The sequence below is a fragment of the Kineothrix sp. MSJ-39 genome, from assembly GCF_018917935.1.
Classification (GTDB): domain Bacteria; phylum Bacillota; class Clostridia; order Lachnospirales; family Lachnospiraceae; genus CAG-194.
In genome coordinates this window covers 1-57,671 of the sequence record NZ_JAHLPN010000016.1, presented here as the reverse complement: position 1 = coordinate 57,671, position 57,671 = coordinate 1, and the positions used below count along the sequence as shown (strand labels likewise).

Genomic DNA, 57,671 nt, shown 5'->3' with positions numbered 1-57,671 from the left:
AGTATAACAGATCCGCGAAGATGGCTATTTTAAATGATGTCGGTCAGAAATGGGTCTTAGACGGTATGGAAGAAACCCCCGAAGAAATGATAGATTATATGATGAAAATCCTGCGATCATTCTGACCGCAGGATTTTCTTTCCTATGAAACAATATTATTTTTCTTTACGGAACAGGGAAGTCAATTTTTCCCAGAAACTCTTATTCTGTGTCTGCTCTACTGCTGCTTCTTCCGTATCCTGTTTTTCCACACCTGTCATTTTAATAACGAACTGTACGGATTTTACCTCTTTATTTTTGGTAGAGGCGAAGGAAACCGGCTCTGTTTCATGGCCTGAGATAGAAGCGATCATTTCATCAATGCTGTCATCTACCTGTGTGTCCATATCAGAAGTTTCATCTTTGAATTCGTTTGCTTTGTCGGAAAGCCCTGCGGAACCTTCACATAACTGTGTCACACCATCGTAAAGCTCTGCTGTGCCATCCTTTAAAGCACCGCTTCCCTGCAGAAGCTCCTTACTGCCTGCTGCCAGGTCGGAAACGCCTTCCACCAGTTTCTTGTAATTTGTTACGATCATCTGGACGCCACCTGTATAATCCTGGATTCCTTTGTCCAGCTTCTTGTAATTTATAACCAGATCATCAACACCGGATTTGAGAGAGCCCATATCCATTACCATACCGGAAAGTGTTGTGGCAAGCTCTGAAATAGCTGTATCAAAAGCTGTATATTGGGTATTTAAACTGTCAAGTCCCTGCGATAGCTGCTGCATACCGGCTGAAACGGTTGTCAGGTAAGTATTGACCCCGCCAAGTGCTGCATTGTTTCCGTTTAACAGTGTGACAACCTGTGTCAGGGAAGAAATCTGTGCTTCCATCTGCGCTACCTGCGCTGCATAAGTCGGATCTGCATCATAGCCCGGAATGCTCTTGATCTGTTCTACGGACTGCTGCATCTGCTGGATCTGCTCTGTCAGAGTCGCTGCTGCTGACGTGTTACCTGCTGTCAACTGGTCAAGATCCAGTCCGTTTGCTTTCATCGCTGCCTGATAGGAGCTGTAAGACACAGCCTGCTCAAGCTGACCTGCAGCACTTGAAAGATCAGAAATACCGGATTTAACCGCCGCAGAGGAGTCTGTCAGCTTTTTGATATCCTCTGTGGAAACAGATACATCCTGTAAAGATTTCTGCAGCTTCTGAAGTGCTTTCAGCATCTGGGCGGAGCCGCTTGTCAGTGTACCGCTCTGCTTATTTAAGGTATTCAGCCCTTCCTGCATGGCAGTAACACCCTGGCTGAATGTGCTGATACCCTGATCCAGACTGGAGACGCCGCTGTATAAATCTTCTGTACCGTCTTTGATCTTTTTCTGGTTCTCTTGCACTTCCTTGGTACCGTCGGACAACTCTGTAGCACCATCGGAAAGTTTTGCTGTGGCATCCATGATCTGCTCTACCTTATCTGTCAGTTCGCTTTCATCGATATCCACATCCAGATTCAGCTTGATACCATTGATCGCCGGTGCATCCATCTCGAAATCCGTTACATCCGCTTCGATCGTTGCATCGAGCCCCTTGCCCGGCAGTACAGTATAACTGATCTGTTTATCCACGCCGACATTTGCAAGTGTAGCACCCTCTGCCGTAATATTGCTGCAATGTTCCGTATCTAATAAGAAGGTTGCCTGCAGCGCATATTCTTCATAATAATTATGCTTACATGCTTTATTTTCACTGATCACAAAATGCATGCTGAGTTTTCCGCTCTGTCCGGCAAGTTCCTCTGCACTAACTTCTTTGCCGTCCAGCTCATAGGTCAGTGCAATATGCCACGGGATCTGGGTATCTTCCATGGTTCCCTGATAATATACCTGTTCCTTGTCAGTTTCAAAGGTCACTTTATCGCCATCCAGCTTGATCGGATCTGTGGAAGTCAGCATCTTAACGCTGCTGTAATCACCGTAATCCGTTATCTTACCGCTTCCGCAGATATTGACTACATTAACAGAGTCTACAGATCCCTGCGCATCTGTGATGATATACACAACTTCTTCCTTCTGCGCCTCCGTTCCCGCTGCCAGGGCAGCCTGCCCCAGCACGGTTCCGGTCAGAAGCGTAACAGTCATAGCACCTGCCATACAGCGCATGATCTGCTTTTTTCCATATATATGATTTCTTTTTTTGTTTACTTCTCTATTACTATGTTGCATGATGATTTCTCCTTTCTTTATATCTTCTGTTTTTTCTTTTTGATAAAAACACCGTCAAACAGATACAAAAGTCCCGGCAGAACAAATAATACGATCACTAAGGAGCACAGCGTTCCTTTTCCAAGGAAATAGCCAAGCTGGGACAATAGCCCGTGTGTGGAGATCTTTCCAAGCAGGAAGCCGACTACCGTCAGGGCACTTCCGGATGTCAGAATAGAAACCGTAACTGCCTGCACCGTCTGTACAATGGCATCCTTCTTTCCATATGTTTCCCGGAATTCCTTATACCGTTCCGTAAACAGGATCGCGTAATCCACAGTCGCGCCGAGCTGTACCGAGCTGATGATCAGATACGCAATATAGAAGATCGTCTGATCGGTAAAATACGGGACTGATAAGTTGATCCAGATCGCCGCTTCAATACTCAGTACAAGGATCACAGGAAGTGTGATCGACTTCAGTGTCAGGATCAGTACGATCAATACTGCTCCGATCGCGATCAAATTGACCTTTGTCATATCCGCTGTGATCGTATCCATCAGGTCATAGGTGGAAACGCCCTGTCCTGCCAGATACCACTCTCCCGAATAATACTTCTCTGCGATTGATCTGATATTTTTAACAAGGTGGAAGGTTTCCTGCCCTTCATATGGCGCATCTATGGAAAGAACCAGTCTTGTATAATGATCGGAACAGAGTTTTTCATAGGTTGCCTGATCCAGATAACTTTCCGGAATTTCCATACCGACTGTATCTACATAAGAAATAATGCTGCTGATCTCAGGCAGCTTGTGCAGTTCATCGGAAAGTGTTTTCTGTAATGCCTTATCTTCCTTTGGTACAAGCAGCACATAAGTATCCTGTTTTCCAAATATCTCCTCGATTGCTTCCGTATCCGCACCAAGCTGTGTACTTGGTCCAAAGATCTTTGATGCCCCGTAGTAGAAGCTGTTGGAATTAGATGCCAGATACGCCGGTACGATCAAGATCACAAAACAGATCACACAGGGAAGCATCAGCTTCTGTACAGCCTTTCCAAACTTGTGGAAAGATGGCATAAACTCTTTATGTTTCAGTTTATCCTCCAGCTTGTAAGTCAGAAGGATCAATGCCGGCATAAATGCAAATACAACGATCAGGCTGATCGCAATTCCTTTTGCCAGTGCCCTTCCCAGATCCGGTCCGATCCGAAACTGCATCATACACAATGCCAGAAATCCGATCACAGTTGTCAGACCGCTGGATAATATAGAAGAAACAGACATGCTAAGTGCCTCTACCATTGCAGTTTTGGCATCCGGCTGACTTTGTCTGCATTCTGTAAAACGATGCAGCAAAAATACGGAATAATCAAGAGATACCGCAAGCTGCAGGATATTGCCCGCTGCATTTGTGACAAAGGAGATCTCCCCGAAGATCAGGTTTGTTCCCGCATTGATCAGTATGGCAACACCAAGTCCCGCCATGACCAGAAATGCATCCAGCCAGGAGGTTGTTGTCAGGATCAGGATAAAGATCACAAACAGAACCGCGATCACCGCGATCTTGGAAATCTCCGATACGGTGCTCTGTGTTGCAACTACAGTGGAAACGGCACTTCCTTCCATCGCATTATCATCGCCGATTACTTCTCTGATCTCATTGACCGCTGCGATCTGTTTCTCTTCCTCTATCGTAACGGAAAATAATGCATTACCATCTTTATAATAGGTTTCAACCGTATCGGTATCCTGCATGGCAAGTGGTTCCTCAATGGAAACCGCATCATCCAGCCAGGTCACATCTGTCACACCGCCCACCTGCTCGATCTCCTGTTTCATTGCCAATGCTTCCGGGATCGTTACATCCCGTATCATCACCCTTGCATTTGGAATACCACCGTCAAATTCCTCCTCCATCAGATCCAGCGCTGTTGTACTCGGACTGTTTTTCGGCAGATAATCATTCATATCATAATCTACCCTGATCATCTGCTGGCAAAGAGCACAGATGATAGCCGCAAGTACAAAAACGATCACGATCTGTTTGGGATGATCTACGATCTGTTTGAAAAATTTCTTCACTTCGTTCACCCTTTCTTTTTGTTCCTTGTTTCATTCGTCTTTTCACTTAACGATTATAAAAATCCTGCGCCTTCTTTCCATGGGCAAACAGTACCCAGTTGTGTAATTTTGGACAGTTGTCCTATATTTGATGGTCAAATGTGGCATAATTGTGGTTTTCTTTTCCGGCAGGTTCGTTATAATATGGAAGAAGAAATGTAAGGAGGTATGCAGATATGACTCATGAAGAAACTTCCATGCGCACAAAAAAGGCCCTGTGCCAGTCCCTGAAGGAACTGATGAAGCACAAGCCCTTTTCTAAAATTACGGTCAGCGAACTCATTCGTAACTGCAATGTAAATCGCAAAACTTTTTATTATCACTTTGAAGATATCTATGATCTGCTCAAGTGGATGCTCGAACAGGAAGCCGTTGAAGTGATCAAGCAATTTGACCTGCTCAATGACTATCAGGATGCTTTCTTATTTGTGATCGATTATGTGGAGCAAAACTCCTTTTTCCTGAACTGCATTTATGATTCTGTAGGCCGTGATGAACTGAAGCGGTTTTTCTATCACGATTTTATCGGTATCGTGGATACGATCATCCGCAATACGGAACAAAAGCTCTCTCTTGTGATCGATAATGATTTCCGTCACTTTTTATGCAACTTCTATACAGAAGGCATTGTTGGAATCACCATTGATCTGTTCCAGCATCCGGATCTGTATGATAAGGAAAAGCTGATTTCTTATTATTCCGTTATCATCGGTTCATCGATCCCTGCCGTTCTTTCGGCAAAGGGAACATCTGTCTCACAGATCTGATCTCTTAAACCGCAGCAGAAGTGCGGAATGTGTGATAACAAGGACTGAACCCGCATTATGTACGAGTGCACCTACGACCGGGTTTAAAATGCCGGTAATAGCAAGGATGATCGCCACAAAGTTCAGTGTCATGGAAAAAGTCAGATTGATCCTGATCGTGCGCATCATTCTGCCTGCAAGTGCAAACAGATGTGGAAGCTGTTCTACTTTATCATCCACAAGGGCGATATCTGCCGCATCTACGGCAATATCACTTCCGATCCCGCCCATGGCAATGCCGACATCCGCCATTTTCAAGGCAGGTGCATCATTGATGCCATCTCCGATCATGCAGACTTTTTCTCCCTGTTTCTGCAGGGTATCGATATAGCTTAGTTTATCCTCCGGCAGACAGGAAGAACGCACCTGATCGATCTCCAGTCTGTCAGCGATCGCACGCGCTACATTTTCCGTATCTCCTGTCAGAAGCACCGGCGTCACAGAAAGTGTCTTAAGTTTCTGTATCATGGAAACGCTTTCACTGCGCAGCGTATCTGCCAAAGCAAAGAAACCGGCCTGTTTTCCATCTACCGCAATATAAATGATCGTAGCTCCCTGTTTCTGCTCCTGTTCAGCCATACTGTAAACAGCTTCTGTCAATATCACGCCATGTCCGGTCATCAGTGCAGGGTTACCTGCAAGCACTTCTCTGCCATCCACACCTGCCACGATTCCTTTTCCCGGAAGCATTTGGAAACTGTCAGCCACAGGCTTTTCACCGTATTTTTTCTGATAACAGCCAACGATTGCTTTTCCCAGCGGATGCTCAGAATTTCCTTCCGCTGCTGCCACCAGTCTGTATAAAACATCTTCTGTCAGAGCCGGATCCGTCACAACAACTTTCGTTACCTCTGGCTTTCCATATGTCAATGTTCCTGTTTTATCAAACGTGATCTTCTTAACACCGGCAAGTCTTTCCAGCGCATCTCCTTCCCGCACAAGGAAACCATGCTTTGTCGCATTCCCGATCGCAGCCACAACGGCTGTCGGCGTTGCCAGTACAAGCGCACAAGGGCAAAATACAACCAGTATCGTTACCGCACGGATGATCTGTCCCGTGATCAGCCATGTGAGTGCTGCGGCTGTCAGAGCTGTCACAACGATCCATGTTGCCCACCGGTCTGCCAGTCCTACGATCTTTGCTTTTCCCGCATCCGCAGACTGTACCAGACGGATCATCCGCTGGATGGAGCTGTCTTCTCCGACCTTCGTTGCCGTCATTTCAAAAGCACCGAACTGATTTACCGTTCCGGAAAATACTTCGTCCCCTTCCTGCTTATCTACCGGCAGAGATTCTCCGGTCATAACAGCCTGATTCACCGATGTCTGTCCGCTGACGATCACTCCGTCCACAGGGATCGTTTCACCCGGCAGGACACGGATCCGGTCTGCCACTCTGACCTGCTCTGCCGGAATGATCTGTTCTCCGTTTTCTCCCAGCACCCTTGCTGTCTGTGGGGACAGATGTACCAGTTTTTCAATCCCTGCACGCGCCTTTGCGACTGTCAGATCCTCCAGAAGTGCTCCGAGCTGCATGATAAATGCCACTTCACCGGCGGCAAAATCTTCCCCGATACAGACGGATGCGATCAGTGCCATGGAAACAAGCACATCCGCCTTGATGTCAAATCTCGTGACAAGACCGATCACCGCCTCTAAAATAATGGGAACGCCGCACAAGATAATGGCAACCCATGCAATATCAAACGGAAGGGAAAACACATGAAAGATACTGCACAACAGTGCAAGTCCCGCGATCACAAGCAGAATGATATCTTTTCTGGTTCCGCCGATCTCCAGCCACTCCTCCAGCTTATAACATAACTTTTTCATAACAAACCCTCTTTCTTTTTTCTGATTCGGCTTTATTATACCTATAGGGGTATAGGTTTGTCAACCGATAAAAAAAGAGCGCCTTACCCCATATTGGCAAAGCGCTCTACTGCTTTTGTAAAATCTTCGATCGTCTTATCCGCATCTCCATGCTCTATGCCATCTCTGACACAATGCTTGATGTGCCCTTCCAAAACGATCTGTCCACACTTGTGGATCGCTGATTTCGCCGCATTCATCTGTGACAGGATATCTTCACACGGGACATCCTCATCCACCATCCGGTCGATTGCCTGAAGCTGACCGATAATCTTCTTCATCCTTCTGTGCAGATTATCTGTATCCATACATTGTCTCATGAACTGTCTTCCTCTCCAACAGGCTCTTTCTGCCCTGCTTTTCCGTTTTGATACCCTTGGGGGTACATGTATATGGTAAAAGAAGGCTTTTTCTTTGTCAAGACAGTTTCTGCTCACACATCTGTAAAAAATAAGCATGCACGCGGTTGTCCTCTGTTACCTCGGGATGAAAGGACATCCCAAGCTGGTTTTCATATCTGACTGCTACGATATTACCGTCTACACGGGTCAGTACCTTTACCGCATCCTCTGCCTTTTCGATATATGGCGCGCGGATAAAGGTAAGCGGAAGCTGCTTACCAATCTCTTCCACATCTGCGGTGCACTGAAAGCTGCCAAGCTGTCTGCCATAAGCGTTCCGCTTTACAGTGACCGGAAGCGTGCCAAAGTGTACGGTAGGATCATCCGCAATATGCTCTGCTAAAAGGATCAGACCGGCACAGGTTGCCATCACGGGAAGTCCTGCTCTGATCTTATCCCGCAAAGCTTCAAACAGTCCAAGCTCCCGCAAAAGCTTTCCCTGTACCGTGCTCTCTCCGCCGGGCAGCACCAGACCGTCAAAATGCCGTTCCAGGTCCTTTGCCTGTCTGATCTCAAATACGTCTGCGCCGAGTGCCTGCAGCTTTTTTTCATGTTCTATGAAGGCACCCTGCACTGCCAAAACTGCAATCGTCATTCTTTCACCGCCTTTTTATTTTCCGCGTTCTGCCATCAGCAGCTCGATTTCCTGCTCATTGATACCGACCATCGCTTCTCCGAGATCCTCGGAAAGCTCTGCCAGCATCTTGGCATCGTTAAAATTCGTCACTGCTTTGACGATCGCTGCTGCTCTCTTTTTCGGATCACCGGATTTGAAAATACCGGAACCGACAAAGACACCTTCTGCACCAAGCTGCATCATCAGTGCTGCATCTGCAGGTGTTGCCACGCCGCCTGCTGCAAAATTAACAACAGGTAACTTTCCGTTTTCATGTACATAAGCAACCAGCTCATACGGAACCTGCAGCTCTTTTGCTGCCTGGAACAGTTCATCCTCCCGCATGGAAGTCAGTCTTGCGATCTCCTGGTTCATTTTACGCATATGGCGGACTGCCTGTACCACATCACCTGTACCCGGTTCGCCTTTTGTACGGATCATGGAAGCTCCCTCGTTGATTCTGCGGAGTGCTTCTCCCAGATCCTTTGCACCGCATACAAACGGTACTTTGAACTTTGTCTTGTCAATATGGTACACATCATCTGCCGGTGAAAGCACTTCACTTTCATCGATATAATCGATCTCGATCGCCTCTAAGATCTGTGCCTCCGCAAAGTGTCCGATCCTGCATTTTGCCATGACCGGAATGGAAACTGCTTCCTGGATTCCCTTGATCATCTTCGGATCACTCATACGGGAAACACCGCCTGCTGCACGGATATCTGCCGGAATCCGCTCCAGTGCCATGACTGCACAGGCACCTGCTTCTTCCGCAATCCTTGCCTGCTCCGGTGTCGTTACGTCCATAATGACACCACCCTTTAACATCTGTGCAAGTTCTTTATTTAACGCATATCTGTCCTGACTCATATTCTGTTCTCCTTTTCGTTTATCGACAAGGCAGCATGCTCCTGCCATGTCTGCTTTTTGTCCGTTTTCAATGTAAGATGCCAGCTAACGATCTCTTGTGACAAATCATATAGAAAAAGTGGTATGGTTAAAAGTGCCAATTTACACTTTTTATACCATACCACATTTATGTGCTATTCTTTATTTGACTTTCAAATAAACCGACATATCCCACGTTATGCTTACCCAGTCTCTGATACCCTGTCTTTTTTGCGGTTCAGTAAAAACATGATGATCGATGCCCCGATAATGATCACATAGCCGATCACACTGAGCACCGTCGGCATCTCATGCAGGATGAAAATACCAAGGAGCGAAGAAAAGACGATCTGCATATAGTCAAAGACAGATATTTCCTTTGCAGGCGCATGTGTATACGCCGCCGTAATGGAAAACTGTCCGCCCGCTGCTGCCAGTCCTGCCAGCATCAGACACAGAAACTGCTGCATGCTCATCGGTGTATAGGCAAAGAGCAGATACGGTACTGCCACCAGTACGGAAAACAGAGAAAAGGCAAACACAATGATCGGCCCTTTTACGCCATGTCCGCCCAGGATTCTTACCATTGTGTAGGCAATCCCTGCTCCAAGACCGCCCAGCAGACCGATCAATGCAGGGATCGTTACCATGGAATCAAAGCCCGGCCGCAGAATGAACAAAGCCCCTGTAAACGCCAGTAGAACGCAGGCTGCCTGATACGGTGCCACCTTCTCTTTCAGCAGAAAATAAGAGGCAATGATCGCAAAAAACGGCGACATCTTATTCAGCATGTTAGCATCCGCTATATGCAGATGGTCGATCGCATAAAAGTTACAGATCACCCCCGCCGTTCCGCAGAAAACACGCAAAAACAAATAAATCCAGTCCTCGCGCGGTACCTTCAAAGAAATATGTTTTTTCCATAAAATACCGCCCGCAAACAAAAGCGCGACAAAGTTTCTAAAGAATGCCTTCTGCATAGGCGGCAGATCACCGGACAGCCTGACAAACAGACTCATCAGTGCAAAGCAAAATGCTGCCAGCGTAATATAAAATATACCTTTGTTTCTTTCCTTCATTAACAATCCAGTCCTTTATAACTTGTCTGGTATCCATGATTTTCTTCCGGGCGCAGATCATTTGGATACATCGTATCAGCATAGATATCGGTATGCTCACATAACAGTTACACATCGCCAACGCCCAGCATCTGATCAAAGATGCCTCTATGAATATTAATATGCGACAGGTCTGTAAAAGGTTTCATTTCATAAGTAAAAGTAAAACACCGAACAAATAAATCCATGCTTGTGTATTTATTACGGTTTCTTTCGATTTGCGATCTGTCTTATCCCTACATACTTTTTTCATTTTCAGTTCCATGCAGGATCTGATCTCTCTTGCTGCCAAGCAGCTTTGTAAAGCAGCCTAAAATATATCCCACCAGAACGGCTGCGATCACTGTTCCAATGCCGACACTGCCCAGTCCGTGGATCAGTAACAGACAGGTAACTGCCGAAATGGTTACCATAGAGCAATCAAAAGCGATCTTTACCTTTGAAAATGCAATACCCGTCACCTGTGCTACCGCCTGCATCGCTCCCTCTCCCGCAAGTGGAATGAGGTCTGCCGGCAGATATAAAAAGATGCCAAATGCAATGAGTGCTGCACTTAACAGCATCATAAGCAGCCTGACTATCATAAGATGCGGCGTTGGCAGAAATGTCATCAGATAATTACAAAAGGTTGTAAAATAGCCAAAGATCACGCCCACCAGCACCTGTAATAACTGGATCGGCCGGAATCGCTTCCTTAGCAGCAGGATCTGTAATACCACCAGTCCCGCATGAAACAGGATCGTTGCTTTTCCCATTTCGATCCCCCATACACAGGTCATGGTATACGGAATGGAGCTGACCGGTGAAACACCCAGATTCGACTTCACCGATACGGCAATCCCTACCGTCATAATAAATAACCCGACCAGATACATGGGCACTCTGACTTTTAAATTTTTCATTTCCCTAAACCTTCTTTTCTATCTGTATTTTCCGTCTCCCGCGTCCTCTATCCCGCGTTTTCTACATCCTGCTACGCAGTTCCCAAAAGGCAACTGCGCTCGCCGCAGCTACATTTAAGGAATCCACGCCATGCTGCATGGGGATCCGCACAGTATAATCGCACGCTGCGATCGTCCCGTCCAGCAGTCCTTCACCCTCTGTCCCAAGCACAACCGCCAGCTTTTCTTCTCTGCGCAGTGCTTCCTCTTCTATACTGACCGAATCGTCTGAAAGAGCAAGTGCTGCTGTCCGGAATCCGAGTGTATGTAGCTTTTCTACACCGGTGCTTTCCCAGTCTGCATCCGCAAATGTCCATGGAACCTGAAATACCGTTCCCATACTGACACGGATCGCCCGCCGGTACAAAGGATTAGAACATGCCCTTGTCAAAAGCACCGCGTCCATGCCAAGTGCCGCTGCTGACCGGAAGATCGCACCTACATTGGTCGGATTCACGACATTTTCCAAAACAGCGATCCGCTTTGCTCCCCTGCAGACCTCTTCCATGGATGGAAGCGGCTTTCTGTACATCGCACAGAGCATTCCTCTGGTTAACATAAATCCTGTCAGTTGTGTTAATACTTCAAACTCGGCTGTATAGACTGGAATGTCCGCACAGCATTCCAGAAGCTCTCTTGTTTCCCGGTTTGTCTGTGCTAATTTTTTCTCTACCAGAAAGCTGATGGGCTGATAGCCTGCCTGAAGTGCCCGCTGTATCACTTTCGGGCTTTCTGCAATGAACATTCCCTTTTCAGGCTCTGCCCTGTTTAAAAGCTGCCCTTCCGATATTCTGGCATATACATCAAGTGCCGGATCCTGAAAATCCGTTATATCAATCAGTTGCATTTTTTCCTCGCTGCGCAATGTTTTTGTGTAACAGGAACGAAGTTTCCTATTACATAAAAATAATCCCTGACATAGTCAAGGATTATTCTAACAGCTTTTACACAAAAATGCAAAACAGGACTTATTGGTTCATTGCTTTCTACTGCAAAATGCCACGGATCCGATCCAGTGCCTCCTGCAAAACAGCTCTCGGGCATGCCACATTGATCCGCTCAAAGCCTTCTCCTGTTTTCCCGAAGATCTTGCCGCTGTCCAGCCAGAGCTTGGCTTCATAAATGATCTTATGATCCAGTTCTTCTACGGTAAGACCCGTCTGTCTGAAATCAAGCCAGATCAGATAAGTTCCCTGTGTGTCTATCATGCGGACGCCCGGCAGATTTTCTTCTACATATGCCTTGGCAAACGCAATATTATCTCTGACATAGTTTTTCATGGCAGTATACCATTCATCTCCGTGTGCATAAGCCGCCTCTGTCGCCACCAGTCCCAGCACGCTGAGCTGGCTGATCCCTGCCCGGTCCATTTCCTTGCGGAATTTCCGGCGAAGTGTCTGATTCGGAATAAAGATATTGGAGATCAGCATACTTGCCAGATTAAAGGTTTTGCTTGGTGAGGTGCAGGTAACGGAAATATCCGCAAATTCCTTTTTGATACCTGCAAATACGGTATGTGTTCCTTCCCAGACAAAGTCATTGTGGATCTCATCACTGACAACCGTTACCCCATGCTTCACACAGATATCACCGATTTTCTCCAGTTCTTCTCTTGTCCAGACTCTGCCGACCGGATTGTGCGGACTGCATAACAGAAACAGTTTAATTCCGTTTGCAATGATCTTCTGCTCAAAATCTGTGAAATCTATCTTGTAGGTTCCATCCTCCGTCAGGACAAGATCATTACTGACCACCTCTCTGCCATTGTCAGTGATCACTTCGGAAAACGGATAATATACAGGCTGCTGCAGGAGCACCTTATCTCCCGGATCGGTATATGCTTTTACAGCCATGGCAAGTGCAAATACAACGCCCGGTGTTTTGATGAGCCACTTCTCCTGCGGTTCCCAGTCATGATGTCTTACCATCCAGTCTCTGACGATCTCAAAATAAGGCGTCTGCACATCACTGTATCCGAAAATACCCTCTTGCACGCGTTCTGTCAATGCATCTTCTATGTAAGAGGATGTCTCGAAATCCATATCCGCCACCCAGAGCGGCAATACATCTTCCGGCATACCACGCTTTACGGCAAAATCATATTTCAAACATCTAGTATTTTTTCTGTCAATGATCCGGTCAAAATCCAAATTTCTCTCTGCCATGTTTTTGTCTCCTGTTTGCTTTTCTCGGGTCTTTCTTTTCCTGTGCCAGCTCTATGATCAGCTAAGCTCCGCAAACACCTGCGTCAGCTCTACGATCAGATCCTGGGCATCTTCGATGCCGACGGAAAGCCGCAGCGTACAATCTGTAATGCCGTTCTTCTCTCTGATCTCCTGCGGGACATCTGCATGTGTCTGTGTTGTCGGATAAGTCAGGAGCGTTTCCACGCCGCCCAGACTTTCGGCAAATTTGATCATACGCACTTTTTCAAGAATTTCAAATGCATGCTCTTTGCTGTCTACATAAAATGTCAGCATAGAACCAAAGCCTCTTGCCTGTTTTTTCATGATCTCATATCCCGGATGCTCCGGAAGTCCCGGATAGATGACCTTTGTCACAGCAGGCTGTGTTTTCAACCAGTTTGCGATCTCAAGTGCATTTTTCTGTGCCCGCTCCATACGGATTCCGAGTGTTTTAATACCACGCAGGATCAGCCAGCTGTCAAATGGTGCCAGACCGGCTCCTGTTGTCTTGATCAGGAAACGAAGCCGTTCACTGATCTCTTCTCTGTTCGTCACAAGGAAGCCTGCCAGTGTATCATTGTGTCCGCCTAAAAACTTTGTTCCGCTGTGTACCACAATATCTGCTCCCAGCGTCAACGGATTCTGGAAATACGGCGACAAAAATGTGTTGTCTACAATTAACAAAAGATTGTGTCTTTTTGCAATTTCGGAAAGCTTTCCGATATCTGCCACATTCATCATCGGATTGGTCGGGGTCTCAATATAGATTGCCTTTGTTTCTTCCTTTACAAAGCTTTCAATATCATCCTGATAACTGTCCACTGCAGAAAATGTGATGCCGTTTTTCTGGGATACATTGCGGAACAGTCTGATGCTTCCGCCGTACAGATCACTATCCACGATCAGATGATCGCCCGGCTTGAAAAGCTCCATCAAAAGAGTGATTGCTGCCATTCCGGTAGAAAGTGCAAATGCATCGCTGCCATGTTCCAAAGAAGCCACGATCTTTTCGAGATGCTCTTTGGTCGGGTTCTGCAGTCTGCTATAGTCAAAGCCTGTGCTCTGCCCTACACCCGGATGTGCATAGGTTGCTGTCTGGTAGATCGGATAACTGATCGCACCATAGTTTTCTGTCTTTCCTTCTGTCTCCTCCAGATGGAGACATCGTGTATTGATTCCTCTTTCCATGTCGTCTCTCCTGCCTTTTCGTATCTGTTCTGCTATCGAATGATTCCTATCTTCTATGAGATCATGATTATGAAGTGCTTTACCAAAATCATGGCTCCCTAGGTTTTTCTCTTTGTATTTTCTCTTCGTGTTTTTTATATTTTTCTTTTTGTTTTACATTTTATCTTATTTTCACACTATAACATACTGTCTTGATAGGAATTATATATTTTATAAGATATAACCAGTTTATCATACTAATCCGTTATTGCATAATGCAGGAAGATTATAATCTGCTATAGCCTTTATCTATAGCCACGATCTATAGGACATAATCTATAAGACATAATAAAACACCGGAATGACATCTACACGCAATCACGCTTGACTCCCTTGCGATTTGTTTGAAACACATTTTGCACGAGCTCCGGCCACCAAAAAGCATGGTGGTCTCTCCGCTCGGCAAGTGTTTCACAAATCTCAGTCGTCTACGCTATCGATTGCTTTGTAGATATCATTCCGGCGTTTATCTATATGCTACCTATCTTATATATTTCCAGCAGTTCACTATCAGTCTTAGTCTACCGGCTTACTTTCATCTGCCTCATAGTCAAAGAAATCAAAATCTGCATAATGGCTGTGCTTCATGCGGTCTGCGCAGGTCAGCCCGACAAAAGCACCTGTGAATTCACCGTATTTGCAGTACTCATCAGAATACTTTGTGGTATCGAATACTTTACCGATCTTCTCAAAGTGTTCTCCGTCATAGCCCCACTCAAACCAGGACTGGCGGCCTCTGATGCAGAGTCTTAAGTAAACCTCTCTGTCATCAACAGGAATTCTGGTATTTAAAAATTCTTCCTTCTCCCCGTTGTCAAGCTGGATAATGGAAAGTGCACTCTGTCCGAGCGTTTCACTGTAATACTTTCTGAGGTTTACATAATTCATATTGTCATAGTACAGGATCAAACCTGCGCTGTGCTGATGGATCTCCGGTTTGAAATCCATTTTGGTTGTGATCGTAGCATAAACGCTTGTCAGTTTTCTAGCAAGGATGCTGACTTTATTTAAAGAAGTTCTGGCTTCCTGTCCACGGATACGCACATAGCCCGGACGTGCTTTTACATCTGCAAAGCTCTGTGGCATGATCCTTGGTGCATAATACCAGTTACCCAGCTCTTCCCCGTCAAAATCATCAAAGGATGGAACCTGTGGCAGTTTTACTTCCGGCAGATTGGCTTCTTCGACTTCCATCTTTGCAAAATTGCTGCCGTCTGCCATACGCAGCCAGCCATCTTCTGTCCACATCATTTTCTGGATCGCAGTTTCTCTGCCGAGTGTACAACGAAGCTCCGGTACAAACGGTCTTGCACATAAATGCATCAGATATACTTCTCCGTTCTGTGTTTCCACATAGCTGCCATGTCCTGATTTCTGCAGAATGGAATCCGGATTAAAGTATTTTGGTTTCAAGTGATCCGGGTCGTGACGTTCATTGGATTCATTTGGAGAGGATGTCACAATTGGGTTCTTTGGATCTCTTTCATAAGGTCCCCAGACATTTTTGGAACGTCCCATCGTCACACAATGATTATATCCGGTTCCACCTTCTGCACACATAATATAGTAATAGCCACCGCGTTTGGTCAGATGAGGGGCTTCAATACAGCCTCTGTCTGTACCACCGCGCCACATTGGCCGAGGGTAACCAACGATCTCCTTTTTCACAGGATCATATTCTACAATACTGATAAAGCCTGGTTTTTCATAGCCAGCACGTGTTTCCCATTCCAGTGACACAACATATTTCTTTCCGTCATCATCATGGAACATGGAAGCGTCAAAGCCTGAAGAATGCAGATATACAGGCTTACTCCACGGTCCTTTGATGTCCTTTGCCGTGATCACAAAGTTGTCTACATCAAAGTATCTGGCATTCATGGAATTCATAACACCGTATACTACATAAAATAAATCTTCTTCCTTGCAATAGGTCAGGCAAGGTGCCCAGATTCCCTTTGCGGAAGGGAGTTTTTTCAGATCTACCTCTGTATCGTCTGTCAGTACATGTGTATATAATTCCCAGTTTTTCAGATCCTTGGAATGGTAGACCGGAATGCCCGGAAACCACTCAAAAGAAGAAACTGCTGCATAATAATCATCCCCTTTTCTGCATACGCAGGGATCAGGATTAAACCCTTTAAAAATTGGATTCTGAATCATATTTTTCTCTCCGTTTCTCATGTATACTCATCTGTCAATTTATCTGTTACAGCTTTCTATCTATTTGTCGGAAACCAGCCAAAATCAACACATCTGCCAAGATCCCAACTGTCCCAGCCGATCCAGCCCGGCTCATTGACGGTATCTACTAAAAGCTTGTAGCTCCAGTAGAAGTAACCGCTTCCCTTTTTCCATGCATCAAGTTGTGCATTGGCAACTGCCTGATAGATTTCTTTTTTCTGCTCCGGTGAAAAGCTTTCCTGTGCAGTGCCTTCCATACCGTTTAATACGGACTGTCCGCCCTTTGTATCACAGCCGCAGGCAAGGGAGTTAAATAAACACCATTCGCCGCAGACAACCGGGAAATACTGCTCCATTTCTTCGATCATCTTTGCATATTTTGTCTGTACATATTCTACATAGCCTTCCACAGTCTGCGGACAGCCATCCATTTCTGCCATCATGAGGTACTGGTGGGTATCCAGCACAACATTCTGATATTCGTCCTCCTGCATGAAATCTTTCCATGCCATCAGGTCAAAGCCATCGTGGATCACAACATATTTTTCCGGTGCAAGATGCGCTCTCATGCGTGCATATGCTTTTTTATAAAACTCTCTTAAAAATGCCATGCTGATCGGGGCTGTGCCCTTTGCCATTTCCGGATCTACAGCCGGGTAACGTTTTGTGATATCAAAGGACTCCCATGCTGCTTCTGTCAGCGGCTCGTTGATCACTTCAATGCCCCAGAGTCCTTTTCGATCGCCATATCTTTCAGAAAGACGCTCTAAAACAGTCAGTGTAAATTCCACTTCGTCCGGACACTGTGCCCATCTGCAGACACCGCAGATACCGCCATTGTCAAATCCGTTCTGCCCCATCGGAGCCGTATGCAGATCGATCAGGATCTGAAGGCCGTATTTTTCTGCCCAGGCAAATGCTTTGTCAAGCTCTTTGATACAACCGATAAACGGTTCTCTGTCTCCGAATATGAAATATGGTACAGGGATACGGATCACTTCCATTCCCATGCTTTTGATCGTTACAAAATCACGTTCTGAGATATATTCTGCACGATGCATCTGGATTCTTGCTTCATATACTTCTTTGGAAAGCTGGCGCGGCAGATAGTATTCGTCTTCTGCTGTTGTACCTGCAAATAAAGCAGGGCTCATCCATTTTTCAAGTACCAGCCAGTTTCCTAAATTCACACCTTTGATATACATACGATTCTTCCTTTCTGTCTTTCTTTATGGATCTTTTCTATATTGCCCCGGTCAGCTTGCTGCTGCCGGGGCATTTTCTGTTCTGCTTTTATATTCTTACTTTGCTGCTCTTTCTTTCAGATCTGCAATGATCTGGTCGAATTCTTTGTCAAGCTGCCAGAACTTCATAATGATCAGACCGATCACATATACTGCGATTGGGATCCATACGAAGCTGATACGGATAGAAGCCAGTGCGGAAGCTGTCTGTGATGCTGCATCTCCCACATAACCACCGATCTCAAGGATCAGACCAAGGAGTGCGGAGCCCAGTCCGTTACCGATCTTATAACCGAAGCTGCAGGCACTGTTTACAAGACCTTCTGTACGATAGCCAGTTTTCCATTCGCCGTAATCGATCGTGTCAGATACCATTGCCCACATAGTTGCACCGCCGCAGGCATTACCAATACCTCTTACGATACTGGATGCTACGATCATTGGCATTGCACCGCCGGAGAAGTTCAGCATCAGCATACCGATGATGTCAAGTACCAGTCCAAGGGAGAATACGTTTCTCTTACCGAATTTCTTAACAAGCATTGCAATAAAGAACATGGCAAGGATCTGTACCACATTGAAGATACCGTTGATCGTGCTGACTAAGTTTCTGTCTCCTAAAATGTCTTTTGCATAATAAACAGTAGAACCACCGTTTACGGAATACATTAAGAAGAAAAGTGCAAGCATGCATGTCATCATGATCCAGTATTTATTTTTGAATAAAGCCTTCAGACCTTCCTTGAAAGGAACATCAACAGCCTCACCGTTTTCATCGTGTGCTGCTGCTTTTACACGTTCCTTTGTACCAAAGAAAGTGAACAGGAATGCGATCACTGCTAACAGGCCAAGGACACAGAATGCTTTTGTCCATGCTGATACGTTGTCACCGAAGAACTCTACCAGAGGAAGGGTTACTGTGTTGATGATCAGTGTTCCGGCAGTTGCCAGCAGGTTACGGAAAATGCTCAGTACGGATCTTTCATATGGATCCTGTGTCATCAGGGCATTTAAAGATGAATAAGGTACGTTGATCGCTGTATATACAACTGTTGATGTCAGGTTGTATGTTACGAAGATGTAAACCAGCTTTGCTGTCTGTCCCCAGGATGCAGGAACGGAAAACAGAAGCACGCCGCATACGGCAAACGGAATACACATACGCAGGATCCAAGGTCTTGCTTTACCGAATTTGGATTTTGTTCTGTCTACGATAACACCCATGATAATATCACTGATACCGTCAAAGATTCTTGATACCATCATGATCGTACCAACTGCCAGTGCACTTACCCCTGCATAATCCGTGTAGTAGAATAATAAGAATGCGGACATTGCTGTGTAAATGATGTTACAGCCGAAATCGCCGCAGCCATAAGAAAATCGTTCTAAAATCTGCTTAAAGGTCAATTTACTCTTTCCCATTTTGTAGCTCTCCTCTTTCTTCCTAAGTCTTTTCTTTGCAAAAATCTCTCTCTTTTGCCATTATCGCTTATTAAATAGTTGTTTGCGCTCACATCTATCTTTGTTTGTAAGGTTATTTTACAATAGACTTTCTGATATGTTTAGTATCTATACTCACTGAAAAATAGGTCGATATTCTCTTTTTCATTGTATCTTATCCTATCGCATGTTATGATCTGGATAACACATAAATTGCAAGTCACATAACAGGACTTCATCACAATACGCAAAGGTGGTTGACATAATATGAGCACAACACATGAGATCGTCCTGACTCCGGTCACGACCAAAGTACGTTTTTATACTTCTGTCGATAACGGCAGTTATATTCCCTCCCACTGGCACAGAGCGATCGAGATCATTTATCTGCAGACCGGCGCGCTGACCGTTACTGTGGAATCCCATACGCAGGAACTGACTGCCGGGCAGTGTATCCTGATCAATTCCAATGTCGTACACGCTACCCAGTGTACCATTCCCAATACGGCGGTCGTATTCCAGATCCCTCTGGACTTTATTGAAACCTATATCCCGCAGGTGCGCTCTCTTCTGTTCCATCTGCCGGAAGGCTCCGCCGATCCAAAGGAACGTACCAAGCTGGATATTTTCAAAAATACATTGGAAAAGATGCAGATCGCCAATGATATGCAGCCGGACGGTTTTTTACTGCGTTTTAACAGTCTGCTGTTTGAAGTGCTGTTCCAGCTTTATCATAATTTCAGCACAAAAGTCATGCATTCCGATTTCAGTAAAAAGAAAAAAGAACTGGATCGTTTAAATCCAGTTCTCCAATATACAACCGAACATTATAATGAACCGATCTCCATTCAGGAGATTGCAGATGTTGCCTGCCTGCAACCGGGCTACTTCTGTCGTTTTTTCAAAAACAACATGGGCACCACCTTTCTGGAATATCAGAACGAGCTTCGTCTGTCCCACATTTATCAGGATCTGATCACCAGCAAAGATCCTGTCAATGTTATCTTGGACAGACACGGTTTTTCCAATTATAAGCTGTTCCGCCGCGTTTTCCGGGAACACTTTGGCGATACACCGTTGAAAATACGTCAGATGCATGCGCAGTCGTAAGCATTTCAGGCTGTTTCCAGTATATCAAACTGACTGTTGTAAAGCTCTGCATAAAAGCCATTCTGTGCCAGCAGTGATTGATGGGTTCCGCTTTCAATGATATCGCCGTCCTTCATGACAAGGATCAGATCCGCATCCTTGATCGTGGAAAGACGATGGGCAATGACAAAGGAAGTTCTGTTTTCCATAAGCAGATCCATTGCCCTCTGGATCTGCTGCTCTGTTCTCGTATCCACAGAAGAGGTTGCTTCATCCAGAATAAGCATCGGCTTATCGGCGATCATGGCACGTGCAATGGTCAGCTGCTGCTTCTGTCCCTGTGACAGATTGACCTGATCATTCAAAACAGTATCATAGCCCTTTGGAAGTGTGCGGATGAAATGATCGAGTCCTACTGCGCTGCATGCCTTTTTCATTTTTTCTTCGGATACACCTTCATTGCAATAGATCAGATTTTCCCGCACCGTTCCTTCAAAAAGCCACGTATCCTGTAATACCATACAAAACTGCTCATGCACGGTTTCTCTTGTCAGCTCACTGGTCGGGATTCCGTCGATCAGTATCCGTCCGCCCTGGATCTCATGGAAACGCATCAGCAGATTGACCATTGTCGTCTTACCTGCACCTGTCGGTCCCACGATCGCCACCTTCTGTCCCGGCTTTGCGACTGCGGAAAAATCATGGATGATCGTCTTATCAGAGTCCTCATAGCCGAATTTTACATGGTCAAATACCACTTCGCCCTTACAATTCGGAAGTGCTTTCCGCTTTCCGCTTTCATCTTCCATCTCTTTTGCTTCCAAGAACTCAAAAACACGTTCTCCCGCTGCTCCTGCGGACTGCAGGGACTGCAGTGCCTGTGCGATCTGGGAAAGCGGCTGTGTAAAGTACCGCACATACATCATAAATGCCACGATCACACCAAAACTGATGCTGTCATGCAGTGCCAGTGCACCACCTACCACACAGACTGCCACATAACCCAGATTGCCGATAAAACTCATAATAGGCATCATCATACCTGACATACACTGTGCCTTAAAACCGCTCTCACAGAGCTTTTCATTCATTTCGTCAAACTTAGCCTGTGCCTCATCTTCTCCGTTATATGCCTTCACGACCGTATGACCTGCATAGATTTCTTCAATATGGCCGTTGATTGCTCCCAAATGTCTTTGCTGGCGGATAAAGAATTTCTGGCTCTTTCCCATGATCGTAAACATGATCACAAATCCGAGTAAACTCGCCACAACTGCTGTCAGTGTCATCCGTACATCTGTGATCAGCATCATAAACAGGCTGCCCACCAGAAGAATGACCGCTGTGATCATTGTTCCGATACTCTGGTTCAGGGATTGTGCGATCGTATCCACATCATTTGTAACACGTGACAGAACATCTCCTGTCGTTGTGGTATTATAATACCACATAGGTAATCTGTTGATCTTATCAGAGATAGCCGAGCGCATCTTCCGGGAAACCTTTTGGGTCATGGTTGCCATCAGGAAACCCTGCAATGATGATAACACATAACTGATCACGTAAAGTACAACAAGAAACAGACCAATATGCAGGATCTTATCCATATCCATCTGCGTGCCCGGCATAATGCCCGCCGTGATCGTATCCGTCATATCCGAAAGCTTATCCGGGCCGATCAGCGTACAGACCGTACCAACTATGGCGCATAGGATCGCTATGATAAATATTATTTGATACTCTTTGCAATACAGGAGCAGTTTTTTCCATGTTCCGGTCAGATCCTTTGCCTTCTCTCCTGTCATATTTCTTCCACGCCCCATTGGGCCTCTGGCTCTTGGCTGTTTCATCTGACCTACTTCATATTCGTTCTTTTCCATTATGCCAGTTCCTCCTTTGAAAGCTGTGAAAGTGCGATCTGCTGATATACCTCGCAGCTTTGCATCAGTTCTTCGTGCTTGCCCATACCCGCGGTCCTGCCATCTTCCAGTACAATAATCTTATCTGCATCACGGATCGTTCCGATTCTCTGCGCTACAATAATACGCGTCGTATCCTTACACGTCTGATCCAGTGCTTTTCGCAGGATCCGGTCTGTTTTATAATCAAGTGCTGAGAAAGAATCATCAAAAATAAGTATTTCCGGTTTACGGGCGATCGCACGTGCAATAGACAGTCTCTGCTTCTGTCCGCCGGACAGATTACTGCCGCCCTGTGCCACATAGCCATCATACGTATCCTTCATTCCAGCCACAAATTCTTCTGCCTGTGCAGTCTCTACCGCAGCTTTTACATCTGCATCAGTTGCCCGCTGCTTCCCATTGTCTCCGTATGCCACATTGGAGCGGATCGTTCCGGAAAAGAGCGTTGCTTTCTGCGAAATGTAACCGATCTTGTCACGGAGTTTTTTCTGTTTATAGTCTCTGACATCTACGCCGTCCACAAGTACCTGTCCATCTTCCACATCGTAAAAACGCGGAATCAGATTGATCACGGTACTTTTGCCGCAGCCTGTTGCACCGATCAGTGCAACCGTTTCTCCCTGCTTTGCCGTAAAGGAAATATCATTCAGGACACAGGCATCCGCATCCGGGTAACGGAAGGAAACATGGTCAAATACCACTTCTCCCTTTACACCGGCTTTTCCGTTTTCTTCCCTGCCATCGATAATGGAAGGCTCTGTTTCCAGCACCTCTAAAATACGATGCGCAGAAACTGACGCCCTTGGCAGGATCATATAGATCATGACAAGGAGCATGAATGCCATAACAACCTGGATCGCATACTGTGAAAATACCATCATATCGGAAAACAGGCTGATCTTATCCATAAGCTGCGCTTCATGGATCAGAACCGCACCAATCCAGTAGATAGCCAGAGAAAGACCGCTCATAACAAGCTGGATACTCGGCATCAAAAAAGACATGGCACGATGTGCAAACAGGTTATTTGACATCAGCGCCTCATTTGCTTTCTCAAATTTTTCTTCCTGATAACCTTCCGCATTATACGCCCGCACCACGCGGAGTCCGGTCAGATTTTCTCTTGTCACACGGTTCAGATCATCTGTAAGTGTCTGTACTCTCTTGAATTTCGGGATAACCAGTACCAGACAGACAGCTACGACAATCAGTAATACCGCTACCGCAACACCGGTTGTCAATGTCCACTGCCATCTCTTGTCTGCGATCTTGCAGATTGCCCATACTGCCATGATCGGTGCTTTTACAAGCATCTGCAGCCCAAGCACGATCAGCATCTGGATCTGCGTCACATCGTTTGTGGATCGTGTGATCAGGCTGGCTGTGGAAAATCTGCCAATCTCTTCCATAGAAAAAGACTGCACTTTTTCAAATAACAGACCGCGCAGCGTTTTGGAAAATCCTGTGGCGATCTTTGCAGCGCAGATTGCTGTGATGACCGCCGCTGCCAAACTGCCCAGCGCACAAAGCAGCATCTTACCGCCTGCTGCCAGGATATCTCCCATCTCACTGCCCGGTGTCTGCACCAGTCTGGTAATGTCCGCCATATATTCCGGCATTGTCAGATCCAGCCACACCTGCAGCACAATAAAAATAAGAGAAACAGCGATCAGGCACCATTCCTCTTTTTTCAGGTTTCTAAATAATTTTAACATCTCAAGGCGCCTCCATTAAATCTCATACATCGGTCAATGTCTCTGATTATAGGGCAGGTGCCATGACAGGTCAATTAAATATATATAAACAAATTATGAAACATTTTCTCATGTTTAAATTTTACGTTGCATACTCTCTTCCACATATACCTGATTTCTGCCACTGTTTTTGGCAATATACAATGCCTGATCAGCTTTCTGGACTGCATGATTGTAATCGCCGCCTTCATAAATTGTGACGCCGATGGAAACCGTAACAGGACATACACTTCTTGCCTGCGTCTCAATTATCCTGCGGATCTTTTCTGCGCGGTTTACCGCCATGGCAGGCGATTCCTGCGTGATCAGCAAAAACTCTTCTCCGCCCCAGCGGATCATGTAATTTGGTACATCCGTCGTCTGTGAAACAGCCAGTTTGACAATTTCCTTCAGCACGACATCTCCACCCTCATGACCATAAGTGTCGTTCACATGCTTAAACAGATCGATATCCATCAGCTGCACACATAAATTTTTGCCACCAAAGCACCTGAAACATTTCTTCTCATCAATAATGGAGTCCATGATATTGCGGTTGTAAATTCCTGTAAGCTGGTCATGATATGCATTTTCTTCCAGCTGCTGCTTTGCCTCGTACTGGGAAAGATACGTCCGTTCTATTGCCCAGTCGATCATACAGATCCCCACATAAAACGGGATTCCCAGGATCAGCATCATGGCAAATTCCGGATAATGCAGAAATGTGTTGGCGATCGCAATATCCACAAAAATAAGGCCTGTCAGCACAATGCCCCACTTGCATGGTGCGGCAAATCCCAGCAAAATAAAGATTGCCATGATAATGATAAAACCGTCACTTGCAAATGTCAGATCCGGCAGATACACACAGGCGCCGATCGTACACCACATGACACTGTGCCCCACCAGATAGGAAAGCGGTACAATGATCCTGTAATCATTGACCTTTGCATTGACGATCATAAATATGGCAAATGGGATCAGTATGGCTGTTCTTGCCGGAACCGTCACCAGATTGATCCGCCCAAACAGATACCAGTCTGAAACGGTATAAGATAAAGAAGAGAGACTGATCACGATAACCAGCCACATATTGATGCTTCTGTAATATTCAAACTTTGCCTGATAAAAAGTACTGTCTTTTTTCATTTTCTATCCCCTGGATACCCGCCGCTAACGCAGACTGCGCAAGTATTCCTTCTGTTCTTTTGTGATGCGGTAACTTTCGATCGCTTTCTGGATCGTTTTTCTGTGTACCCATTCCGGCAGACGATGCTCCTCTAAATAGGGGATTGTCTCCTCCCACTGCTTTGCCAGTGCTGTCGCCAGATACCATGCGATCATCATGTTTACATAATATTTCTCTGACCGCACCGCTGTGACAAGCTCCAGATACACAGGATCAAAATCCCCATCCAGATAAAGACGCATCAGCAGCCCGATCCCGTAACGTACTATATATGTTTTTTCGGATGAAATCCACTTTCTGATAACCGTTATAAGCTCTTTTTTGTGCTTTTCAAAGCATTTAGGCACTGGAAGATCACAGGTCGCCCAATTATCTACATAAGGCAGAAAGCGTTCTACCTCTGCCAGACAGCTCTCATATTCTTTGATCTGCGTGATCAGCATCATATGCAGATTATTTTCTTCATAATATTGATGCGGCAGCTGGCGCAGAAACTGCTCTGCTTCCTCTGTTTGTGCCAGCTGCTTTGCAAATTTCCGAAGCTGCGGTGTCCGTATCCCGATGATCGTATTCTTATCAATACCCGGCATCAGATTGCTGTGAAAATCCCTATATGCCAGATCCTGCATGGAAAATAACTGCTTTTGTAGTGAAGTCATGGAGTGTACCTGTTCCTTTGTTTATTCCATAAAATACTGGCATTCTTCATAATAGCTTTTCATTTCCTTCTCCATTAACTGTACCAGCTTGTCTACTTTTTTACTTTCCCGGTATTCTTTCAGTCCTTCTATATAAGCATTTCTATCGTCATCCAGTATAATAAACGGAGAAAGCGTTTCATTTTTCAGACTTTCTCTGAACAGAAGAAGCCTTCCTGTCCTGCCATTTCCGTCCTGAAAAGGATGAATTGCCTCATACCTGGCATGAAATTCAGCAAGTGTTTTGATATCTTTTTCCTGTTCATGGTACCAATTAAGCAGTTTTTCCATTTCCACCCCGACATCTTTAGGCAGAACTGTCTTATACATGCCCACCATATTCGGACGGGTCTTATACGCACCGATCGCATATCCGTTTGCTCTATCTTCAAATACCCCCGACTTTAATTCATAATGAAATCTCTTGATCAATTCTTCTGATAACTCTTCCTGCAATGTATCCAGCATATAGTTAAACATCAAAAAATGACCATTTGTTTCTTCTACGTCTTTTGCCCTGTAATAATCATTATTTTGCGGAAGTGTCCCTTCATCAAATAAAGAGGCTGTCTGCTCCGGTGTCAGTGTACTTCCCTCTATCTTATTGGAATTATACGCCATTGTCCGTTGTGTATATGCATATACCCCTGACCGGTCAAAACGCTTTCTCTCGATCATGAACCGCTCGATCAACCATTTTTTATACTGAACCATGTTTGCTCCTTCTCATAGATTCTATTTAGTCATAGCCACTTTACCTAAAGATACCTTTTCAAATCGTTGTTGTTCTGTTGTGACATTTTTCTTATCTATTATTTTCTGTGTATGGTTAAATATGACAATATTATTTGTTTCATCTATCTCACATGGAGACACGATATAAATATCTGCATTTTCATAAATTACTGCCTCTGTGTTGTTAATGATTTTATAATTTTTTTTACTGTTAGCACTACTTCTCCCCCACCCATAGATAATGGAAATTTCTAGCGATATACCAATTAACAATATTGCTAACACCTTAATATTAAAATATTTATGTACATATGATTTATGATTAGATTCCTGTTGATCAGCATGAAAAGAATGAACACAAAGTATTCCTGGAACAATCATAAAAAGGACAACTATAAAAAGAACAATACCATTTCCTATTGTGAAGAAGTCTCGAATACCTTTTTCTCCTTCTCTATACTGAATAACCAGAAATACAATAAACATAGTGAATATATAAGTTCCAATAAACTCAATAATATTCTTAAGTCCCCTTATTCTTATCCATTTATACATTTGATTACATATTACTAAATATAATACAAAAAATGCCATATACAAAAATACAACGTACACTTTTCCTTCATTCGATATACTAATATATCCATGTATAATCCCATAATGATCCAATGTTCCACAATCATAAGCAACGATAAATGTTTTAAAAATAAAAGTAACGATTGCAGTGATTACAGTTATAAAAACAGTCAATGATCCACTATGTTCCATTAAATATTTTACATTATTTTTGAACTTTTTTTCATTTATTTCATTAATCAGACGCCGTTCTTCCTGCTCTTTTTTATCCATCTGTTACCCCCATCCTCCCCATTAGTATATTATAAATTTCTGTTTGTATATTCTCACCCAAACATATATTACCTTTAGTGTCATGTATTTTTAATATTATACCATAAATTATTTCCCCCATAAACATTTACAAACAAAAATAAGCGTGTTACCATCTTTATAAAATAGTTGGGAGGTACCATATGGCAGAGATAAAATGGAAAGACAGAAAACGTATCATTTTCGGTCTTCCTTGGACATTTACAAAATACAGTTTAACGGAGGACAGACTTTTCATCAGCACAGGCTTACTCAGCACAAAAGAAGATGAAGTCCGTCTGTACAGGATCATGGATCTGTCTCTGGAGCGTAAGCTCTGGCAGCGATTATTCGGTCTTGGCACGATCAAATGCTGTTCCGCCGATAAAACAATGGGCGATTTTGAAATCAAAAATATTAAGGATTCCAAAAATGTCAAGGAAATGATTTCCGAACTGGTGGAAGAAGAACGTACCAGAAAAAGAGTCAGCAGTCGTGAATACATCAGTCATGATATGGATGATGACGACGATGACGAAAATACACATTAATTTCATAGGTTACTTATCGTACAGAGACGAGATACGCTCTGCGAATCTCGCTCTGATTAGCGATCGTCAAATGCACTGCATAAATGCATGCATTTTCCTCGTCGCCATAACATAAAACAGGCTGTCCGATTACGGAAGCCTGTTTTTTATTGCCCAATCCATGCTTTTCTGCATATGATAATAGCAAAACAATGATGTGGTATTTCTATGATGAATTGTCCAAATAATAAATGCAGAAATTGCTGCGGTGGCTATGATTCCTGCGGCACTTATGTAACGATTCAGGGTCCTCCCGGTCCTATGGGGCCGGAAGGGCCTCGTGGTGAACAAGGTCCGCGCGGTGAGCAGGGTCCTATGGGGCCACGCGGTGTAAAAGGAGAAACCGGATGTACCGGTCCTGTCGGCCCACGAGGTGCTGCAGGACCTATGGGGCCGAGAGGTCCACAAGGTGTCCGTGGAGATATTGGTCCGAAAGGAGATACCGGAGATATTGGTCCTCAGGGTATTCAGGGGAATCCGGGGCCGATCGGGCCCAAAGGGGATAAAGGGCCGATTGGGCCACAGGGTGATCCCGGTCCTATGGGACCTCCCGGTCCGAAAGGAGAACGTGGTGAAAAGGGCGAACGCGGTCCGATCGGCGAACAAGGACCTGTAGGTATGCAGGGTCCACAGGGTGAACTTGGCCCGCAGGGAATTCAGGGCGATAAAGGCTGCCCCGGGCCTCAAGGCGAGCAGGGCATTCCCGGTCCAGAGGGCCCTGCAGGTCCACAGGGTGAGCCAGGTATCCAGGGACCGAAAGGTGACACCGGCGAAACCGGTCCCAAAGGTGACAAGGGTGATACCGGCGAAAAAGGCGAACCAGGTATCCAAGGACCGAAAGGCGACACCGGCGAGACTGGTCCCAAAGGTGACAAGGGTGATACCGGTGAAAAGGGGGAGCAGGGTATCCAGGGACCAAAAGGCGACACCGGCGAGACTCCTGTCATCACGGTTGTAGAGGATACACCGCTCACTTATAAGTTGAACTTTAAAACACCTGCAGAAGATATCACAACGCCTAACCTGTTTAAACCACTTGAGGAATATCATGTAAATCTTTCTGCTTCCGGCAGTACTCTGAATATTCCATTAAGAAATCTGATTCTGACTTATCAGAATACTTCCACTACTTCTGTCCGGATCAGCGTCGCTGCCAAAGATACGACTGTTCCCGTTCTCACTGATATACGTAGAATTGCTATTTATAATGGAAGCTCCGTTGAATCACAGACCTTTAATAATGCAACCATCTCGACCCGGACCGTCATTGACGATCTGATGTATACACAATCGCAGGAATCTCACAGCATCAAGATCCGCCAACAAGATCCCGAAACAAAACTCTGGTCCTTATGCGAGATCCGCTCCTTTATCTCCAATGGTGCTGCCCGCACCTCCGTCTGGGTACAATGGAGTGAAGTTGACGTCAGCTATGAGCCACCTACCGTGTAAATGATTAAAATAAAACAGGACTTCCCGGATCGGAAAGTCCTGTTTTCTATTTCCGTACAGAATATATCAGTAGCTGAATAGCCTGATCCGACGAAGGTTTCCCGTCAAAATCCGCATAACTACTATGTATCTGCATCCCCAAAGGCTCTGTCATTGCTGCGATCTCATCCAGTGTATACAGTCTGATCGAATTTCCTTCCTCAAGCTCCGGCTTTGTGAGCGGCTTATCGTAAGCATAGTCTACCTGACCATAAAGCAGTGTTCTGGTAGCTTTATCCCATTCAAATGCGGATAGTGTCAGACCACTTTCTCCCGCATCCCACAGTTTACAGGGGAAATGTGTATCCGCATAGCTTCCATTCATAATATCCATAAAGTGTTTTCCGCCCTTTTTCAGTGCATCTGCGACCACATGAAATATCTTTTTGTTTTCCTCATCATTTTCCAGATAACCGATCGCACCGTCTGCCATATTGAGCACTACGTCAAAACTTTGAGTGAATTTTACCTCTCTGATGTCTGCACAGATAAATACAGCCTGCAATTTTTCTTTCTTTGCCTGTTCATTTGCATATGCCACATATTCCGGTGTTATGTCAACTCCTGTCACATCATATCCGCGCCTTGCAAATTCCAGTGCATGGCGTCCAAACCCACAGGCAAGATCCAGAACTTTTTCGCTTCCTTTCAGCTCCAATGTTTTGATGATAAAATCTACTTGTCTTTTTGTGTCCTCTACCCATGACATATTTTGGATGTCCAGTGTCCATATCTTCTTATACCAGTCTTTTTCCATTGCCTTCATGGTTACCTGCACCTCACTTTCTGCCTGTCAAAACAGTTGTCCCGGTAATTTTTTCTTTTCCTTGTAGTAAAATGTTTTATCAAATGCCTCTGCTTCCTGCTCATCCACATAATAGCCCTGTGGCGGCGCATATTCGCCTGTAATGCCATCGAGATATCCCGGAATAAGCTCCCTACACAAGAAAAAGGAAGCATCATCATCTTCCGTAAGTCCGTGATAACGGATTCCAAACTCACTTGCCTGTCTGTAGCCGCTTTTTCCGTAAAAATCAATATTTCCTTCCATACAGATGGCTCCACAGCCCAGTTCTTTTGCCTTTTCCAGTGAATAATCGAGCAGAATCTTCCCATAGCCTTTTCGCTTTAAGTCCGGTGCAATACAGATTGGTCCCATTGTCATGATCGGTATCTTTCTGCCGTCATCTGCCTGTATCTCTGCCTTCATAAACATATTCTGTCCTATGATCTGTCCGCCCATTTCCATCACAAAATCAAGCTCCGGTACAAAGGCCGCATCCTTTCTGAGCTGATGCAGCACATAATGCTCCAGACAGCCCGGACGATACACATTCCAAAAGCTCTCTCTTACGAGATTTTCTACTTCTCTGTATTCCTTTTCTTTTTCCGTCCGAATGATTATTGAATCTTTCATTTTCCAATCCTTTCATTTCCGTATAATTCTTCCGCAATTTTTCTAAGCGATGTCTCAAATTCCAGCTTTACCTGTTCTTTGTCCTCTGCCCCGTCATACATACTGTAAAAGAAAAACATCGTTGCATAAAACTGCACTGCCCTCTCGAAGGCTCTGTCAACCTTCATGCTTTCAAACAGGTCCTTTACATATGCCACAGGTCCGCTCACCAGATACTGCTGATACAGCCCCTGCATCTCCGCATTTCTGAACTGCTCCAAGGTAAGCATCTTACGAAAAGAGGATGCAAAATCATCCTCTGTCCAGTATGCAAACATAGACAGGCTGTATGCCATAAAATCTGCAAATGAAAGCTCCTGATAGCTCTCCGGCGCATTTTCTTTCCGTTCCTGCGGCATATCGTGACTTTCAGCCTGCTCCCCATCCCCCTGCTCCATACGTGCAAGAATATGGTCAAAAATATCCCGTTTGCTCTGATAATGCCGATACAGAGCCCCTTTAGTAATACCAAGCTCGCCGGCGATCTGACTGACGGATACTGCTTCATAACCATCCTGCGCAAACAGATGCAGCGAAACAAGTAAAATTTCTTCTTTTGTATTTCCCATACTATTTCCTCCCCAATTAAATAAACGACCGTTTACTTTAATATAGTAAACGGTCGTTTATTTGTCAAGCACTATTACATTTTTCTACCGCAGCCATTACAATAGGTATCTTTCACGGATATCCTGCTTGCACAGTCCGGGCACTTCACATAAATCGCTGCTCCGCAAAAAGCACAGTTATTGGCTTTTCTTGGCTGCAATTTTCCACACTTCGGACATATATGATGCAGTTTTATATAGAGCCATAAGCATGCCACACCAAACAGATTGGTTATCAGCGTAAGTACACCAAATATCCACGCATTTGCGCCCACTTCCCATGATTTTGAAACAACATATGCGGTTGTATATAACCAGTAAATACCAAGAATGATCCAGAACACGGCTATCAGACATCCTATAAATACATAATCACTGGTCTGCAGTGTAACTATGTTTTCCCAATCAATTTCATGGTCTTTCTGATGCTCTTTGTTCTCTCCGTCTTTTTCCCGCACCAGATTCTGTCCCTGTTCCTCACTGGTATTCTCCACCGTCTGTATCTGCTGCCTTATTTCCGATATCCGGCTTCCAAACTTTGCTATCGTTCCCACTCCTGCAATGATACAGAAAATAACAGCACAGAGGATCAGATTGCAGAATCCCTTTCGTGGATTCATTTTTGTCAGTTTTCCTTTTATTTGATCCATTTTCTACTACCTCCTTCCGTCTTCTGCCTTTATGATACAAAATGCAGTTAAACATCAAGAGGATAGTTTCTAAATGCTTTCTAAATTATTTTCTCTCCATTATGCCTCCATGTATCAAAAACCTCATCACTTTTTAACAAGCAGCGCGATGCTTTCACAATGTGTCGATAGGGTAATTGAGATGCACTTTCTTATATCCCTGTATAGAAAAAGATTGCATTGTATTTTAGATGTAAGCTAAATCAGCTTACGACTGACTCTGTTCTTTCTCTATGATTCACTACTCATCCCGTGATAATAACTTCCAAGATATTGTACCATAGATTATTTGTTGCGGAAATTACTTTAAAAATGGGCAGAAGAAAACCTCCAAATCTATTATAGACTTGGAGGCCTGATTCTAACCATTTTATTCACAGAAAACTGTTTTCCTGCTACTATAAAATAACTATGCCAGTGCAGATTCCTTCCCTGCAATAATCGCTTTCACTTCTTCTACGTTTTTATCTGTAGCCATAGCAATCTGCTCTGCAGTAAAACCATTGTTATGCATATTAAGAATAATTTTTTCTTCTTTTCTTGCTTCTCCAATCGCAATACCATCTTCTTTTATTCCCTGACTCAAGTTACACATAACGCTCACATCCTTCCTGAAGTTCTCCTCAATAGGAATATCGTATTCATTTCCAATTATGTTTAATTTTTCATCTATTGTAAGTTCTTTGGATAATAATGCTCCCAGTAGACGGTGCAGTTCATATGTTTCATCATGTTCCGGCAAATTCTTTGCCAGTCCAATCATTATGATATTCAGCAGATCAAGATTTCCCTTCCATTCATATGAACCGATCAAATCTTCCTTTGTGAGATGCACATGGCTCATGCTGCTCTCGTTCATGTTCATACATACCCAAATCGAATATACGCGCTTAATATCATCGTAGCTGGAGTTTTCAAAATCACGTTCTTTTTGTGATGAGATCAGTCTGCTTACATAAAAGACTGCCCGATTTAAGATTTCATATCCAGTTGGCTCGTCTTTCTGTGCTTCCACATTTATGATAATCTGTGACAATCCGTCTTTCATACGCACATAAAAGACGATATCAAATCTTACCAGCCCTTCATTGATATCTTCATTTTCTGTGTTAAAACCAACCAGTCTATCACCATTTTTTTCATGTGCTGCATTTGTAAGTCCGGGCTCTACAGGTATAGTACTGATATGTGGGGTTCCTTCAATACAATTGACAACATCCTTGGGATTCATGCCCTTAAACTCATCAACTGCCTTTACCAATATATGTGCCAGTATACTTTTCTGTCCTAACAGGCGCTTTGCGCTCGTATCATACTGCGCATCCTTATCAGTTGCTTTCACTACATTTTTCAATTCGGTGTTCACTGGTCTTCCTCCTCTATAGTATAACTTACCCATTTCTTTTATACAATCAATTTTTACGCTTGAAATAAATTGTAATAGTGTCTACATATTCTCCAAACGCTCTATCTTCTTTAAAGCCTCCATATAGGCTATCAGTCGCTTTTTTTGTTCTTCCTTAAGGCTATGATAATCTTCCACTAATCGAATATCATAAGGTGTAAAATGATTCACCGGGTTTGTGACAGCAATCTCTTCTTCCTCTTCAATTCCTTTTCCGGTAAGAAGCTGCTCCGGTGTAATCTGTAATACACTACAGATATCCATAATTTTATCGGCACTGGGATTCATCTTTCTCTTTTTCCATTCGCAAATGGTGCTGGGAGCAATTCCTACCTGCTTGGCAAACTCCGCTTGTGTCATTTTCCTCTCTTTCAAAACTTTTAAGATTCGTTCACTGATTGTCATTTTTATTCCTCACTCAATATTCACATTATTGAACTTTCACCATTTATCATATTGAATATATTATCATACAATGACCAGAAAATACAACATCAAATTTACTCCTACAAAACAGAAACGAGATTCGCTCTGCGAATCTCATCTCTGTTTTGCAATATCCTTATCACATTACCTATATTCATTTATAAATCCGATTTCCTCTTCTTCTGAAGCAGCGCGATGCTTTCACAATGCACGGTCCCGGGGAACATATCAACCGCCACAGCCTTCTCCATCTTATAGCCGCTTGCCTCAAATACAGCAAGATCTCTTGCCAGACTTGTTGGCTTGCAGGAAATATAGACGATGCGGTCTACACCGTAATCGATGATCTTTGTCAGTGCCTTCGGATGAATGCCATCACGCGGCGGATCTAAAATGATGAGATCCGGCTTTTCTTCAATCTTGTCTAAGACCTTCAAGACATCACCGGCAATGAATTCACAGTTATGTAAACCATTCAATTCTGCATTCTTCTTTGCAGCTTCCACCGCTTCTTCAACAATCTCCACACCGATCACCTTTTTGGCAACAGGCGCCATCAACTGTGCGATCGTTCCGGTGCCGGAGTAAAGGTCAAATACGATCTTATCCTTTTCTCCGTTTTCGTTCAGAGATCCGATATAGGAACGCGCTGTTTCATACAGAACCTCTGCGCCCAGCGAGTTTGTCTGGAAGAAAGAAAACTCTGTGATCTTAAAACGCAGTCCCAGTAATTCCTCGTAAAAGTAATCCTGTCCGTACAAGATCTCTGTCTTATCATTCTTGACTACATCTGCAACACTGTCATTATACGTGTGCAGAACGCCTACCAGTTTTCCGGTCAGATCAAGTTTACATAATTCATCCACAAGTGGCTGCAGATCATATGTGCCCAGTGTTGTTGTGACAAGTGCCACCATCAGCTCTCCTGTTTTCACAGCACGTCTGACAAGCAAATGGCGCAGATAGCCGCTTTGTTTCATACGATGATAAAACGAAATGTCGTTCTCCTGCCCCCAGGTAAGGACTGCGGAAAGCACTTTCCTGAAATCGGGATCTACGATCTGGCACTGGTCTACTGTTACAATATCGTAAAAACTGCCACGCTTATGCATACCAAGGCTGAGCGGACCATCCTTATAAGCATCTCCAAAGGAAAACTCCATTTTATTCCGATAACCATACTGGATCGGGCTTGGCTTAATGCCTTCAAATACATAAGCCGGCTCCTGATTTTGACTTATGTAAACCTCATCAAGAATCTGCTTCACCTGATTTTCTTTGATGGAAAGCTGTGCTTCATATGGCAGGTTCTGATAATTACAGCCACCACAAGCTCCAAAATGCGGGCATGGAGAAGCGATCTCATCTGGTGCTTTTTCCAGAATTTCCAGCACATTTGCTTCTGCTCTGCCCTTTTTCTTTTTGGTGATGCGGCAGCTTACCTTCTGCCCCGGTATTGTATTTTTGACAATAACCTTGGTATCCTCTACGGTCATGATACCTTTATTCGGAAATTGAATGCGCTCGATCACGCCTTCTACGATCTCACCCTTTTTCATAGTACTCCTTTTTGCTGTCGCTTGATTTTGTTGCCTCACTACAAAACGGGATTCCATCGGAATGGAATCCCGTTCAATGTTTTCTGTTTTGTTTTCGATTTATTCTTCTGTTTCGTCTGCCTTCTCATCTACTTTTTCAGCATCTTCTTCATCGAAAAAGTCATCATCAAAGTCATCATCGAAATCATCTTCAAAGTCTTCCAGATAATCCGGTGTAAAATACAGATATACTGCATATGCAATACCTGCTACTGCTGCAACAGCTCCGATGATTGCAAGAACCCAGAGGATTGCTCTTGGGAATTTCTTTTCCTCTTCTTCCTTCTTCAGGAAGTCATTTGCTTTGATCATTGCTGCAATGTCTTCTACCTTTAATTTGTTCATATTGATTCCGCCTTTCTTATATTATATTTCCTTTATTTTCATCCCAGTTAAGTATAGATAGTATACCACATTTTCTGCGTCATTACTACCAGTATTTTCTGTATGGTCCGGTAAAAATATTCTGTCATCAGATCTTCTGCAGCTTTGCGAAAGTTGCATACATGACCTTCTGCCCATACTCATTGAAATTGACGGTAACCTTGGTATCCTTCGGTCCAGGCTCCATCTTCAGCACAACGCCCTCTCCGAATTTCATATGACGCACCTTATCCCCGACCGTATACTGTACAGAAGCATACGCAGGCTTTGCCGGCGTCTGCGCAATAAACGGCTTGACCTTTTCCGGTGTTACCGCAGGCTTACGAAGGCTTGCGGATCTTGCGATTGTCTGACTGCCCGGTGTCACGTAGACCGGCTTCACAGTTGCTTTCGGCTTACTACTGAACGGCTTTCCGAATTCCTGCCGTCCCTGCCCAAAGGAAAGCGATCCTGTGCTGTACGGTTTCTGTTTAAACAGGCTCTTCTCATAGGAATCGTCCTCATAATCACTGAAACTCCTCTTATAAACAGGCAGCTTATTGTCTAAAAGTTCTTCCGGGATTTCCTTGATGAAACGGCTGATTGGATTATACTGCGTCTCGCCGCGCACCATACGCTGTTTCGCTGCGGTGATCGTCAGATCCTTTTTGGCTCTTGTGATACCCACATATGCCAGCCTGCGTTCTTCCTCCAGCTCGGAGCTGTCGTCCGCCGTGATCGTCATATAGCTTGGGAAAATACCATCCTCCATACCTGCCAGATAAACGTGGGAAAATTCCAGTCCCTTTGCACTATGTAGTGTCATCAGAAGCACTCTGTCCTGCTCTTCATCCACATTGTCAATATCCGCAACAAGTGCGACTTCTTCCAGAAAACCGGAAAGCGTCGCTTCCTCATGCTCCGATTCATACGCAACAACCTTGGAAAGCAGTTCGTCCACGTTTTCCATGCGGCTTTCCGCTTCTTCCTGCTCGCCCTCTGCCTGCAGCAGATCCATGTATCCTGTTGTGTCGATGATATCCTGCAGAAGTTCTTCCAGGCCGTAAACAGTCAGACGGCTTCTGAATACCTGTATCATATTGACAAACGGTGTGATCTTGGCTGCACTTTTGCCAAGTGTCGGGATCTGCTCTGCCTGCCGCAGTGCATCATAAAAGCTCAAAGCATTTTCATCTGCATAATTCTGCACCTTTGCGATCGTTGTCGCACCGATCCCACGCTTCGGGATATTGATGATACGCTTTACCGCCACATCATCGCGTCCGTTATCGATCGTCTTTAAATAAGCCAGCAGATCCTTGATCTCCTTCCGGGCATAGAAATTTACGCCGCCTACGATCGTATACGGAATACCGGACCGTACAAACTGCTCCTCCAGCATACGGGACTGGGCATTTGTCCGGTAAAGTACCGCGCAGTCCTGATAAGCGGCCTCTCCGGTCCGTTGTTTTTTCTTGATATCGGAAGCAATAAATTCCGCTTCTTCGTAAGCCATGTCAAACTGGCGGAAATGGATCCGGTTTCCCGCTCCCTGATCCGTCCAGAGTGCTTTATCCTTTCGCCCTACATTATTGCGGATCACGGCATTTGCCGCATCCAGGATATTCTGGCTGGATCTGTAGTTCTGTTCCAGCTTGATCACATGCGCATCCGGGAATACGGACTCAAAATCCAATATATTGCGGATGTTAGCACCACGGAACTTGTAAATAGACTGGTCATCATCCCCTACCACACATAAATTGCGGTTAGCCGCAGACAACAGTTTGATCAGTTCAAACTGTGCGGTGTTGGTATCCTGATACTCATCCACCATGATATATTGCAGACGATCCTGATAATTCTGGCAGACCTCCGGGCACGCCTTAAACAGCTCCACAGTCTGCATGATCAGATCATCAAAATCCATGGCATTATTCTTCCGCAAAACTGCCTGATATTCCCGGTAAGCCTTTCCGATCCGCTGCTTGGTAAAATCACCGAACGCATGCATTTCATATTCCTGCGGTGTGATCAGAGAATCCTTGGCAGAAGATATCGCAGATAAGATCGTGCGCTCCTTGAGCATCTTCGTGTCGATCTCCAGACGCTTGCATACATCTTTCATTACGGTCTTCTGGTCGTCCGTATCATAGATCGTAAAGTTGTTATCATAACCGATCCTGTCTGCATAACGGCGCAGGATCCGCACACAACTGGAGTGAAAGGTGGAAACCCAGATGCTTTCCGATCCCATCCCGACAAGGGCATCCACACGGTTCCGCATTTCCTGCGCTGCTTTATTGGTAAAGGTGATCGCCATGATGTTCCATGGGCTCACCTGACATTCCTCGATCAGATAGGCGATCCTGTGGGTAAGGACTCTTGTTTTTCCGCTTCCCGCACCGGCAAGGATCAGGACAGGGCCTTCCGTCTGCAGCACTGCCTCCTTCTGCTTTTCATTTAATGTATCGTAAATGCTCATACATTCCTCCGTATTCAAACAAACGTTCGTTATCTTTCCTATTATAACACTGCTACAACAATTCCTGCAATAATGACAGCCGCACAAATCAGTTTATAGGCGATATTTTTTTCATGGAAGATAAACTTGCCCGCAAGGATCGTCACAATACAGCCCGACTGCTTGATCAGTGTCATAATGCTGATCCGGCTTTCCGGGTTTGCATTTGCCAGAAAAAGTGACCGGTCTGCAATGACAAACAAAATAGCAAGCAGCCAGATCCATGGATTTTTCAATGACTCCTTCACGTGGATCTTCTCTTTTGCAATTATTATGTAAACCAGATAATACAGCACCAGAAACAGCATATACCAGAACTGCAATTGTGCACTCGTAATATCCTTTGTCAGTATTTTATCCAGAAGTCCCGATACCGCATTCAGCATACAGGAAGCCAGTGCAAACAGGACTAAAATGACCGGTACATGCTCCTCTTCCTGCACAGAATTACTTTCCGGCTTTTTTCTCCGTATGTTTTGAAAAGTAAGCCATTTCGGTCTTTTCAGCATCAAAAGTCCGACACAGACAAGTAACAACCCAATGATCTGATTCCCGGACAGCACCTCATGCTGCACGATCACCGCCAGCAGCGTGGCAAACAGCACACGTGACAGATCTAAAAGCCCGTACAGACTGATTGGCATTTTCTTGATGGCTTTAAAGCTGCACATCCATGCCAGAAAAATGATAAAAGACTTAAATGCCACCGCAGGCAGGAAATGCATATCCATCTGCACCGCATTTTTGACATCCGGGCATACAAATAAAAAGGCAAACAGGGTATAGAAAAACAGCACTTCCATGACACTGCTTCTCTGCAATGATTTCTTTTTAACGATCTCTCTTGTACCTTTTAAAACGCCGTAATTTAAAACTAATAACATCCACATAAACAATATTCTCCCGATTTTCCTCGGATAACGTATCATACTTTCCTCTGTCTTGCAAATAGTTTTCATTTTGTCACGCCATGCGGAATCTTTCATATTTTATAAAGAGGGCTGTTGCCCATCAAAAAAAGGGAGGATACGATTATGAACAGAAAAAAGAAACGCAGCATCTGTTTGCTCCTGCTGACGGCACTTGTCACACTTTCTCTGACAGGCTGTGGGCAGAAAGAAAAAGACGCCGGAGAAAAAGTCGTTCTGAATGAAGTAGCCCATTCCATCTTCTACGCGCCTATGTATGTGGCGATCGAAGAAGGCTATTTTGCAGAGGAAGGCATTGATCTGACACTGGTAACGGGCTTTGGTGCAGACAAAACAATGACCGCCGTTTTGTCCGGTGAAGCGGATATCGGCTTTATGGGACCGGAATCCACGATCTACACATATCTGGGTGAAACCGATGACCCTGTGATCAACTTTGCACAGTTGACACAGCGTGCAGGTAACTTTATGGTCGCAAGGGATGACAGTGACTTCTCCTGGCAGGATCTGAAAGGAAAAACAGTTCTTGGCGGACGCGCAGGCGGTATGCCTGAAATGGTCTTTGAATACATTCTGAAGAAAAACGGCATTGATCCGGCAAAGGATCTGACGATCGACCAGAGCATCGACTTTGGTTCCACTGCTGCTGCCTTCAGTGGCGGCAAAGGCGATTATACCGTAGAATTTGAGCCATCTGCTACCGCACTTGAATCTATGGATGCAGGCTATCATGTAGTCGCTTCCCTCGGTGTGGATTCCGGGTATGTTCCTTATACCTGCTTCTCCGCAAAGAAAAGTTATGTAAACAAAAATGCAGATACGATCCAGAAATTCACCAATGCACTGCAAAAGGGCATGGATTATGTTGCAGGTCACACCCCGGAAGAGATCGCCAAAGTGATCAAGCCGCAGTTTAAGGAAACAGACGAGGCAACACTGGAAACGATCATCAGCCGCTACTACAGCCAGGATACCTGGAAAACAGATCTGATCCTGCAGCAGGACAGCTTCACACTGCTGGAAGATATTCTGATCGATGCAGGGCAGTTATCAGATTATGTAAACTATGAAGATCTTGTTACAACCAAATTCGCAGAAGAAGCGAAAAAATAATCAGCCTACTGTTTTCTAATAAAAGACAGAGATCAGAACTGCTTCTGATCTCTGTCTTTTTCTTTTATCCTTCTTTATAAAACTGTTCTATGATCCCATCTGCGAGCACTCTGGCAAACAATGTGCCTTCGTCCCCCATCTGGTGATATACCGTCAGTTCCTTTCCGATATCGCCTTCTCTTCTCTGCGTAGCAGCTTCCTCAACCGCTCCGTTTAAGCTTTTCAGGAAATCGGAGATCTGCGGGCTGATGTATTTATCATTCTGCGCTGTCATAAAATCGCCCAGTGCCTGTGCCTGCTGATCCAGTGCCTCTCTGAGTGCACCGATATTCTGCCGCTCTCCTGTATAAACTGCCCTGCCATAGTTGGCAAGATCCTCCGTGTAAGCAGAAAGCAACTGACTTAACCGGCTCGTCATGCTGACAGGATAAAACGCACTGTAAATGGTTGCAAGCTCTCCCGGTATTTCCAGAAGATGTTCCAGGCTCTGCTCCGGTCTGGTATCCTCGCTGCCGAGGGAAGCCAGATACAACTGCAGAAAGCCCAGATACTGATAGACCACTCTGTTAAAATCACTCACGATCTGCAGCTCATCCATCGCCTTTTTATCTTCAAAACGTTTTCCTTCACAGATATTCAGCTTATCTCCCACCTGCAGGTTATAGGGATTGACGCCCGGATTTGCAAGCAGGATGAGCGGAACCGTTGTCCTGTACTGCTTTGCCAGCGTATACAGGGTATCTCCTCTTTGGATCTCATGTACCGTCATCTGACACTTCATAACTGCCTCCATAGGTTGTTATCATTCCCTATCAGTATATGAAAATCAGGCGGCGTATGTGCACCTCTAATAGCTTCTGATCTTGTCCGCCGAATCATCGTTTGTCTTGTCGATCTTACGGATCACAACAAAATAGCTGTATTTGTCACTGACCTTGATCTCGATCCGGTCACCGACCTTATGTCCCATCAGTGCTTTTCCCATCGGTGACTCAATGCTGATCAGATTCTCCAGTGAATTGCTTCTTACTGTCGTCACGATACGGTATGTTTCCTCGCAGTCATCCTCTTCCACATAGACAGTTACCGTATTGTTCATGCCAACTTCGTCTGCCTTGGAGTCATCGGAAATGACCTGTGCTGTTTTGATCATACGCTCCAGATAACGGATCCTGCTCTCATTTTTATTCTTTTCTTTTTTGGCAGCATGGTATTCAAAATTTTCACTCAGATCTCCATGCGCTCTTGTTTCTTTTACCGCTTCCAAAAGCTCCGGTCTTTTTACCAGCTTCCGGTAATCGATCTCCTGCTGCATTTTATCAATATCAGACTGTGTCAACTGGTCTCTCATAATGTCAGCTCCTTCTGCCCGAAATATGTCCTGATCTTCTCTTCATTCAGCTCTTCGCCGATCACGATCAGAACCTCCTGTCCTTTTTCCACTTCTTTTACGGTCATGGCATCCTGCATCGCATTCAGCTCCAGCCATTTATCCTCCTTACGGATAAAGCCCTTCACACGGAAGATCTTTCCGCATTCTGCATCCTGTAATACCGCAGATACTGTCTGTCGCATCTTCTCTTCTGTCATGCCCAGATTCAGGAAATACACCGACTGGAACCCGTCCTGTTCCCCGGACAGCTTCACATGATCCGCCGGTTTATAACCGCTTGCCATGATCTTTTGGTAATCTTCCTCTGAAAGCGTTGCCCAATCTTTACAGATCATCACATCTGCAAGCTGTCTGCCGCATTTGATCCGCTGCATGGCACGCCCGATATGTGCTTTTGTCCTTTCGATCTCCTGCTCCGTCGCTTCCTGCACCTTACTGAATAAGATAACGCCTGCACCTGCGACCTCGGAAGCCAGCAGATAATCAGCATTTTCAGACATTTCATCCGGCAGTTTCGCATCTACCACAGCGATCACATTGCCAATCTCATACCACTGATCCAGCGGTTCTTCCCGCAAAGTATCAAAAAATTCATCCACATCGAAAATACCGGACGGCTCGATCAGCACTCTGTCAAAGCCCCGCATCCCCATGGAGATCAGCTTTGTTTTAAACCGGCGTTTGTGGCAGTCCTTATCACAGCCGCCAGCCACCATTTCCAGATCACAGTGCTCGCCCAAAAGATCCTGCATCAGCAGCATATCGACATTCACTGCGCCGAAATCATTTTCCAATATACAGATATGCTCGCCCTTTCCGATCAGATAAGACGCATATTTCTTTAAAAAAGTTGACTTTCCGCTTCCTAAAAAGCCGGTGATCAGATCCACTTTTACCATCGTATTCACATCCTTTTCGATTCGATTTTACTCTTGATAGAGATATAAATCAATATCTACCGCCCCTTCGATACCGGGAACATTTCCCGATTCCGTAAACTGCCACATGGTAAATGCATAAGGAAAATCAGGCTGCATCCGATAATCTGCCAGCCAGAGCGGATAAGCTGTCAGCTCCTCCAAATATAAAACTGTTGTCAGCCGCTTTGCATTGGCATAGACCATCGGCTGATACCCTGCTGCCTGCACAGCGTCGCAAAATACCGCTGTGATCTTTGTGAGATCCTTTCCTGTCAGGTCATCCGTTCTTGCCGTATCATAGAGGATCGGTTCTGTGTCAAATACGATCGGCATCTCCATCTCCTGCCCTTCGATCGCCTGCAGGACAAATGCCGCCTCTTCTATTGCTTCCTCTTCGGAAATTGCTGCGGAAAAGAAATAAACACCTGTTTTCAGTCCCTGCGCCTTTGCCCCCTTCAGATTTTCATAAAACCGCTCATCCAGCAAAAGCTTTCCACTGCCATAGCCTCTTAGCCCGATCCGCAGCATCACATAAGAGATCCCTGCATTTTTTACCTGTTCCCAGTCAATATTGCCCTGAAATTTGGAAACGTCGATGCCAAGCATGGTCTGGTAGCCCTGCGCCTCATACCGCTTTGTCAGATCTTCTCCCGAAAAGGCAGACAACGTATATGGATTTTGTGGAACATCTGCCAGAAGTGGTACGCGCAGATAGCCTTCTGCAATATCATAGACCACCGTCGTCTGTGCTTCCTTTTCCATATCTGAAACATAAGGGATCTGTTTTTCTTTTTCTGCCGCGATCCATGCCTGCTGCTCTTCTGCCTGCTTCTGCGCCTTTTCCTCGGCTGCTTTCTGTTCCGCCTGCTGCGAGCCTTGTTCTGAGGCTGACTGCCCTTTATCATAACCTGCAGCCGCATTCTGCTCTGTCAGCATCACCTCTGTCTGCACGCTCCGGTTTTGCCGCGCCGCCACAGCTCCAAGTGTCAGACCGACCGCTGTCAGTAAAAAGAGACAGCCCAGCACCATGCCTGCGCGCTCTGCCAGGCGTTTTTTCCTGCGTCCCATAAAAATAGAACCGGCAAAGAAAAGAGCTGCAAATAATAACGCACCCATTCCGAGAACAGGAAGACTGCTGCCCGGATTTTTCCCGCCTGCAGCGAGCTCCTGCGTGCTGCTCTCCAAGCTTCCCTGTTCTGTCTCCTGCACATTCTCCTGTCCTGCTGCATTTGCATCCACCGTATTCTCTGTCTGCGCCTTTATTCCCAGTTCTTCTGCCGTTCTGGTAACGCTGTTTGTCTGGGTAAACAGGAAATATCCGTTATACAGCCGTGCACAAATCTCCTGCTCCGGCGTCTGTCCCATGATCCTGAGCTCCGTTCCCGCCTCATCAAACGGAAGCAGCTCCGACCATGTCTTTCCACCGTCCGTGCTGTAATCATAATAGACAAGGCGGCTCTGCGCATCTGCTCCGGTCAGTGCATAAAGCTGTGCATCCCCTTCCGTTCCCATCCATGTAAGCACCGCTGTTTCCGGCTCTGTCGTATCGTGGGAAACGGCTGCTTCCGGTGCTCTGTATCCGTTTTTCACATATGCGGAATAGTCATTTCCAAGAGAAGTACTGACGAGTCCGTAATATTTTGCAACCGCCGTCGCATCCAGACGTCCCATTTCCTGCCAGTCCTCGGGGCTGTCCATATAAGCCCGGTCCATAGCATGATCCGCATAGGCATGCTCCACCAGAATACACGGCAGATCCAGCGCCGCCGATTCCCGGATGATCCCATAATAATCTGTTCCTCTGTCATTTAATCTGGTCTTGACACCGCGGATCGTCAGACCATGCTCCGAAAGCTGCGACAGGATGATATCTCCCAGTGCATGCATCTTCGCATTTGCCAGCCCTGTGCTGGGGATCCACACCTCTGATCCGTACATTGTGTGATTTTCCGACATATTAAAATGGAGGCTGACCATAACATCTGCCTCCACACTTTTTGCATATTCTGCCCGCTCTTTCAGGGACATATCCTTCTTGTCTGGATTTGTTATGTAAACCTCTGTATTATCATACTGCTGCAACAGCTCCTGCATTGCCTTTGCTGTCACAAGGTTCATATCCTTTTCCAGAAATCCGTCATAGTTCAGCCCTTCATTGCTGCCACCATGTCCCGGATCGATCACGATTACAAAATTCTCTGCCATATACCCTCTGCTCTGGTTTATTTTTTATTCTTTTTTTCTTCCTTCTCAGATTCTTCCGCACTCTGTCTGCTGCTTCTCATCTCATCGATCAGCTTTTCGATCAGAAGCTTCTTTACATATACATCAAAGCTCAACATACAGATGAAATAAAACTGCTGCAGGAAGTCTCTGGATTCTTCATCCGCATCCGTAAAAGATTTCTGTGCCTGCTCGAAATGTCTTGCCACATCTTTTTTCAGCGCCTGGATCTCTTTTCCTTCCATCTGAAAAACTTCTTCGTAAATATCGGAAAGTGTCAGTCCGTCTTCTTTCTGGAAAAAACGGTCTGTGATCGGCTGCAAAAGCTCCTGGATATCACTGATTGACAGAAATCCCTTGAAATAATAGATAAAGATGAGCACCAGAAGATGCTCCTTGGAGTATTTCTTTTTCACAGGCGGCGGCAGAAGATCATTCTTCGCATAATTGTTGATCATGGTCTTTGTCAGTATCTTATCCGTTTCCTGCCTTGTCGTACTTTTCAGCCGGTGATCCATAAAGGTCGTAACCTGATCCATGTAAAGGTCGATATTCGGAATATCCGCTGTTTTAATATAATCTATGCGGTCAAAGCTTTCCATTATGCTGTTTAATAAATCTTCTGTTGAAATTGTCATAATACGCTCCGCTTCTTTCCTGTATTACTTGTTTTTTCATTTATACTACATTATATAGTATTAAAAACTATTTGTAAATGTCTATCTTTTCTTTCTCCCGCCTGAAAGAATGTCTGCGCCGGTTGACGCTTTTCATTTCCTGTGCTAAGATAAAGAAAATGTATGACGTTAAAATTTTACAGTGTTAAAGTGTCGGAGGGAAATTATGGTAAAGCAATTAAAATCTGAACCGGTCGATCATCTGTTTGAAGCGATCCTGACCCTGAAATCCAAAGAGGAATGCTATTCTTTTTTTGAAGATCTGTGTACAGTCAATGAGCTGCTCTCTCTTTCCCAGCGTTTTGAAGTTGCTGCCATGCTGAAAGAGCATAAGACCTATCTGGAAATCGCCGAAAAGACCGGGGCTTCCACAGCTACCATCAGCCGTGTCAACCGCTCTCTTACTTACGGAAATGACGGTTATGAAATGGTGTTCAGCCGTATGAAGGAAGAATAAAGCACTGCAGGCAGTGCATGCCATCCAATAAAAATCCCATGTAGTCATTTCAGATCTGCACGATTGCCTGATCCTGAAATTTCCTACATGGGATTTTTGTTGTAGCAAAAAACGCTTCTATCACAATTCTCTTTTCTATCTGGATCTATAATCTATCACTTACACGTCCAGCTTCATATCGCCGTCCTGTAACCAGCCAAGCTTTCTCATGCCTGTGGCAAATGCCCAGGAAAGAACACCTGTCAGCAGGAAATGCAGTACGATGATCTTGACAAGTACAATGCTTCCGCTCTCCATGGCTGCCATTGTCTGATAGGTCGTGATCTGTCCGACCAGACCTGCTGTCCCCATACCAGAGCCAGTTGCATTATTTGTCATGCCAAATACCAGTGTCGAAACCGGGCCGAGCACCGCACTTGTTAAAATAGCAGGCAGCCAGATGATCGGCTTCTTCACGATATTACCGATCTGCAGCATACTTGTACCAAGTCCCTGCGCCAAAAGTCCGTTCACCTTATTATCCTTATAGCTTGCAACCGCAAAACCAACCATATTCGCACAGCATCCGACTGTTGCCGCACCTGCTGCCAGACCTGACAGATTTAAGATTATGCCAAGCGCTGCGGAGCTGATCGGCAGTGTCAGGATAATACCCATTAAAACAGAAACGATAATACCGCCGATAAACGGATGTGCTTCTACATTTACATTGACAAGCTGTCCGATGAATGCCATAAAAGCAGAGATCGGAGGGCCTAAGATCAGTCCGACCGCGCTGCCCGATACAATGCTGACAAGCGGCGTGATCAGAATATCCACCTTTGTCTTGCCGCTGACGAGATGTCCGACCAGGATCGCAACAAGTGCTGCAATAAAAGCACCAAGCGGTTCGCCCGGACCTGCATAAGTGATCACGCCATCGACTAAAACTGTGCCTGCCAGAATCTTGCTGGCAAAAGCCCCCATCATACCTGCAGTCGCTGCAGAAATCACTACCAGCGGACTTTCCTTATATTTCAGCGCCACTCCCACACCGATACCGGCACCGGTAACGGAAGATGCTACCTTTCCCATCATATAGATGTAAGTACCGATATTTCCCGGAATAAAGCTGCCGATCTGGGAAATGATCGTTCCGATGATCAACGTTGCAAATAAACCTGTTGCCATACCACTCAGACCATCGATAAAAATTTTGTTCAGTATTTTTTTACATTTTTCCATAGTATCCTCCTCGACAGTATTTACAGCTGTATATTCAGCTGTCTTGTCAGTCAACAAGGGTACCTTATCATATTTTTAATCAGATAGCAAGTATCCTTTTTCAGCCAGTGTCTGTTCGATCCGGTCAAGCATCTCTTCCGTCTCCGCTTCGATCGTATGATAATGCACGCCGTCCGTCAGCGTACTCAGACCTTTTGCATGGCTCTTTTCACACTGCTCCACAAAACTCTTGGCATCCTGTCTGCTGTTGATGATCAGGTCGCAGGTGATCTGCCCATAGATTTCATGTGCAACCACGACGTCCAGAATATGTCCGCCCAGATCGACGATCGTATACAGTTCATCCAGTATCTGCTGCTGCGTATGTCTGACCTTGACAGAGCGCTTCCTGCCTTTCTTTTTTTCTTCCTCATGAAATAACAGATAGCCTTTATTCGTGGATAAAATATTTTTATTGACAGCACGCAAAAGCGCAATATCCTGTACAATGACCTGTCTGCTGACCGCAAGGCATTTTGCCAGATCCGTGCCCGACAGCGGGCTGTCCGACTCTGCCAGCAGCTTTAAGATATTTTTTCTTCTTTCCTCTGCATTCATGCCATTTCCGCTCCTTCCCGAAAATCCTGTACTGCGGATCAAGATCCGCTCCTTTTTGATTGTACCAAGCCGGTAAAAGAATGTAAAATGATTTATTTCATCTTTACTTTTAAAAAAAGGTGTGCTATTCTTACGTTGTCATAAATGACAGATATATTATTTTGGAGGTAGCCACAATGAACAAAGGTACAGTTAAATGGTTCAACAACCAGAAGGGTTACGGATTCATCTCTGATGAAGCTGGAAACGACGTTTTCGTACACTATTCAGGACTTAACATGGAAGGCTTCAAGTCATTAGAAGAAGGCCAGGCAGTTGAGTACGAAGTAGTTAACGGCGAAAAAGGACCTCAGGCAGTTAACGTAACTAAATTATAAGAAGTACGCTTCTTACAAGCTTAATCAGTTTTTCGATGTGCCTTTTTAAAATATAAATTGAAAGAATTTAGTTTTGAATGAGCAATTGTTTTAACGGATTAAAAAAAGCAGCCGGTCATATGACCGGTTGCTTTTTTCTTTCCTATTTTGTCTGATCTCCACACGCCTTCAGCACTTCTGTAAATGCCATCTTCCCGCCAAACAGATCCAGTGCGCTTCCGATCGTTACATTGATATGATCCTTGCCCAGCTTTTTCAGTCTGGAAAGATCCGCAAAGTCATGTACGCCGCCCGCATAAGTAACCGGCCTGTCCGTAAAGGCGGAAAGCAGGCTCACGAGCTCCTCTTCGATCCCGCTGTTTTTCCCTTCCACATCTACCGCATGGATCAGAAATTCATCACAGTATGCGGAAAGCCGCTCCATGGCTTCCGGTGAAAGCTGCGTGTCCGTCTGCTTCTGCCATCTGTCTGTCATGATGTAGTATCCGTTTTCTGTTTTCTTACAGCTCAGATCCAGTACCAGATGCTCTTTTCCGGTCACCTGCACCAGTCTTTGCAGTCTGTCATAATCAATCTTCCCGTCGCGGAATACAAAGGATGTCACGATCACATGACTGGCACCACCGTCCAGATACAGTTTTGCGTTTTCATCTGTGATCCCGCCGCCGACCTGCAAACCGCCCGGATAAGCTGCAAGAGCTGAAAGAGCCTGTTTTTTTGTTTCTTCATAATAAGGACTTCCTTCTTTATTCAGCAGGATCACATGTCCGCCCCTGATCCCATATCGCTGATACAGGTTTGCATAAAATGCCGCATCCTGCTTTGAAACAAAATTTTCTCTGGCATAATCTCCCAGATCCGACAAACTGCTGCCAACGATCTGCTTTACACTTCCATTATGAATATCGATACAAGGTCTGAATTCCATTTCTGTTCCTCTGTTATTTCTTTCGTATAAAATTTATTTTAATTGGTTACATTATGAGTATCAGTACAGCTGATAGATTTTATTCTTAGCAAAAGGAGTGATTTTTATGAAAAAGACAAGAAAGCTTTTATTCACTGCGCTGCTTGTAGCGTCTATGTTTACATTCGCAGCCTGCGGCAATACGACAGGCAACAATTCAGACGAAGCAGGTAATGCAAACAACACCACACAGACACCAAATGATAACGCCGGAAATAATGACAACAATATCAGTAATAACGGCACAACATCCGGTAACCAGACAAACAACGGCGACATGAACGATAACGCAGGCAATGCTGTCGGCGATGCGGTTGATGACGCCGGTAATGCTGTCGGTGATGTCATTGACGATGCAGGCAATGCAGTCGATGATGTTGCACATGGCGCAGGTGACGTCGTAGATGACCTCACCGGAGACAATAACCCATAAAGGAAACGGGCTGTGCAGACCACAGCCCATTTTTTCTACTGGTACGAATTCTTCTCCACCAGAACACCTTCCCGGTACGCATCTAACAGCTCCTCTAACTGATGGATGCTCTCCTTGAGCTCCACACCGATATCGGTATCTGCCACACACTGGCGGCGCAGCGCGGTTTCTACCACGATGGAATCGGAGAAAATATCGGATTCCTTGCGGATCGCCGCTTCTGTCGATTCAAAAGGCTCATGCGAAACAAGACGCATTCCGTAAGAATTGGCAACCAGCGTATAACCGGCAATTCCCGTCTTATGCTGGTAAGCCTTGGAAAATCCACCGTCAATGACAAGCAGCTTTCCGTTACATTTGATCGGTGACTCGCCCTTTTTGCGTTCTACCGGAACATGCCCGTTCACGATATGGGACTTTGTCGTATCCAGACCAAATTCCCGCAGGATCTTGTCCACGATCTCCTCGTTATCATACAGCCTGTAGTAGGCATTTTTTGTTTCTACGTGTGTTTCCTTATCTTCAATGAAATAACGCTCAAACGTCGTCATCTTATCCTTGCCGAATACCGGAGAATTCGGACCTGTCCAGATATACCAGAGGATATCCTCGCCCTTTGCCTTATCACCGGATTCACGGCTTGCATAATAGCCTCTTCTGGCATACGTATCCAGAATATCATACAGTGCTTTTCCGCTGTATTCTTTTCCGAATACATTGACCTTTAAGAAGTTACCTTCTTCATCGAGCGGAACGCAGCCATGGTATAACAGATTGGAATTGTATACCTTGTAAAGTCCGCCCTTTGCAAATAAGAATCTGACATCCTTCTGCAATTTATCACATCGCGTAAACGCCTGACGGAGTCTTTCCATGACTTCTGTTTCTTCCGGTGTCAGCTCATACGGATTGGCAGGATCGATCGTCGGGAAATCCATATCCCGCATCTTATATTCCTTGCCCTCTACCATGACCGTTCCTTTTTCAAAATTAATCTTATCCAGAAGCAGTCTGTCTTCCATCATGAATTCCGGTCTGCGCTTGATGATCTGTCCCTCCAGCTTGAACTGGATGACAGCCATCGCTTTATGCATCTTCATATCCATGCCCAGATCTTTGGTATTGTAATCGGTATTGTATTTGATCGCAAAGGCTTCACTTGTATTTTTGTATTGCTCCAGCGCAAAAGTCGCAAGCGGGATCAGGTTGATCCCATAACCTTCCTCCAGCGTATCCAGATTGCCATAGCGGGCAGACATTCTGACCACATTTGCAATACAGGCAAGGGAACCTGCTGCAGCCCCCATCCAGACAATGTCATGATTGCCCCACTGCACATCCACGCTGTGATAATGACGCAGTGTATGCAGAATGATATGCGGGCCCGGTCCTCTGTCATAAATATCACCTACGATATGCAGATGGTCGATGACAAGCCGCTGGATCAGTTTGCTGAGGGCAACGATAAAATCAGGTGCTCTGCCAATGCGGATGATCGTATGTACGATCTCATTGTAATAGCCTTCCTTATCCTGCACCTCTGCCTTCTCTGTGATCAATTCTTCAATGATGTAAGCGAAATCCTTCGGAAGTGCCTTACGCACCTTGGATCTCGTGTATTTGGAGGAAACGTGCTTTGTGATCTGCACCAGACGATATAATGTGATCTTATACCAGTCCTCAATATTTTCCTCTTCCTGCATGACAATTTCCAGCTTTTCCTTCGGATAATAGATCAGCGTAGCCAGACTCTTTTTGTCCTTGCTGCTCAACGTATTGCCGAATTCCTCATCGATCTTTCGTCTGACCGAACCGGAACCGTTTTTCAGCACATGATTAAACTGCTCATATTCTCCGTGTACATCTGTCATGAAATGCTCTGTTCCCTTAGGCAGATTCAGGATCGCCTGCAGGTTGATGATCTCCGTGCTTGCCGATGCGATATTCGGATACTGCTTTGACAGAGATTTCAGATATCTCAGTTCCATATCATCCATATGTTTCCCCTTTTCCTGTTTGTTATTTTAGCCGATCACATCGCTCATGTCATATAAGCCCGGCTGTTTGCCGCATAAGAATTTTGCAGCCTGTACCGCGCCTTTTCCGAATACGGCTTTGGAATAAGCTCTGTGAGAGAATGTAATGACTTCATCCTCGCCTGCAAAGATCACATCATGATCTCCGACGATCGTACCGCCTCTGACAGCAGAAAAACCGATCTCCTTCTGCGGACGCGGAATGCTTCTCTGGCTTCTGTCAAATACATATTCGTATTTTTCGGAAAGCCCTTCATTGATGGCATCTCCAAGTGCCAGAGCTGTACCTGACGGTGCATCCTTTTTCAGCTTGTGGTGCTTCTCCACGATCTCGATATCATAACCGGCATCTGCCAGAAGACCTGCTGCTTCCTTTAACAGCTTCTCAAGCAGGTTGATACCCATTGACATATTTGCGGATTTCAGGACTGCAACCTTTTCGGATGTCTCTTTGATCTTGGCAAGCTGTGCCTCGGAAAGTCCTGTGGTACATTCCACAACCGGCACCTTCTTGTCTGCGCACCAGTCAAGCAGGGCATCGGTACAAACCGGTGAGGAGAAGTCGATCACAACATCTGCCTCCACATCACAGTCTGCGATATTCTGAAATACCGGATAGCTGTTTTTCACTGTATCACATACATCGATACCTGCTACGATCTCTACATCATTTTCTTCTTCGATCAGTCTTGTAATGGTCTGTCCCATTTTGCCGTTACAGCCGTACATAATTACTCTTGTCATCTTTTTCCCTTCCTTATCCTACATATTATAAAGCGACCTAAGCCCCGGTCTAAGTACATGCCTTTGGCCGGGGCTTTCTATTCTTTTCCTATTTTATAAAATACCGAAGTTCTTCATTGCCTGTGCTAACTTCTCAGCATGTTCAGGCTCCATCTCTGTCAATGGTCTGCGGAGCGGTCCTGCATTTAAGCCCTGCAGGTTCATTGCCTTCTTAACCGGGATCGGATTGACCTCACAGAACAGTCCGTCAATGACCGGAAGGGCATCTAACTGGATCTTGCGGCTTCCTTCTACATCGCCTGCAAAGAACTTCGCACACATATCATGAGTCTGCTGTGGTGCTACATTGGATAATACGGAGATCACACCTTTGCCGCCCAGTGACAGGATCGGTACGACCTGATCATCATTACCGCTGTACAGATCTACACAGCCGTCTGCAAGCTGCATCACCTTGGCAACGCCTGAAATATTACCTGTGGCATCCTTTACACCAACGATGTTCTCTACTTCCTTACAAAGTTTTACGACAGTTTCCGGCTGGATCAGCACACCACCGGTTCTGCTCGGAATATTATACAGAATGATCGGAACCTTTACGGAATTGGCTACCATTGTAAAATGCTCTGCCAGACCCTTCTGTGTACACTTGTTATAATATGGTGTAACGATCAGAAGTCCGTCTACACCAGCCTTTTCAGCCTCTGTAGATAAATAGATCGCTGTTTCCGTACAGTTGGAACCTGTTCCTGCGATAACCGGGATTCTCTTATTGACTACCTTTACGCAGTAGCGGATCACATCCAAATGTTCTTCATGTGTCAGTGTGGAAGATTCTCCTGTTGTACCACATACGATAATGGCATCGGTTCCTCCGGCGATCTGACGCTCGATCTGCTCCTTAAATGCTTCATAGTTGACACTGCCATCCTCATGAAATGGTGTAACGATGGCAACACCTGCTCCAGTAAAAATTGACATATCCTCTTCCTCCTTGTTTCTATGGGAATTACAGCGGACGACCTCTGTTCCTTCATTTATATAATAGAATATGCGAAAAAACTTCCTATTATATAAAAAACCGGCACATGTGAGCCGGTAATCCTTCAATCTCCGATAGCTCCCCATCATTTACTGATGACAGTCATACAGCTCTTAACTGCATGCCCAAGAATAAAGTGGTCAGGCACCTTTTCTTTCGGCATCTTTCCCTTTCCTTCCTGTTCCTCTGCACCTGCTGCATCCCCGGATCTACTGTTGAAAAATGCGACCTCTATCTCATTTTATATTTTGATATGTAAGCTCTGCATAGCACTCAGAGCCTAAAAAAAGCATAGCACCAATACTGCCTTCTGTCAAGCAATTACAGACAGTTTCTGCCCCGGCCATATCCCGACCGGGGCAGTTACCTGTCATTATCTTGGAACCTCAATCCATGCATAATCTGCTTCGCAGATGGATTGAGGCTGCATCATGCATCACAGATGCATGACATTATTTAAAATACCTTAAAATTCACTGTTTCGATCTTGGAAACCTCATCTGCCAACATACATACTTCATCGCTGAGCTGGATGCCTGTCATGATGACTGTCGTTTCCTCTGTCTTGGCTGAAATAAGCGTCCTCAGCTCTTCTACCGATAAGATACCGACATCGATCAGTCCCAGTACCTCATCTAAGATCAACAGATCACATTCGCCTGTTGACAATACCTTTTTGGCAAAATTCAGTCCGTTGCGGATATTCATCTTTTCCTCTTCCCGCGCTGCCTCATCCAGACTTGCGTACTCCGCAGAGGATTTTTCAAAACGGAAAAACTTGATCTCCGGCTCCAGACGCTTCAGATACTCTGCACTCATCAGATGATCCGCCTTTAAAAACTGGATGACAACAACCGTTTTCCCTTCACTTGCCGCATATAATGCTTCTCCCAGTGCAGCGGGCGTCTTTCCGTGCCCGTCTCCACTGTAAATATGGATCTTACCCTGTTTCATGTCACACCTCACAAAACGACTTTGCTCGTTTTACTTAACAGGCAGACTATACCACAAAATACTGCAGGATGCAACTTTTCCGCATTTTCCCGCTATCAGGCGTTCTGCAGAACGTCCGGCTCTTCCTCGGAAGCCAGCTCCAGTTTGCTGACGCTTACTTCATATGCCACACGTTTTTCCGCCTGATCTTCCGAGATCTTTTTCATATACTCGCGGCTCTGGATCCTTCCCCAGATCCTGCAGCGTTCCCCAACCCTGAAATGATTCGCATATCTGGCATTTCTGCCCCAGCTGATGCACGGGATATAATCGCTTTTTCCGTACGGACGGTTCACAGCCAGCAGAATATCCGCGATCTCTCTTCCGAGCGGCGTTTTCCGGTAAACAGGTTCCTTACAGATGAATCCGTCCAGAAAGATATAATTTGTCTTTTCATTTTCCGGTACCTGTTCAATAAATGCAACCTCCCGTACAAAAACGGAAAGGATCAGTCTGTTCCTGTGTTCTTCGTGACGGTTATATGACCTGAACTGTCCGCTTACCATGACGAGTGTTCCTCGGTAGTCCTTTGAAACATCCATCAGCCTTTCTGAGATCATAAGCGGTATCCTGTCTGATGAATCGCTGAGTCTTGGCACAAGAATATCTACCATATAAAAGCCCTCGCCAAAAATCTCATGGCTGTAGACGAATTCTCCTACGATCTCTCCCATCACGGTTACCTGATTGTTTTCCATTACCTTATCTGTCATGTTCCGGTTCTCCCTTCTTACTTTAAGAATTTTTTCCTTATTTACTTACGTCAGACATTGTCTGCTATATATATTTATGAATGAATTCCATAATTATGACATGGTTTCATCGACAAAAGCTGTTGTTTTCTTACAGTCCTTGTTGATTTTTGCAAAAAATGTGATAGACTAAAAGAGTTTGGGCATCCTATTTAACTGTAGACCCCGTTTTTAGAGAGTGAGGAGTTATATGAAAACAACGAGAGACGATATTCGTAATGTCGCAATCATCGCCCATGTCGATCACGGTAAAACGACACTGGTAGATGAACTGTTAAAACAAAGCGGTGTATTTCGTGAAAATCAGGAAGTGGCAGAACGTGTCATGGATTCCAACGATATCGAGAGAGAGCGTGGTATCACCATTCTTTCCAAGAACACTGCCGTTACTTATAAAAATACAAAGATCAACATTATCGACACACCAGGTCATGCGGACTTCGGTGGTGAAGTAGAGCGTGTCCTGAAAATGGTAAATGGCGTTATCCTTGTAGTCGATGCTTTTGAAGGTGCCATGCCACAGACCAAATTCGTACTGCGCAAAGCACTGGAGCTGAAATTACCGGTCATCGTCTGTGTCAACAAGATCGACCGTCCGGAAGCAAGACCTGCTGAGGTTGTTGATGAAGTGCTTGAGCTTCTCATCGATCTGGATGCGGATGAATCCCAGCTTGACTGCCCGATCGTATATGCTTCCGCAAAAGCCGGAACTGCTTCTCTTTCCATCGAGGAGCCGGGCAAAGATATGATGCCATTGTTTGAAACGATCCTTGATTACATTCCTGCACCGGAAGGAGATCCTGATGCAGGTACACAGGTACTGATCAGTACGATCGATTACAATGAATATGTCGGCCGTATCGGTGTCGGCAAAGTAGATAACGGCGTGATCCGTGTCAATCAGGATGTTGTCATCGTCAACCATCATGAGCCTGACAAGATGAAAAAGGTGAAGGTTTCCAAGCTGTATGAATTTGACGGTTTAAATAAGGTAGAAGTCAAAGAAGCCGGCATTGGTTCCATCGTAGCCATTTCCGGTATTGCAGATATCCATATCGGTGATACACTCTGCAGCCCGGAGAATCCGGTTCCGATCCCATTCCAGAAGATCTCAGAGCCGACGATCGCCATGCATTTTATCGTCAATGACTCTCCGCTCGCCGGACAGGAAGGCAAATATGTCACAAGCCGTCATCTGCGTGACAGACTGTTCCGCGAGTTAAATACAGATGTTTCCCTGCGTGTGGAAGAAACCGAAACAACAGAAAGCTTCAAGGTTTCCGGTCGTGGTGAATTACATCTTTCCGTTTTGATCGAAAATATGCGCCGTGAAGGCTATGAATTTGCGGTTTCCAAAGCCGAGGTTTTATACAAGACCGACGAAAACGGCAAAAAGCTTGAGCCAATGGAGCTTGCTTATATCGATGTACCGGATGAATTCTCCGGTTCTGTCATCCAGAAGTTATCTGCCAGAAAAGGTGAGCTCATCAGTATGGGCGCTGCCAACGGCGGTTATGTCCGTCTTGAGTTCTCCATTCCGGCGCGTGGCCTGATCGGTTACCGCGGTGAATTCATGACAGATACAAAGGGAAATGGTATCATCAATACAACGTATGATGGATATGGTCCTTACAAAGGAGATATGATGTACCGTGCACAGGGTTCCCTGATCGCATTTGAATCCGGCGAAGCCATTACTTACGGTCTGTACAATGCACAGGAACGTGGTACTCTCTTCATCGGACCGGGCGAAAAGGTGTATGCCGGTATGGTAGTCGGCGAAACAGGTAAGGCTGAAGATATTGAGATCAATGTCTGCAAGAAGAAACAGATGACAAATACCCGTTCTTCCGGCTCAGATGAAGCACTTCGTCTGTCACCGCCAAAGATCCTCTCCTTAGAGCAGGCACTTGAGTTTATCGATACCGATGAGCTCTTAGAGGTAACACCGAAGAGTCTTCGTATCCGTAAAAAGATCCTGGATCCTACCATGCGTAAGCGTGCAGGTTTCAGAAAATCATAATTCTTAATATTATGTAAACTTACATAGGATAAAAAAGGGGCTGTAAAATAAGTCCCTAACAAAGAAACGCCAACTCCGGCAAATGTCGGTTTTGGCGTTTCTTTGTATGATTTTTTCTATTTTTGAACAGGTCTGCATCTTTGGGTATAAAAA

Annotated in this window: 53 protein-coding genes and 1 riboswitch (1 of these 54 running past the window's edge); of the genes, 10 read left to right on the top strand and 43 right to left on the bottom strand. The window is 45.1% G+C overall.

From position 1 onward, the window contains the following. On the top strand, window positions 1-125 hold the end of the coding sequence (locus tag KQI22_RS10555) for a TetR/AcrR family transcriptional regulator (protein WP_216552108.1). 397 nt of this gene lie to the left of the window's left edge; 125 of the gene's 522 nt are visible here — the last part of the coding sequence; the start codon falls outside the window, past its left edge; its stop codon occupies window positions 123-125. Window positions 126-155: 30 nt separating this feature from the next. Here KQI22_RS10555 and KQI22_RS10550 read toward each other — a convergent pair whose 3' ends face one another. Beyond that, complete coding sequence (locus KQI22_RS10550; protein WP_216552106.1) at window positions 156-2,207, bottom strand: hypothetical protein; 2,052 nt, start codon at window positions 2,205-2,207, stop codon at window positions 156-158. Between the two features lie 17 nt (window positions 2,208-2,224). Then, a complete protein-coding gene (locus KQI22_RS10545; protein ID WP_330623349.1) occupies window positions 2,225-4,279 on the bottom strand; it encodes an efflux RND transporter permease subunit in 2,055 nt (684 codons plus the stop codon). A gap of 206 nt (window positions 4,280-4,485) precedes the next feature. Between KQI22_RS10545 and KQI22_RS10540 the strand changes: the two genes are divergently transcribed. Beyond that, entirely contained in the window at window positions 4,486-5,076 is a 591-nt protein-coding gene (locus KQI22_RS10540; protein WP_216552104.1) for a TetR/AcrR family transcriptional regulator C-terminal domain-containing protein, read from the top strand. Here KQI22_RS10540 and KQI22_RS10535 read toward each other — a convergent pair. The 12 genes from KQI22_RS10535 to KQI22_RS10480 form a co-directional block, all read right to left on the bottom strand. Next, window positions 5,065-6,948 carry a heavy metal translocating P-type ATPase gene (locus KQI22_RS10535; RefSeq protein WP_216552102.1) on the bottom strand — a complete coding sequence of 628 codons (1,884 nt, stop codon included), beginning with the start codon at window positions 6,946-6,948 and terminating at the stop codon, window positions 5,065-5,067. The two genes, KQI22_RS10540 and KQI22_RS10535, sit on opposite strands and share 12 nt — an antisense overlap. A gap of 83 nt (window positions 6,949-7,031) precedes the next feature. Further along, on the bottom strand, window positions 7,032-7,307 hold the full coding sequence (locus tag KQI22_RS10530; protein WP_216552100.1) for a metal-sensing transcriptional repressor: 276 nt from the start codon (window positions 7,305-7,307) through the stop codon (window positions 7,032-7,034). Window positions 7,308-7,404: 97 nt separating this feature from the next. Continuing rightward, the gene (gene pdxT, locus KQI22_RS10525; RefSeq protein ID WP_216552098.1) at window positions 7,405-7,983 is read right to left on the bottom strand and encodes a pyridoxal 5'-phosphate synthase glutaminase subunit PdxT; all 579 of its coding nucleotides are present in this window, start codon (window positions 7,981-7,983) and stop codon (window positions 7,405-7,407) included. Between the two features lie 15 nt (window positions 7,984-7,998). Next, a complete protein-coding gene (pdxS, locus tag KQI22_RS10520) occupies window positions 7,999-8,874 on the bottom strand; it encodes a pyridoxal 5'-phosphate synthase lyase subunit PdxS (RefSeq protein ID WP_216552096.1) in 876 nt (291 codons plus the stop codon). A gap of 221 nt (window positions 8,875-9,095) precedes the next feature. Next, window positions 9,096-9,971 carry a DMT family transporter gene (locus KQI22_RS10515; protein ID WP_216552094.1) on the bottom strand — a complete coding sequence of 292 codons (876 nt, stop codon included), beginning with the start codon at window positions 9,969-9,971 and terminating at the stop codon, window positions 9,096-9,098. 275 nt (window positions 9,972-10,246) lie between these two features. Then, complete coding sequence (locus KQI22_RS10510) at window positions 10,247-10,912, bottom strand: YczE/YyaS/YitT family protein (protein WP_216552092.1); 666 nt, start codon at window positions 10,910-10,912, stop codon at window positions 10,247-10,249. 61 nt (window positions 10,913-10,973) lie between these two features. Further along, a complete protein-coding gene (locus KQI22_RS10505; protein WP_216552090.1) occupies window positions 10,974-11,798 on the bottom strand; it encodes a TrmH family RNA methyltransferase in 825 nt (274 codons plus the stop codon). Window positions 11,799-11,937: 139 nt separating this feature from the next. Continuing rightward, complete coding sequence (locus KQI22_RS10500) at window positions 11,938-13,116, bottom strand: MalY/PatB family protein (RefSeq protein ID WP_216552088.1); 1,179 nt, start codon at window positions 13,114-13,116, stop codon at window positions 11,938-11,940. A gap of 57 nt (window positions 13,117-13,173) precedes the next feature. Next, a complete protein-coding gene (locus tag KQI22_RS10495; RefSeq protein ID WP_216552086.1) occupies window positions 13,174-14,325 on the bottom strand; it encodes a trans-sulfuration enzyme family protein in 1,152 nt (383 codons plus the stop codon). 555 nt (window positions 14,326-14,880) lie between these two features. Beyond that, window positions 14,881-16,527: a glycoside hydrolase family 43 protein gene (locus tag KQI22_RS10490; RefSeq protein ID WP_216552084.1), complete on the bottom strand. Its 1,647-nt coding sequence runs from the start codon at window positions 16,525-16,527 to the stop codon at window positions 14,881-14,883. 56 nt (window positions 16,528-16,583) lie between these two features. Continuing rightward, window positions 16,584-17,753, bottom strand: coding sequence for a glycoside hydrolase family 5 protein (locus KQI22_RS10485; protein ID WP_216552081.1), 1,170 nt, complete (start codon window positions 17,751-17,753; stop codon window positions 16,584-16,586). 96 nt (window positions 17,754-17,849) lie between these two features. Beyond that, window positions 17,850-19,217 (bottom strand): MFS transporter, encoded by a 1,368-nt coding sequence (locus KQI22_RS10480; protein ID WP_216552079.1) that lies wholly within the window; start codon window positions 19,215-19,217, stop codon window positions 17,850-17,852. Window positions 19,218-19,502: 285 nt separating this feature from the next. Between KQI22_RS10480 and KQI22_RS10475 the strand changes: the two genes are divergently transcribed. Next, window positions 19,503-20,345, top strand: a complete 843-nt coding sequence (locus KQI22_RS10475) for an AraC family transcriptional regulator (protein WP_216552077.1) — start codon at window positions 19,503-19,505, stop codon at window positions 20,343-20,345. Between the two features lie 5 nt (window positions 20,346-20,350). Here KQI22_RS10475 and KQI22_RS10470 read toward each other — a convergent pair whose 3' ends face one another. The 6 genes from KQI22_RS10470 to KQI22_RS10445 form a co-directional block, all read right to left on the bottom strand. Next, complete coding sequence (locus KQI22_RS10470) at window positions 20,351-22,204, bottom strand: ABC transporter ATP-binding protein (protein WP_216552075.1); 1,854 nt, start codon at window positions 22,202-22,204, stop codon at window positions 20,351-20,353. Then, complete coding sequence (locus KQI22_RS10465) at window positions 22,204-23,961, bottom strand: ABC transporter ATP-binding protein (RefSeq protein WP_216552073.1); 1,758 nt, start codon at window positions 23,959-23,961, stop codon at window positions 22,204-22,206. The genes KQI22_RS10470 and KQI22_RS10465 overlap by 1 nt, the downstream gene beginning before the upstream one ends. Before the next feature lie 114 nt (window positions 23,962-24,075). Then, window positions 24,076-25,128, bottom strand: a complete 1,053-nt coding sequence (locus KQI22_RS10460) for a GGDEF domain-containing protein (RefSeq protein WP_216552071.1) — start codon at window positions 25,126-25,128, stop codon at window positions 24,076-24,078. A 24-nt stretch (window positions 25,129-25,152) separates the two neighbouring features. Then, the gene (locus tag KQI22_RS10455; RefSeq protein WP_216552069.1) at window positions 25,153-25,827 is read right to left on the bottom strand and encodes a DNA alkylation repair protein; all 675 of its coding nucleotides are present in this window, start codon (window positions 25,825-25,827) and stop codon (window positions 25,153-25,155) included. A 21-nt stretch (window positions 25,828-25,848) separates the two neighbouring features. Beyond that, on the bottom strand, window positions 25,849-26,580 hold the full coding sequence (locus KQI22_RS10450) for a Fic family protein (protein WP_216552067.1): 732 nt from the start codon (window positions 26,578-26,580) through the stop codon (window positions 25,849-25,851). A gap of 21 nt (window positions 26,581-26,601) precedes the next feature. Continuing rightward, a complete protein-coding gene (locus KQI22_RS10445; protein WP_216552065.1) occupies window positions 26,602-27,450 on the bottom strand; it encodes a hypothetical protein in 849 nt (282 codons plus the stop codon). 182 nt (window positions 27,451-27,632) lie between these two features. Here KQI22_RS10445 and KQI22_RS10440 point away from each other — a divergent pair, with 182 nt between their 5' ends. Together KQI22_RS10440 and KQI22_RS10435 are read left to right on the top strand one after the other, a co-directional pair. Beyond that, complete coding sequence (locus KQI22_RS10440; RefSeq protein ID WP_216552063.1) at window positions 27,633-28,019, top strand: PH domain-containing protein; 387 nt, start codon at window positions 27,633-27,635, stop codon at window positions 28,017-28,019. A 579-nt stretch (window positions 28,020-28,598) separates the two neighbouring features. Next, on the top strand, window positions 28,599-29,510 hold the full coding sequence (locus tag KQI22_RS10435) for a collagen-like protein (protein ID WP_216552061.1): 912 nt from the start codon (window positions 28,599-28,601) through the stop codon (window positions 29,508-29,510). A gap of 46 nt (window positions 29,511-29,556) precedes the next feature. Here the strand turns inward: KQI22_RS10435 and KQI22_RS10430 are convergent, their stop codons facing one another. The 10 genes from KQI22_RS10430 to KQI22_RS10385 all read right to left on the bottom strand — a co-directional run bounded on the left by KQI22_RS10430 (window position 29,557) and on the right by KQI22_RS10385 (window position 39,508). Then, window positions 29,557-30,315 carry a class I SAM-dependent methyltransferase gene (locus KQI22_RS10430; protein ID WP_216552059.1) on the bottom strand — a complete coding sequence of 253 codons (759 nt, stop codon included), beginning with the start codon at window positions 30,313-30,315 and terminating at the stop codon, window positions 29,557-29,559. 27 nt (window positions 30,316-30,342) lie between these two features. Further along, window positions 30,343-30,966 carry a GNAT family N-acetyltransferase gene (locus KQI22_RS10425; RefSeq protein WP_216552057.1) on the bottom strand — a complete coding sequence of 208 codons (624 nt, stop codon included), beginning with the start codon at window positions 30,964-30,966 and terminating at the stop codon, window positions 30,343-30,345. Next, window positions 30,963-31,574, bottom strand: coding sequence for a TetR/AcrR family transcriptional regulator (locus KQI22_RS10420; protein WP_216552056.1), 612 nt, complete (start codon window positions 31,572-31,574; stop codon window positions 30,963-30,965). The genes KQI22_RS10425 and KQI22_RS10420 overlap by 4 nt, the downstream gene beginning before the upstream one ends. Window positions 31,575-31,648: 74 nt before the next feature. Beyond that, on the bottom strand, window positions 31,649-32,263 hold the full coding sequence (locus KQI22_RS10415) for a zinc ribbon domain-containing protein (protein ID WP_216552053.1): 615 nt from the start codon (window positions 32,261-32,263) through the stop codon (window positions 31,649-31,651). Window positions 32,264-32,711: 448 nt separating this feature from the next. Next, window positions 32,712-33,668 carry a PD-(D/E)XK nuclease family transposase gene (locus tag KQI22_RS10410; protein ID WP_216552120.1) on the bottom strand — a complete coding sequence of 319 codons (957 nt, stop codon included), beginning with the start codon at window positions 33,666-33,668 and terminating at the stop codon, window positions 32,712-32,714. An 81-nt stretch (window positions 33,669-33,749) separates the two neighbouring features. Further along, the gene (locus tag KQI22_RS10405) at window positions 33,750-34,112 is read right to left on the bottom strand and encodes a helix-turn-helix domain-containing protein (protein WP_216552051.1); all 363 of its coding nucleotides are present in this window, start codon (window positions 34,110-34,112) and stop codon (window positions 33,750-33,752) included. Window positions 34,113-34,291: 179 nt separating this feature from the next. After that, window positions 34,292-35,692: a 23S rRNA (uracil(1939)-C(5))-methyltransferase RlmD gene (gene rlmD, locus KQI22_RS10400; protein ID WP_216552049.1), complete on the bottom strand. Its 1,401-nt coding sequence runs from the start codon at window positions 35,690-35,692 to the stop codon at window positions 34,292-34,294. Between the two features lie 99 nt (window positions 35,693-35,791). Then, window positions 35,792-36,076 carry a DUF4366 domain-containing protein gene (locus KQI22_RS10395; protein ID WP_216552047.1) on the bottom strand — a complete coding sequence of 95 codons (285 nt, stop codon included), beginning with the start codon at window positions 36,074-36,076 and terminating at the stop codon, window positions 35,792-35,794. A gap of 127 nt (window positions 36,077-36,203) precedes the next feature. Then, window positions 36,204-38,579, bottom strand: a complete 2,376-nt coding sequence (locus KQI22_RS10390) for an ATP-dependent helicase (RefSeq protein WP_216552045.1) — start codon at window positions 38,577-38,579, stop codon at window positions 36,204-36,206. A 41-nt stretch (window positions 38,580-38,620) separates the two neighbouring features. Then, a complete protein-coding gene (locus KQI22_RS10385; protein WP_216552043.1) occupies window positions 38,621-39,508 on the bottom strand; it encodes an EamA family transporter in 888 nt (295 codons plus the stop codon). Window positions 39,509-39,652: 144 nt separating this feature from the next. On the opposite strand from KQI22_RS10385, the gene KQI22_RS10380 reads away from it, so the two are divergent. Beyond that, complete coding sequence (locus KQI22_RS10380; RefSeq protein ID WP_216552041.1) at window positions 39,653-40,660, top strand: ABC transporter substrate-binding protein; 1,008 nt, start codon at window positions 39,653-39,655, stop codon at window positions 40,658-40,660. A 64-nt stretch (window positions 40,661-40,724) separates the two neighbouring features. Here KQI22_RS10380 and KQI22_RS10375 read toward each other — a convergent pair whose 3' ends face one another. From KQI22_RS10375 to KQI22_RS10355, 5 genes are all read right to left on the bottom strand, one after another. After that, window positions 40,725-41,441, bottom strand: coding sequence for a LysM peptidoglycan-binding domain-containing protein (locus tag KQI22_RS10375; RefSeq protein WP_216552039.1), 717 nt, complete (start codon window positions 41,439-41,441; stop codon window positions 40,725-40,727). Between the two features lie 66 nt (window positions 41,442-41,507). Further along, window positions 41,508-42,011 carry a transcription elongation factor GreA gene (greA, locus tag KQI22_RS10370; RefSeq protein WP_216552038.1) on the bottom strand — a complete coding sequence of 168 codons (504 nt, stop codon included), beginning with the start codon at window positions 42,009-42,011 and terminating at the stop codon, window positions 41,508-41,510. Continuing rightward, entirely contained in the window at window positions 42,008-42,952 is a 945-nt protein-coding gene (locus KQI22_RS10365; protein WP_216552036.1) for a GTP-binding protein, read from the bottom strand. The genes greA and KQI22_RS10365 overlap by 4 nt, the downstream gene beginning before the upstream one ends. A gap of 27 nt (window positions 42,953-42,979) precedes the next feature. After that, on the bottom strand, window positions 42,980-45,178 hold the full coding sequence (locus tag KQI22_RS10360) for a GH25 family lysozyme (RefSeq protein ID WP_216552034.1): 2,199 nt from the start codon (window positions 45,176-45,178) through the stop codon (window positions 42,980-42,982). A gap of 17 nt (window positions 45,179-45,195) precedes the next feature. Further along, window positions 45,196-45,834, bottom strand: coding sequence for a DUF1836 domain-containing protein (locus tag KQI22_RS10355; RefSeq protein ID WP_216552032.1), 639 nt, complete (start codon window positions 45,832-45,834; stop codon window positions 45,196-45,198). A 205-nt stretch (window positions 45,835-46,039) separates the two neighbouring features. Between KQI22_RS10355 and KQI22_RS10350 the strand changes: the two genes are divergently transcribed. Beyond that, on the top strand, window positions 46,040-46,330 hold the full coding sequence (locus tag KQI22_RS10350) for a YerC/YecD family TrpR-related protein (RefSeq protein ID WP_216552030.1): 291 nt from the start codon (window positions 46,040-46,042) through the stop codon (window positions 46,328-46,330). 159 nt (window positions 46,331-46,489) lie between these two features. On the opposite strand, the gene KQI22_RS10345 is transcribed toward KQI22_RS10350, so the two are convergent. Beyond that, the gene (locus tag KQI22_RS10345; protein ID WP_216552028.1) at window positions 46,490-47,554 is read right to left on the bottom strand and encodes a PTS transporter subunit IIC; all 1,065 of its coding nucleotides are present in this window, start codon (window positions 47,552-47,554) and stop codon (window positions 46,490-46,492) included. Window positions 47,555-47,629: 75 nt separating this feature from the next. Continuing rightward, the gene (locus KQI22_RS10340; protein WP_216552026.1) at window positions 47,630-48,151 is read right to left on the bottom strand and encodes a transcription repressor NadR; all 522 of its coding nucleotides are present in this window, start codon (window positions 48,149-48,151) and stop codon (window positions 47,630-47,632) included. Between the two features lie 176 nt (window positions 48,152-48,327). Between KQI22_RS10340 and KQI22_RS10335 the strand changes: the two genes are divergently transcribed. Beyond that, entirely contained in the window at window positions 48,328-48,528 is a 201-nt protein-coding gene (locus KQI22_RS10335) for a cold-shock protein (RefSeq protein ID WP_022004239.1), read from the top strand. A 142-nt stretch (window positions 48,529-48,670) separates the two neighbouring features. Here the strand turns inward: KQI22_RS10335 and hisA are convergent, their stop codons facing one another. Then, a complete protein-coding gene (hisA, locus tag KQI22_RS10330) occupies window positions 48,671-49,456 on the bottom strand; it encodes a phosphoribosylformimino-5-aminoimidazole carboxamide ribotide isomerase (RefSeq protein WP_216552024.1) in 786 nt (261 codons plus the stop codon). Between the two features lie 106 nt (window positions 49,457-49,562). On the opposite strand from hisA, the gene KQI22_RS10325 reads away from it, so the two are divergent. Continuing rightward, complete coding sequence (locus KQI22_RS10325) at window positions 49,563-49,928, top strand: hypothetical protein (RefSeq protein WP_216552022.1); 366 nt, start codon at window positions 49,563-49,565, stop codon at window positions 49,926-49,928. A 35-nt stretch (window positions 49,929-49,963) separates the two neighbouring features. Here KQI22_RS10325 and KQI22_RS10320 read toward each other — a convergent pair whose 3' ends face one another. The 5 genes from KQI22_RS10320 to KQI22_RS10300 form a co-directional block, all read right to left on the bottom strand. Then, a complete protein-coding gene (locus tag KQI22_RS10320; protein WP_216552020.1) occupies window positions 49,964-51,925 on the bottom strand; it encodes a fructose-1,6-bisphosphatase in 1,962 nt (653 codons plus the stop codon). Window positions 51,926-51,952: 27 nt separating this feature from the next. After that, on the bottom strand, window positions 51,953-52,708 hold the full coding sequence (gene dapB, locus KQI22_RS10315) for a 4-hydroxy-tetrahydrodipicolinate reductase (protein ID WP_216552018.1): 756 nt from the start codon (window positions 52,706-52,708) through the stop codon (window positions 51,953-51,955). Between the two features lie 93 nt (window positions 52,709-52,801). Next, window positions 52,802-53,689, bottom strand: a complete 888-nt coding sequence (dapA, locus tag KQI22_RS10310) for a 4-hydroxy-tetrahydrodipicolinate synthase (RefSeq protein WP_216552016.1) — start codon at window positions 53,687-53,689, stop codon at window positions 52,802-52,804. Window positions 53,690-53,817: 128 nt separating this feature from the next. Then, a riboswitch (Lysine riboswitch) is annotated at window positions 53,818-53,992 on the bottom strand. A gap of 214 nt (window positions 53,993-54,206) precedes the next feature. Then, the gene (locus tag KQI22_RS10305) at window positions 54,207-54,704 is read right to left on the bottom strand and encodes a cob(I)yrinic acid a,c-diamide adenosyltransferase (RefSeq protein WP_216552014.1); all 498 of its coding nucleotides are present in this window, start codon (window positions 54,702-54,704) and stop codon (window positions 54,207-54,209) included. Between the two features lie 95 nt (window positions 54,705-54,799). Then, a complete protein-coding gene (locus tag KQI22_RS10300) occupies window positions 54,800-55,456 on the bottom strand; it encodes a single-stranded DNA-binding protein (RefSeq protein WP_216552012.1) in 657 nt (218 codons plus the stop codon). Between the two features lie 229 nt (window positions 55,457-55,685). Between KQI22_RS10300 and typA the strand changes: the two genes are divergently transcribed. Continuing rightward, window positions 55,686-57,518, top strand: a complete 1,833-nt coding sequence (gene typA, locus KQI22_RS10295) for a translational GTPase TypA (RefSeq protein WP_216552010.1) — start codon at window positions 55,686-55,688, stop codon at window positions 57,516-57,518. Window positions 57,519-57,671: the final 153 nt, after the last annotated feature.

Coding starts and splice junctions, on each gene's coding strand:
- KQI22_RS10550 (WP_216552106.1), bottom strand. CDS start 2,207: ATGCAACATAGTAATAGAGAAGTAAACAAAAAAAGAAATCATATATAT.
- KQI22_RS10540 (WP_216552104.1), top strand. CDS start 4,486: ATGACTCATGAAGAAACTTCCATGCGCACAAAAAAGGCCCTGTGCCAG.
- KQI22_RS10535 (WP_216552102.1), bottom strand. CDS start 6,948: ATGAAAAAGTTATGTTATAAGCTGGAGGAGTGGCTGGAGATCGGCGGA.
- KQI22_RS10530 (WP_216552100.1), bottom strand. CDS start 7,307: ATGAGACAATGTATGGATACAGATAATCTGCACAGAAGGATGAAGAAG.
- pdxT (WP_216552098.1), bottom strand. CDS start 7,983: ATGACGATTGCAGTTTTGGCAGTGCAGGGTGCCTTCATAGAACATGAA.
- pdxS (WP_216552096.1), bottom strand. CDS start 8,874: ATGAGTCAGGACAGATATGCGTTAAATAAAGAACTTGCACAGATGTTA.
- KQI22_RS10515 (WP_216552094.1), bottom strand. CDS start 9,971: ATGAAGGAAAGAAACAAAGGTATATTTTATATTACGCTGGCAGCATTT.
- KQI22_RS10510 (WP_216552092.1), bottom strand. CDS start 10,912: ATGAAAAATTTAAAAGTCAGAGTGCCCATGTATCTGGTCGGGTTATTT.
- KQI22_RS10505 (WP_216552090.1), bottom strand. CDS start 11,798: ATGCAACTGATTGATATAACGGATTTTCAGGATCCGGCACTTGATGTA.
- KQI22_RS10500 (WP_216552088.1), bottom strand. CDS start 13,116: ATGGCAGAGAGAAATTTGGATTTTGACCGGATCATTGACAGAAAAAAT.
- KQI22_RS10495 (WP_216552086.1), bottom strand. CDS start 14,325: ATGGAAAGAGGAATCAATACACGATGTCTCCATCTGGAGGAGACAGAA.
- KQI22_RS10490 (WP_216552084.1), bottom strand. CDS start 16,527: ATGATTCAGAATCCAATTTTTAAAGGGTTTAATCCTGATCCCTGCGTA.
- KQI22_RS10485 (WP_216552081.1), bottom strand. CDS start 17,753: ATGTATATCAAAGGTGTGAATTTAGGAAACTGGCTGGTACTTGAAAAA.
- KQI22_RS10480 (WP_216552079.1), bottom strand. CDS start 19,217: ATGGGAAAGAGTAAATTGACCTTTAAGCAGATTTTAGAACGATTTTCT.
- KQI22_RS10475 (WP_216552077.1), top strand. CDS start 19,503: ATGAGCACAACACATGAGATCGTCCTGACTCCGGTCACGACCAAAGTA.
- KQI22_RS10470 (WP_216552075.1), bottom strand. CDS start 22,204: ATGGAAAAGAACGAATATGAAGTAGGTCAGATGAAACAGCCAAGAGCC.
- KQI22_RS10465 (WP_216552073.1), bottom strand. CDS start 23,961: ATGTTAAAATTATTTAGAAACCTGAAAAAAGAGGAATGGTGCCTGATC.
- KQI22_RS10460 (WP_216552071.1), bottom strand. CDS start 25,128: ATGAAAAAAGACAGTACTTTTTATCAGGCAAAGTTTGAATATTACAGA.
- KQI22_RS10455 (WP_216552069.1), bottom strand. CDS start 25,827: ATGACTTCACTACAAAAGCAGTTATTTTCCATGCAGGATCTGGCATAT.
- KQI22_RS10450 (WP_216552067.1), bottom strand. CDS start 26,580: ATGGTTCAGTATAAAAAATGGTTGATCGAGCGGTTCATGATCGAGAGA.
- KQI22_RS10445 (WP_216552065.1), bottom strand. CDS start 27,450: ATGGATAAAAAAGAGCAGGAAGAACGGCGTCTGATTAATGAAATAAAT.
- KQI22_RS10440 (WP_216552063.1), top strand. CDS start 27,633: ATGGCAGAGATAAAATGGAAAGACAGAAAACGTATCATTTTCGGTCTT.
- KQI22_RS10435 (WP_216552061.1), top strand. CDS start 28,599: ATGGGACCTCCCGGTCCGAAAGGAGAACGTGGTGAAAAGGGCGAACGC.
- KQI22_RS10430 (WP_216552059.1), bottom strand. CDS start 30,315: ATGAAGGCAATGGAAAAAGACTGGTATAAGAAGATATGGACACTGGAC.
- KQI22_RS10425 (WP_216552057.1), bottom strand. CDS start 30,966: ATGAAAGATTCAATAATCATTCGGACGGAAAAAGAAAAGGAATACAGA.
- KQI22_RS10420 (WP_216552056.1), bottom strand. CDS start 31,574: ATGGGAAATACAAAAGAAGAAATTTTACTTGTTTCGCTGCATCTGTTT.
- KQI22_RS10415 (WP_216552053.1), bottom strand. CDS start 32,263: ATGGATCAAATAAAAGGAAAACTGACAAAAATGAATCCACGAAAGGGA.
- KQI22_RS10405 (WP_216552051.1), bottom strand. CDS start 34,112: ATGACAATCAGTGAACGAATCTTAAAAGTTTTGAAAGAGAGGAAAATG.
- rlmD (WP_216552049.1), bottom strand. CDS start 35,692: ATGAAAAAGGGTGAGATCGTAGAAGGCGTGATCGAGCGCATTCAATTT.
- KQI22_RS10395 (WP_216552047.1), bottom strand. CDS start 36,076: ATGAACAAATTAAAGGTAGAAGACATTGCAGCAATGATCAAAGCAAAT.
- KQI22_RS10390 (WP_216552045.1), bottom strand. CDS start 38,579: ATGAGCATTTACGATACATTAAATGAAAAGCAGAAGGAGGCAGTGCTG.
- KQI22_RS10385 (WP_216552043.1), bottom strand. CDS start 39,508: ATGTGGATGTTATTAGTTTTAAATTACGGCGTTTTAAAAGGTACAAGA.
- KQI22_RS10380 (WP_216552041.1), top strand. CDS start 39,653: ATGAACAGAAAAAAGAAACGCAGCATCTGTTTGCTCCTGCTGACGGCA.
- KQI22_RS10375 (WP_216552039.1), bottom strand. CDS start 41,441: ATGAAGTGTCAGATGACGGTACATGAGATCCAAAGAGGAGATACCCTG.
- greA (WP_216552038.1), bottom strand. CDS start 42,011: ATGAGAGACCAGTTGACACAGTCTGATATTGATAAAATGCAGCAGGAG.
- KQI22_RS10365 (WP_216552036.1), bottom strand. CDS start 42,952: ATGGTAAAAGTGGATCTGATCACCGGCTTTTTAGGAAGCGGAAAGTCA.
- KQI22_RS10360 (WP_216552034.1), bottom strand. CDS start 45,178: ATGGCAGAGAATTTTGTAATCGTGATCGATCCGGGACATGGTGGCAGC.
- KQI22_RS10355 (WP_216552032.1), bottom strand. CDS start 45,834: ATGACAATTTCAACAGAAGATTTATTAAACAGCATAATGGAAAGCTTT.
- KQI22_RS10350 (WP_216552030.1), top strand. CDS start 46,040: ATGGTAAAGCAATTAAAATCTGAACCGGTCGATCATCTGTTTGAAGCG.
- KQI22_RS10345 (WP_216552028.1), bottom strand. CDS start 47,554: ATGGAAAAATGTAAAAAAATACTGAACAAAATTTTTATCGATGGTCTG.
- KQI22_RS10340 (WP_216552026.1), bottom strand. CDS start 48,151: ATGAATGCAGAGGAAAGAAGAAAAAATATCTTAAAGCTGCTGGCAGAG.
- KQI22_RS10335 (WP_022004239.1), top strand. CDS start 48,328: ATGAACAAAGGTACAGTTAAATGGTTCAACAACCAGAAGGGTTACGGA.
- hisA (WP_216552024.1), bottom strand. CDS start 49,456: ATGGAATTCAGACCTTGTATCGATATTCATAATGGAAGTGTAAAGCAG.
- KQI22_RS10325 (WP_216552022.1), top strand. CDS start 49,563: ATGAAAAAGACAAGAAAGCTTTTATTCACTGCGCTGCTTGTAGCGTCT.
- KQI22_RS10320 (WP_216552020.1), bottom strand. CDS start 51,925: ATGGATGATATGGAACTGAGATATCTGAAATCTCTGTCAAAGCAGTAT.
- dapB (WP_216552018.1), bottom strand. CDS start 52,708: ATGACAAGAGTAATTATGTACGGCTGTAACGGCAAAATGGGACAGACC.
- dapA (WP_216552016.1), bottom strand. CDS start 53,689: ATGTCAATTTTTACTGGAGCAGGTGTTGCCATCGTTACACCATTTCAT.
- KQI22_RS10305 (WP_216552014.1), bottom strand. CDS start 54,704: ATGAAACAGGGTAAGATCCATATTTACAGTGGAGACGGGCACGGAAAG.
- KQI22_RS10300 (WP_216552012.1), bottom strand. CDS start 55,456: ATGACAGATAAGGTAATGGAAAACAATCAGGTAACCGTGATGGGAGAG.
- typA (WP_216552010.1), top strand. CDS start 55,686: ATGAAAACAACGAGAGACGATATTCGTAATGTCGCAATCATCGCCCAT.